The following is a 55435-nucleotide window of genomic DNA, read 5'->3' as shown; positions in this document are numbered from 1 at the left end:
TCGAACGTGAAGAGGCAACCGCCTGAAACGGCGGTACGCGATCGATCGAACCGACAACCAGTAATCGTCACTGGACGGTTCTGCGGGCGCGTTTTTTCGAGCGTCCAGCGGCTTTTTCGTTATGCGTGACACTGCAGATCACAAAAACATCTCGAATGCTGAGATGCGTGGGGTTGTCTATTCTGCCTGGTCATTCAGTGTTTTCGGAGTCGACTCCAGCCGGATGTCGCGCTGAGTTTGCGTCGCGGGGTTGAACTTCTGTCGTTAACCGATACGATAAAATCTATATCCGCCGGATCAGATAAGTTACTGAGCAACATTGCGTCGGCGGTGAAACAGCGACACGCTGGCCGTGTAGAAGGCCGCGGCCGGCGTCGCACCGGAAACGCCAGTTCCGGTGTGTCAGCCCGAAGACCTCTGGCCCAGACTCGACGCAAGACGGGACCTGAACCATGACTCTCGCCGCACATGACGTTTTCCGCCCTCATACTCCCCGGCACGCAAAGACTGCCCACGGAACGCCCGACCGGCGCTTCTCGGTGGGAACCGCGTTGACCGCAGGCCTCATTGCAGCCGTACCCGCGGCGACTGTGACCGGTTCGGTGGTACTTGCCGCCGCTACTGCCACCTCTGTACTGATTGGAGTGATTCTGGCCGCATTTCTCATCTCGAGCGTGATCTGACCGATATTCGTCCGCCACATCAGCTATCGAAGGAGAAATATATGACCAGCACCACCACCGCAACGCTGATCACTCAGTTGCGTGCCGTTCTCGACCTCACCAACACCGAAATCCAGGTAGCAGAGACCCGCATCGCCCAGGCGCGCACCGAGGCTGTTCGCCGCGAACTCACGGAGAACGCCGCAAACGGACGTCAGCGCGCCGAGGCCATCGAACGGGCAATCCGCGACCTCGGCGGTGTGCCCGAGGTTATCGGGCCCTTCCTCGGTCGGCTGGCTGCTGTGCTCAAGGCGATGGCCGAGCAGGCGCAGCCGTTCGACGAGGCACTCCTGGGCGACCTGGCCCTCGAACATCAACTCCTCGACCGTGCGCGTTACATCAAGGCGCTCGCCACCGTCGCGAAGGAGCCGGCAGTCGTCGGTCTCGCGGACCGACTGATCACAGCGCATTCCGCAACCGTGGACTGGCTTTCGACCGTTCTGGCCGAGGATGCGCTCGGCGGCCCGGCAGCGCTGCGGCGCACGCCGTTCCAGGCCGCTGCCGGAAGCACGATTCGGCTGCTCAACGTCCCGGTCACCTGGTCGGCGCGCGGAATCGATCGAGCATTGGACACGGCCCGCACCACACCGCCCCTGCTCAGTGCGTTGCTCAGCCGCGGCGCTCACGCCGGCGATGTCGCAGTCAAGACGTTGTCCGCCTCGCGTGATGCCGCCCTCGAAACTGCGGAGAGTGTGACCCGCCGGGAAGGCGCAAGCGGTGTCGCCGACGCCATCCATTCGGCTCGCGCCGCGGGTGGTGTCGTGGATCCGGGTGAGCTTCCGATCGACGACTACGACGACCTGAACGTGTCGCAGGCCGTCGCTGAGATCAGGGAACTCACCGATCCCGCCGATGTGCGCACGGTCGTCGCCTACGAGGAAGCGCACAAGAATCGGCACGGCATCGTCTCCGCCGCCCAAACCCATCTCGCGTCCATCGCGCAGGAAGTCGCCGGCATTCGCTGACGATTCTCAGAAGAATTCCGCCGGTCCCCACAGGGGGCCGGCGGAATTGTCGGTGAGGTCAGCAGGTGCCGGTTTTGGCAGCGTCGTAGGCCTTGACCATCTGATCCTTACGTTCTTGCGGGGCGTCTTTCCATTCCGGGGTGAGGGCCGACTGGTCGAAGAGGTCGCTCAGGGCCTTCGTGCGGTCGAACGGTTCGCCGCTCTGCTGCGCTCGGGCTTCGGCGCTGTTCGCGTACTGGAGCAGGCCGGCGCACAGGTCGGCGACTGCGGGAAGGTCGGCGGCCGCCGCCTCCGCCGCTTCGGTGGTTGCGCTCACCTCGGTGTCGGTGTCGGTCGATTCGGAACTGCACGCTCCCAGGAACAGGACGGCAGGGATCAGCAGCGCAACGATGGTTCGGGTCATGCGAAATACTTACCAGAGCCGCCGGCGACGCCGTATCGGCCGGTTCCCTCGATTGGGGAACGGGCGCGGGTCTTCCGTGGAAGACCTCGTGCTCAGCTGATCTTGCGCCGGTAGATGGCTGTCGCGAAGGCGTAGGCGACAACGAGGATGCCGACCAGCCACCCGAGAGCGATCCAGATGTCAGTGCCGACGGGTTGCTGGGCGAACAGGGCTCGGATGGTGTTCACGACGTAAGTCACGGGCTGGTTCTCGGCGAACCATGCGACCGGTCCGGGCATCGAGTCGGTAGGCACGAACGCCGAACTGATGAACGGCAGGAAGATCAGCGGGTAGCTGAACGCGCTGGCGCCGTCGATCGTCTTCGCCGACAGCCCGGCAATCACGGCGATCCAGGTCAATGCGAGGGTGAACAGGACCAGGATGCCCGCGACCGCGAGCCAGGCAGCCACGGATGCTCCGGTGCGGAAACCCATGATCAGCGCGACGCCGGTGACGATCGTGACCGAGACCAGGTTCGCGGCCAAGGACGTGAGCACATGCGCCCACAGCACACTCGAGCGCGCGATCGGCATGGATTGAAAGCGCTCGAATATGCCGCCCTGCATGTCGAGGAACAGCCGGTACGCGGTGTACGCGACGCCGGACGCGATCGTGATGAGCAAGATGCCGGGGAGCATGTAGGTGCCGTACGACTGGTCGGATCCGGTGTTGATCGCGCCGCCGAATACGTAGGTGAACAGCAGCATCAGCGCGATCGGGGTGACCGCGGTAGTGACGATCGTGTCGGGGCTGCGGAGGATGTGCTGCAGCGAGCGGCCGGTGAGGACGCCGGTGTCGCCGAGGACATGGGTGGTCATCGGGCTTCCTTTCCTGCCGGGACGGTGGTGTCACCGACGAGGGCGAGGAAGACGTCCTCGAGGGAGGGCTGCTTCTCGATGTACTCGACCTCGGCGGGCGGAAGGAGCTGCTCGAGCTCGGTGAGGGTGCCGTTCTGAATGATGATGCCCTGGTGCAGAATTGCGATGCGGTCGGCGAGCTGCTCGGCCTCGTCGAGGAGCTGGGTGGTCAGCAGCACGGTCGTGCCGGTCCTGGCGAGTTCCTTGACCGTCTGCCACACCTCGATCCGGGCCTGCGGGTCCAGCCCGGTGGTGGGTTCGTCGAGGAAGATGATCGGCGGGTTCCCGATCAGGCTCATTGCGATGTCGAGCCGGCGTCGCATGCCACCCGAGTACGTCGTCGCCTTGCGGTTCCCCGCTTCGGTGAGCGAGAAGCGGGCGAGCATGTCGTCGGCTATCGCACCCGGATTCTTCAGGTGGCGCAGCTTGGCGACCAGCACGAGGTTCTCCCGGCCGGTGAGCACTTCATCGATCGCGGCGAATTGGCCGGTGAGGCTGATCGACTCGCGTACGTCGCCCGGTTTCGCCGCGACGTCGAAGCCGTGGATCGTGGCGGTGCCCGCGTCGGCCTTCAACAGCGTTGACAGGATTCGCACCAGCGTGGTCTTGCCTGCACCGTTCGAGCCGAGCAGCGCGAAGATGCTCCCCGCCGTCACATCGAAGTCGACTCCCCGCAGCACCTGCAAATCCTTGAACGACTTCACGATGCCCCGCACCCGGATCGCGGGTTCGAGCGCCTGATCGGTGGTCATGGCCGGTTCTCCGTTTCCGGTGCGTTCACGCCCTCGTCGGCGGCCTTGTCGAGGGCGTCCGTCAAACGCTTGCGCTCCTTGTTGATCCATTGGCCGTCCGAGTAGTTCTGGATGAAAGTGTCTGCGAACTCGACTGGGTCGTCCCCGACGATGTCGCGGATCGGGGTGCCGTCGGCGGCGGCGCGCTCGATCAGGTCGGCGAGGTCCTCGAGCATCTGCATGAGCACATCGCCCTTGACGATCGATCCGGCGTACATGAAGTAGCGTTCGATCCCGTCGATCCCGGTTCGGTAGCTCGTGGGGAGCTGTTCCTTGCGGGCCTTGTACCGGCGCCAGCGCTTCTTGTCCTCGAACGAACCCGTGATGTGCTCGATCCATCGTGCGGCCATGATTACTCTCCTTCGCTTCGTGGGTGTTCGATGTGCTGGTGGAGCTGGTCGATCCGCTCTGCGAGGAAGGTCCACGTCTTCCAGAATTCTTGGAGGTACCCGCCACCATGTGGGTTGAGCGAGTACACCTTGCGCGGCGGACCCTTCTCGGACGGGACCTTCTCCACGTCGACGAGACCTCGCTGCTCGATCCTGACCAGCAGGGCGTAGATGGTGCCCTCGGCGATCTCGGAGAAACCCTGCTCGCGAAGTCGCGCGGTGATCTCGTAGCCGTACGCCGGCCGCGCGGCCAGGATCGCCAGGACGATGCCCTCGAGCGTGCCCTTGAGCATCTCGGTCATCTGCTTGCCCATCGGACCCTCCTTCCGACTACTCAGTGTTAATGACTACCGCTAGATAGTAACGCTGAATACCGTTCGCGCAAGAGGGTTGATGCAACGAATCCGGAAGGAGGTGTGGCGCGTTGAGGCTCCGGCGACTGCGGGCGTTGACGTTCGACGCGCAAGAGCAGCCCCGCCGTCAGTTACCTGTCGGATGGCAGGGCGAGATGTTTTTGCGAACGCGTCAGGCAGGACCCAGCGTGTAATCGATGCCCGGTCGATCGCCCTTGCCCTTGAGCCAGCGTCCTGGAAGGCGACCGGCGAGTTCCCCCAGGGGGCCGACGGCTGCGCTCAAAACCGCGACCGTGTCCTGCAGCAGATCGATGCTCGCGCTCATCCGCTCGAGATTCGGCGCCAGTGCGGTCAAGGTCTCCGAGAGTGCGACGATCTGGTCGAGCGGTCCGCCCTCGGCGATCAGCCGTTCGAAGGCGCCACCCTCGGACAGCAGCGTGTCGAGGATCCCGTTCTCGGCCAGCGCGCGGTCCACGATGCCGCCCTGTGCGGTGAGTCGCTCGACGGCGCCGTCGGCGGCTGTGAGTCGTTCGAGGGGGCCTTGCTCGGCGGTGAGACGGTCGAGCAGTCCATCCTTGGCGAGTAGACGCTCGAGCGTGCCGTCTTCGGCGAGAACGCGGTCGAGTGGGCCGTCTTTCGCGAGCACTCGGTCGAGCGGTCCGCCGGGTTCGAGGAGTCGTTCGAGGGTGCCGCCTTCGGAGGTCAGCCGGTCGACCGGGCCGCCCGGAGCAAGCAGTCGATCGAGGGGTCCTCCGGGCTGGAGTGCTTGACCGAGTGGCCTGTCGTTCGCCGCCAGTGAGGACAGCTGACTGATCATCTGCAGAGGGCTGCCGGAAGCGCCCATGCCGGTGACCACTCCGGTGCCTGCTACCGCTGTGCGCACCGTTGCCAAGGTGGCTTCGGCGATTCCGAGTCCGACATCGGCCGCCGCAAGTCCGGCGCGCACCGGGAGGGCCAGCAACGAGACCACGTTCATACGGTTACTGTAACTCGCGACACACAAGCATTTCGCGGCTCGGGCGCTCAGTGCAGGACTTTGAGTCCCACGACGCACGCCACGATGGCAGCGACCAGCAGAATCTTGACGAGCGATGTGTTTTCGGCGCCGGTCACCATCGCGAAGCCGACGGTAAGGGAAGCGCCGATTCCCACCCAGACTGCGTATGCCGTCCCGGTCGGCAGAGTACGCATCGCGAAGGCCAGTCCCGCCATGCTGAGGACCAGTGCAATGACGAATACGACACTGGGACTGATTTTGCTGAACCCCTCGGACCGACCGAGGGCGGTGGCCCAGACGGCCTCCAGCACGCCCGACAGCACCAGCACGATCCACGCCATGACAACTCTCCCGAGCACCGTCTTGTCGCTGGCCGGGTACGGTGCGCTCGTCCGGGTGTCGTATCGACGACCTTCACGGTACCGAAAGCTCATGCCGTGGTCTGAACGCAGTGGTCGGCGCGTGCAGGGAAACGCCGGATAAGTCTCCCTCGTCTTGGCGGAGATTCCTTTTTGTGACACGGCGGGGAAACGCATTGTTATCGGTTCGGGGTCACGCCGTCGAATGCGCCGAATAACTCAGCGGATCGCGGCCTGCTTGTTTATTGTCGAGCACAATGCGTGAATTCCGTGCGCACTCCACCGACGATGACGAGGCATATCATGATGCTCGGACTGCTTGCCGCAATCAACAGCGCGTTCACACTCGGGATTGCCAACACTATCGGGACGTTCGGGGGAGTGGTTCTCAACCTGAACGTGGTCGGCTGAGAAACCGGTCGACGTCGACTGCTGTCGGACCGACAGCAGGACACCTACTTTCACCCCCATCTGCGATCGACGGCCCCGCCGCGTCTCCTGCGGCGGGGCCGTCGTGTACCCGGGGCGCCCCAGCCCGCGGGAGACACAACTTTCCCATCCTTGCTCATTGCTCTCGAATCTCGGCTCTTTTCGCCGAAAAAGTCTCGGTGAGAAATTTTGGAAAAATCCAATGCGAGTGTTGCCACAGATTTGCGACGGTTCACCTATTGTTCTCGACAACGTGCAAGCAACGCGCGTAATCGGCTCGACACGGAAGTCCGCCCTGGCACAGGGGGAGATGATGGAGAACATGATGCTCGGATTACTCGGCGCACTCAACAGCGGTGTCACGCTCGGTCTGGCCAACACGATTCTGACGTTCGGTGGCGTAGTCCTCAACCTCAACATCGTCGTCAACTGACCAAGGGCTTCGTCGTCTGCTGACGACGGGGCCGCACCACCCGCCCGCTCGGTTCCCTGGGACGCTCACAGGAACTTCCCAGGGAACCGACAGCGATGATCCAGCGTTCCGCGTGATGATGGGTTCCGTGAATGCGAAACCCGTCGAAGCCCGAGTTCTCGTCGTCGTCGACGACGAACCGAACATCCTCGAACTGCTGTCGGTCAGCCTGCGCTTTCAGGGTTTCGAGGTGGCGACCGCGTCGAGCGGAACGGCGGGTCTCGATACGGCGCGCACCTTCCGGCCCGACGCCGTAATCCTCGACGTCATGATGCCGGGGATGGACGGGTTCGGGATGCTCCAGCGGCTACGCGCCGATGGTGTGCACGCGCCGGTTCTCTTCCTCACGGCGAAGGACGCGCTCGAAGACAAGATCAGCGGCCTCACACTCGGCGCCGACGACTACGTCACCAAGCCGTTCAGTCTCGAAGAAGTGGTGACACGGCTGCGGGTAATATGCCGTCGATCCGGCAAGGTGTCGGTCGAGGAGCAATCGGCGCGCATCACGTTCGCCGACATCGAACTCGACGACGACACCCGTGAGGTATGGAAAGCGGGCGAGCTGGTATCGCTGTCGCCCACCGAGTTCACCCTGCTGCGGTACTTCATGGTGAACGCCGGCACGGTTCTCAGCAAGCCGCGCATCCTCGACCACGTGTGGAATTACGACTTCGGCGGTGAGGTCCGGGTGGTGGAGTCGTACGTCTCCTACCTGCGTCGCAAGGTGGACACCGGGGAGACGCCGCTGATCCACACCCTTCGGGGCGTCGGGTAGGTGATGCGCGAACCGCGGCGATGACCGCCCCACCCGCACTAGAGAATTCTGTCGCGCCGGCCGGTCACGCGGGTCGGCGGTGGGTGCGGGCGATGCCGTTGCGGGTCACCTTGGTGGGTGCGGTGCTGCTGCTCGCGGCACTCGGTCTGCTGGCGTCAGGAGTCGCGGTGACGTCGGCGCTCGAAAATTCCTTGACGAGCCGGATCGATCACCAACTCCGCGAGGCAGCGCAAGGGTGGGCCAAGCCGCGGGAATCACGCCCCCTCCCGCCCCCGGACGAGCCGAACCCGGGACGACCACCCAGCCCGTTCTATGTGCGCACCGCGTCCCCCGACGGAACGGTGCTCTTCCAGATCAACGACGAGGCCAGCGCGCCCGCAATTCCCGCCGATCCCCCTTCGGGTCCCATGACGGTCGGCTCCACCGACGGATCCGATGTCCGCTGGCGTGTGCTCACCACCACCACGGCGAGCGGCACCCAGACGACGGTGGCGGTGACCCTCACCGAGAACGACGACACGGTGAACCAATTGGTGGTCCTGCAACTCGGCATCGGCGCGGTGGTGCTTCTCGCGTTGGGCGTCGTCGCCTACTTCGTCGTCCGCCGCAGTCTGCGTCCGCTCGGCGAAGTCGAGGAGACCGCCGCCGCGATCGCCGCCGGCGACCTCCATCGGCGTGTCCCCGAGCGCGACGACCGCACCGAGATCGGACGGTTGTCGGTTGCCCTGAATGGGATGCTCGCCCAGATTCAGCATGCCTTCGCCGCAACCGAGGCGTCCGAGGAGTCGGCACGCCGCTCCGAGGAGAAGATGCGGCAATTCGTCGCCGACGCCAGCCACGAATTGCGTACCCCGCTGACCACGATTCGCGGTTTTGCCGAACTGTATCGGCAGGGCGCGATGACCGACACCGAGACGTTGATGAGCCGTATCGAGGGAGAGGCCTCCCGGATGGGTCTACTCGTTGAGGACCTGCTCATGCTCGCTCGGCTCGACTCCCATCGGCCCCTCGAGAATCGGCCGGTCGACCTTCTGTCCGTGGTGTCGGACGCCGTGCACGCTGCCCGCGCGGTGGCGCCCGAACGCTCCTTCGCCCTCGAAGTGGGTTCCGGACCGGGAACCCCTGAAATCCTCGGTGACGAGGCGCGGCTGCGGCAGGTACTCGGCAACCTCCTTTCCAACGCCGCCACGCACACTCCCGCGACCGCGGACGTGACGGTTCGACTGGAGACCACTGAGAACCGGGTCGTGCTGGAGGTAGCCGACACCGGCCCGGGTCTCAGCGAAGAGGATGCTGCGCGGGTATTCGAACGGTTCTACCGAGCCGACGCGTCCCGCACCCGAGAGAGTGGGGGAAGCGGACTCGGCCTGTCGATCGTGGCGGCACTCGTGGCCGCGCACCAGGGCACCGTGACGGTCGACAGCCGGCCGGGCGAGGGCGCCACCTTCCGGGTGGAACTGCCCCGGGCGCTCTAGATCACATGTCTCAGTCGGGAACGTTGTTCGCGTATCCGAGATCGCGGAGGGCGCCGCGGAGCTTCGTCATAGCGTCGTCCTGCGACTCCTGAGACGGATCCGGGTTTGCATTGCTGATGTTGAAATCACCGAGGTCGTACGCCGGGAAGACGTGCACATGCAGGTGCGGGACCTCGAGTCCGGCGATCAACAGGCCGGCGCGGGGGGCGTCGAACGCCGGGCGCACGGCCTGCCCGACGATGCGGGCCACATCCATCACCTTGGTCCACAGCTCCCCGTCGACCTCCTGCCAGTGGTCCACCTCTTTCCGGGGCACGATGAGGGTGTGGCCCTGCGTGATGGGTGCGATGGTGAGGAACGCGACGACATCCTCGTCCTCCCACACGAACCTTCCGGGTAGATCTCCGTTGATGATGGCGCTGAATACAGATCCCATGGCCGCCATTATGCGGCTTCGCCACCCGTGAGTACTTATTAACCATCCCCGGTTAAGAAGTACTCACAGGGGGAACATGATCTCCGGCGTCCGGCAGATGAGCAATCTCCGCACGAGGCCCGAATCGTCGAGTTGTGCCGACGTGTTGAACGAGGCCTCGAAATCACCGTTCCGGGTGGTTCGTCCCAGAGCCAGCTCGAGTTCTCCCACACGAGCACCGGCGAGGATCTCGTGCACCAGCACGCTCTTCTCGCGTTGTTGCAGATACCCGACCAGGCCGGCGCGATCACCGACGAACTCGGCGGCATTGCCGCCCCCAGTGGAGAACTGAACCGACATCCGGAAATCGGGGGTGATCATGTCCAGGACGCGGTCGGGATCGTCCGAATCCATGATTGCGAACCACGCGGCGAGCACGGGAGTCGGCGAAGTCGTCTCGTTCAGGTCAGTCGTGTTTCTCATGGGTCAACTCCTTTGCGAGAAGGCTGAACTCCGTATCGAACGACACCTCGTACGCATCGATGGCGCCGTCGCTGTCGAGGTGCATCGCTGCCAGGAAGTAGCCGGTTGTCTTCACACCGTTCTCGACGACGGAACCGTAAGCGAATTGGACGTCTCCGGCGTTGCTCGTGCGGAGCAGCACATGCTGTCGATCGACCGGAGGGCGTCCCCGCAGGTAGTCGAGCATGTCGGCCCGGCTGTAGCCGCGGCGGACGGTACCGGGCAGGACTATGGCGAACTCGATCGATGGGTCGAGCAGCGCCACCGCGTCGTCGATTCGGCCGCTGTCGAGGGTCGCATAATACTGCTCGATCACGAGTGCATCGGTCATGAAATGAACTTAGTTCAGGCATCGGCGGTTTGTCGAGCATCCTTGTCGCGACACCTCGGCCAAACTAAACTGAACTCACGTCAATCTGAGGAGACTTTCATGCCGACCCACCACTTCCATCCATGGCCCGAGGCTGAACCCCCGGCGATGACGCCCGTCGCCGAGCACGACGACATCCGGGCCGTAGTTCGACAACTGCTGGACCGGCATTCGACGCTCGAAAACAGCCGTCTCGCCGCTGAGTCCGACGCCGGATATTCTCCCGAGTTGTGGTCTCTCCTCGTCAAGGAGATGAGCGTCGCGGCCCTGGCGGTGCCGGAGCATTGCGGCGGTTTGGGTTATAGCGTCGTCGAACTCGGGATCGTCCTCGAGGAATGTGGGCGCGCGCTGGTCTGCGAACCTGTCCTTCCATCCGCGACACTGGGAGTGCGTGCACTGCTCACTGCCGACGGGTGTCCGCAGGTCGACGAACTGCTGGGCAGGGTCATGCAAGGCGAACTCGTCGCAACCGTGACGGCGCTGGGTGAGCACACCGATTTCGCCGATGTCGCGCGAGTCGACGACCGGTGGTCGGTGTCGGGCCGTGCAACGAATGTTGTGCAGGGCGGTGCGGCCGATATCGTGGTCCTGCTCGGGCATGGCGAAGACGGACCTGGCCTCTACGCCGTCGATCTGCGGACCACGTCGGTGCGACGAATGGAACTTCCGGTGATCGACCCCAGCCGGCGGCAAGCCAATCTGCTGTTCGATGCGGCGGACGCGGTACGTCTCGTCGGACCCGGCGACGCACGGCGCAAGGTCGAAGAATTGCGGAGTCTCGGGGTGATCGGGCTGGCCTGTGAACATGTGGGAATGATCGACCGATTACTCGACACTACAAGGGAATACACCATGCAGCGCCGTCAATTCGGACGAGCGATCGGATCGTTCCAGGCCGTCAAGCATCGACTCGCGAACATTTTGGTCGAGCTCGAGAAGGCCCGATCGGCGGCACGGTATGCAGCGGCGGTGTTCGCGGAAGACCCCGGCGCCGCACCGCTTCCGGCCGCTGTCGCCGGTGCGGTCTGCACCGAGGCCGTGATTGCCACTGCTCTCGAGGCCGTGCAATTGCATGGGGGAGTGGGCTTCACCTGGGAACATGCGGCGCATTCCTACGTTCGCCGCGCGCTCGGAGACGAACCGCTTCTCGGTGATGCGCGGGCCCACCGCAGTCGTATCGCCGATCTCGTCGGGGTCTGACTCGACCCACCCGGACCGGCCGAGAAGAAACCACTTGCTCCGCCCCTATTGACGGACCAACTCCTACCCAGTACAACTGAAGTGAATCCAGTTCAGTTTCATTCTTCGAAAGGACACCGACATGGTGGACACCGACCACATCGTGCTCGAGAAGGACGGCGACGTCGCCCGCGTGTGGCTCAACCGCCCGCACAAGAAGAACGCGGTCACCGTCGAGCTGCTGCATCGCCTCGACGAGATCATCGTGGAGGTAGACAACGACCCCGACCTCAAGGTGCTGGTCCTGCGTGGACGTGACGGCACCTTCTGCTCGGGATTCGACCTCGACGAGCTGCGCGAGAAGTACGTCGGCTCCACCACCGCGATGGACGTCGCGGTGCTGTCGGCCCGGGTGTGCGACCGCCTGTACTCGATGAACACCCCGTCCGTCGCGGTCCTCGAAGGCTTCGTCACCGCAGGCGGTTTCGAGCTGATGATCTCCTGTGACTTCGCGATCGCCGCCGAGGACGCCCGAATCGGCGACTTCCACATCCGCCGTGCGCTGTTCGGTGGGGCGGGCCCGATCTACCGGCTGCCGCGGATGATCGGCGTTCGCAAGACGAAGGAGCTCATGCTCACCGGCAAGCTCCTCACCGGTAAGGAGGCCGAGGACTTCGACCTGATCAACGCCTCGGCGCCGGCCGAGGATCTGGACAAGCTTCTCGCCGAGTTCATCGCCCCGATCGTCGACAAGAGCCCGTTCATGATGAAGCTCACCAAGATGTGCATCGACCGCGGTCTCGACGCGGACATCCAGTCGCTCATGGTGATGGAGCACCTCGCCGTCGGCAACGCGCTGCAGTCGGAGGACGCACGGGAAGGCGTGAACGCTTTCCTCGAAAAGCGTGAGCCGAAGTGGGTCGGTCGCTGATCGAGCCCGACAGCGAATTCCGAGGGAGAGGATGAGGATGGGCGAGACACACACCGCACCGGCGCTCGAAGCAAGCCGCTGCTCCCACTGCTCGACTGTCGCGTTCCCGGTCACCGGTGTGTGCTCGAGATGCGCCGGGACGGCAATGTCACCATTCACCGTGAGTGCACGCGGAACGGTCTGGGCGTACACGGTTCAGCGTTTCGCCCCGAAATCTCCGCCGTATGTCCCGCCGCCGGAAGGGTTCTCGCCGTACGCGGTCGGATACGTCGAACTCCCCGACGGAATCAGGATTGAAGCCGTGCTCGACTGCCACGACTTCAACGAGTTGGACGACGGGGCACCGGTGACCTTGGTCGCGTCGGTGCCGGCGCCCCGGTTCGCCACCGACGCCTATCTGAAGGAGACCCGCTGATGTCCACTGTGTCGATCATCGGGGCCGGACTCTCGAAATTCGGGCGTCAGCCGGACAAGACCGGGCGCGGCCTTGCCCTGGACGCGATCGCGTCCGCCTTGTCCGACGCCGGTATCGCGTGGACCGATATTCAGGTGGCATTCGGTGGCAGCGATGGTTCCGGGCTCGCCGACACCCTGGTGGCCGAGCTGGGGCTCACCGGAATCCCCTTCACCAACGTGAAGAACGGATGCGCGACCGGTGGTAGCGCCCTGGTGTCGGCGGTCAACGCGATCCGCGCGGGCGCCGCCGACATCGCACTTGCGGTCGGCTTCGACAAACACCCGCGCGGCGCCTTCGACCCGGCGCCGGAAGACTGGGGCCTGCCCGCCGGCTACGGCGAGGCAGGTCTCATGGTCACCACCCAGTTCTTCGGCATCAAGATCGCGCGGTACATGCGCGAGCACGGGATCAGCGCACCCACTCTGGCCGCCGTGGCGGAGAAGGCATATCGCAACGGCTCGCTGAACCCGAATGCCTGGCGGCGTGAAGCCCTTTCCGCCGAGGCGATCGCCGCCGCCGACATGGTCAACGACCCCCTGACGCGGTACATGTTCTGCTCACCCGGCGAAGGCGGGGCGGCCGTGGTGGTGGCGAGTGAGGCTGCCGTCCGGCGCCTCGGCGGAAGGCCGGTACAACTGCGGGGCATTGCGGCCGGCACCCGCCGGTTCGGCTCCTTCGAGGTATTCGGTCCGGCAATACAGGGCGAGGGAACTCCACCCAGCGTGAGCACGTCCACCGCCACCGCCGCATTCGAGCAGGCCGGCCTCGGCCCGTCCGACGTGGATGTGGCGCAACTCCAGGACACGGAGAGTGGCGCCGAGATCATGCACATGGCCGAATGCGGGTTCTGCGAGCACGGCGAACAGGAAAAGCTAATCACCGCGGGCGAGACGGAGATCGGCGGACGGATCCCGGTCAACACCGACGGTGGCTGCATCGCGAACGGGGAACCGATCGGCGCGTCCGGCCTCCGGCAGATACACGAGATCGTCACGCAGTTGCGCGGGGAGGCCGGTGCCCGGCAGGTCCCCGGACGCCCGCGCATCGGATTCACCCATGTCTACGGTGCGCCCGGAATCAGCGCCTGCACCGTCCTGTCAGTCTGAGGAAGAGCCATGAATCAAGCAACGATGCCCGATGTGGACCAGTTCGTGGATGACGCGCGAGCGTGGTTGCGGACGGTTGCCGAGCCGCGTACCCAGATCAAATGGGGAGTGGGATCCGACTCGGTCGCCGTCTTCGAAAATTGGACGGCGGAGCAGGAGCGCGACGAGACCGACCACATCCGCGCGTACGAACAGGCGAAGTTCGACGCCGGGTGGGGGGCGATGAATTGGCCGGTCGAGTACGGCGGACGGGCTCTGCCGATGTCGTATGTGCTTGCATTCCGGCGGGAGGAGAACGCGTTCGACGTGCCGCGGAGAACCGAAATGTTCTCGGTGACACAGCAACTGGTCGCGCCGGCCATCGCCCAGTGGGGAACGCCCGAACAGTGCGAGCGGTACGTGCGGGCGATGCTGCGCACCGATATCATTGCCTGTCAGCTGTTTTCCGAAACCGAAGCGGGGTCCGACCTGGCGGCTGTCCGGACGAGAGCAGTCGAACGGGATGGCCGGTGGACGATCACCGGACACAAGGTCTGGACGTCGGGCGCACGGGTCGCCGACTTCGGGGTCGCGGTGTGCCGTACCGACCCCGAGGCGCCCAAACATGCGGGGCTCACCGTCTTCTTGGTCCCGATGGATGCTCCCGGAGTCACCGTCCGGCCCATCCGCCAGATGACCGGGGGCAGCTCCTTCAACGAGGTCTACCTCGACGGCGTCGAACTGTCCGACGACTACCGGCTGGGGCCGGTGGGGCAGGGCTGGCCGGTCGCCTTGACCGTGCTGGCAGCGGAGCGCCTCGACGCCGGAAATCTCGGCCTGGCCAACGCGGATCAGGCTGTCGAACTCGCCCGTCACCTGGGTCGTGAACTGTCCGAAATCGAACGCGACACAGTCGCGGATCTGGTGACGCGCAGCTACGTCCAGCGGGTGACCGGAATGCGGGTAGCCGCCGCCGTGGTCGCGGACAAGGATCCCGGCCCGGAGGCCTCGGTGGGGAAGTTGCTCGCCACCGACACCATGGCGCGAACTTCGGAAGTGGTCCGGCTGTTGCTGGGCCGCGACCTGATCGCAGACTCGGGCGAGTGGGGCACGTTTGCGTGGACCGAGCACGTGCTCGGCGCGCCCGGATACCGCATCGCCGGCGGCACCGACGAGATCCAGCGCAACATCCTCGCCGAGCGCGTGCTCGGCCTGCCGAGGGAGCCCCGCCCATGAGTGCGACAATCACCCTCGACGACCGTGTGGCGCAACGGTTGCGCGAGCAGACCCCGGGCCTGGACGTAGGCCCACTCGAGCCGCTACTCGGAGGGCACTCCGGGCTGACCTACAAAGTCCGGACCGGTGACGGCGACCTCGTGGTCAAGGCCGTTCCCGAAGGCCAACGTCCCATCGGTCGACACGACATGCTGCGCCAGGCGAGAATCATGCAAACACTCGGGGCCACAGAGGTTCCCGTGCCCCGCATCGTCGCCGTCGACGAGACCGGACCGGCGTGGTTCGCGATGGAGTACGTTGCCGGGGAATCCCTCGAACCTGTACTCGATACGCCGGCGGTCGAACCGGCCGTTGCGGCCGCGCGGATGCGCCGCGCCGCGCAGGTACTGCCGCTGCTGCACGCGGTGCCCATCGACACGATCCCGGCAGCCGGAGATCCGTTGTCACCCGGCGCGGAGTTGGCGCGGTGGCAACGCACCCTGGACGCTGTTCCGCCCGAACTCGTCAGTGGGGGCGACGAGTTGCTCCGTCTGCTCGCCGACGATCTCCCTGAGGCGCTCGCACCGACGCTGGTGCACGGCGACTACCGGCTGGGCAACATCATCGCGCGTGACACGGAGCCGGCCGCATTGATCGACTGGGAGATCTGGAGCCTGGGTGATCCACGGGTCGAATTGGGCTGGTTCCTCGTCTTCGCCGACGGGGCGAACTTTCCCGGTGTGGGGCGCGCCGTGCCCGATCTGCCGTCCGAGGATGAACTGATCGACCTCTACACCAGGGACCACCCGGCACTGCCGGACATGAACTGGTTCAACGCACTCGGCCGTCTGAAAATGGCGGCGATCATGGGCCACAACCTGCGCCGGCACCGCGAGGGCCGCCACCACGACCCCGACCAGGAACGGCTGCCCGACACCATCTCACAGCTCATTCGCAGTGGCACTGCGCTACTCGCCTGATCAGAAAAGGACGACACGTGGACTTCGGATACTCCGCACGCACCGAGCGACTGCTCGAGCAGCTGCGGATTTTCATGGAAGAGCACGTCTATCCGGCCGAGGCCGTGTACGACGAGCAGATCAGGTCGAACGACAATCCCCACGAGCAGCCGAAGGTCATGCTGGACCTACAGGAGAAGGCCCGCGAGCTCGGGTTGTGGAATCTCTTCATGACGCACGGTGAGTGGGGTGCCGGGCTCACCAACCTCGAATACGCGCCCCTTGCCGAAATGGTCGGCCGGTCGGTGATCGGCAACGAAGCCATCAACTGCTCGGCGCCCGACACCGGCAACATGGAAATCCTCGCCATGTACGGCACCCCGCAGCAGCAGGCGCGCTGGCTCCAGCCGCTCCTCGACTGCACGATCAGGTCGGCATTCGCGATGACGGAGCCGGACGTGGCGAGTTCGGATGCCACGAACATCACCTCGACCATCCGCCGCGAGGGCGACGAGTACGTCCTGAACGGCCGGAAGTGGTACACCTCGGGCATTCTCGACCCCGACTGCAAACTTGTCATCTTCATGGGCAAGTCCGATCCCGACGCTCCGACGTACCGGCAGCAAAGCATGATTTTGGTGCCCGCCGATGCCCCCGGCATCGAAGTGCTCCGTGATCTGCCCATGTTCGGCTACCGCGACCGGCTCGGCCACGGTGAGGTCCAGTTCACGGACGTACGGGTGCCCGCCGACCACATGCTCGGCGCCGAAGGCGATGGGTTCGCGATCGCGCAGGGGCGGCTGGGGCCGGGACGGATGCACTACGCGATGCGGGCGATCGGCATGGCCGAACGGGCCCTCGAACTGATGTGTCGACGAGTGCTGCAGCGCAACGCATTCGGCGCACCGCTCGCTGACCGCGGTGTGGTGCGCGAGTGGATTGCCCGTAGCCGGATGGAGATCGATCAGATTCGGTTGCTGGTCCTCGAGTCGTCGTGGCTGATGGACACCCGGGGCAACGCCGCTGCCCGTTCGGAAGTCGCGGCGATCAAGGTTGCCGCCATGGAGATTGCCCATCGGGTGGTCGACCGCGCCGTGCAGGCGCACGGCGCCGCAGGGGTGAGTGACGACACCATCCTGGCCCGGCTGTATGCGATCACGAGGGCACTGCAGATCGCCGACGGCCCGAACGAAGTCCATCTGCGCACGATCGCGCGCCTCGAACTGAAGAAGTACGCATGAACACGACCGCAGAGTTGAAGGGGAAGGTCGCGCTCGTCACGGGTGCCACCCGGGGGCTCGGATACGCCATCGCCACGGGGTTGGCCGCCGCGGGCGCCACCGTGATCGTGTCGAGCCGCAAGGAGGAGGCGTGCATCTCCGCGGCCCGCGCGATCGCGAGGGAAACCGGTGGAATCGCCGAACCGCTCGCGCTGCACGTCGGAAAGTGGGATGCGATCGAACTTGCTGTCGATCACATTCTCGACCAGTTCGGAAGCCTCGACGTCGTCGTGAACAACGCCGGTATCGCGCCTCTGTCGCCGAACCTCGAGTCGGTCTCCGAGTCGCTCTTCGACAAGACGATCGAGGTCAACCTGAAGGGCCCGTTCCGGCTGATGGCGGTGGCCGGAGCCAGAATGAGTGCGGCAGGGGGCGGTTCGATCATCAATATCTCGAGTATCGGAGCGCTGCGGCCCAGCCCGCCGGAGGCGATGTATGCGGCGTCGAAGAACGGCCTCAACGCGCTGACGATGGCCTTCGCCCAGGAATACGCGCCCCAGGTGCGAGTGAACTGCATCATGCCGGGCGGATTCGCGACCGACATGGCGGCCGAATGGGACGACGAGTTCATCGGGAAGATCGTCGATCGGCTTCCGGCCGGACGGCTGGGGCGTCCGGATGAGATCGCCGGCCTCGTCGTGCATCTGGCCGGTGACCGTGCCGGGTACACCACGGGCGCGATCATCCCCGTAGACGGCGGACGCACCGCCGTCTACTGACGCGGGTGCCACGAACACGAGTAGGAGCCAACACATGCAGGTACCCGAGCTGTTCGAGCTGAGCGGTCGCGTCGCCGTCGTCACGGGTGCGTCGTCCGGATTGGGAATGGGATTCGCGCGGACACTGGCGTCGGCAGGCGCGACGGTCTTTGCCGCAGCCCGCCGAGTCGATCGGCTCGCCGCGCTGGCGGAGGAGGTCGACACCGTGGTCCCGGTCGAATGCGACATCACCGTCGACGCCGACCGGCGCCGGCTCGTCGACCGCGCCCGCGAACGAACTGGCCACGTCGACGTCCTTGTCAACAATGCCGGAAAGCCCGGACCGCCCAACGCGGAGGACGAAACCGCCGACGGGTTCTCGTCGATTCTCGATGTCAATCTCGCAGCGGGATTCCATCTCGCCACCTATGCCACGTCGGGGGTTCCGGACGACGCGGGGATCTCGATCATCAATATCTCCTCGGTCATCGGGTTGGTGTCCACAGCACCCATCGGCGGCGCGAGCTACGCAGCCTCGAAGGCGGGCATCCTCGGTCTGACCCGCGAGCTCGCGGGTCAGTGGGGCAGGCGGGGCGTCCGTGTCAACGCCGTCGTGCCCGGATGGTTCGATACCGAAATGACCGACGGATTGTTCAGCAACCAGCGTTCAGCCGACTGGGTGCGTCGCAACACGATGCTCGGCCGCGGTGGCCGCGCGGGCGAAGTGGACGGTGCCGTGCTGTTCCTCGCATCGGACGCGTCTTCGTATGTCACCGGACAGACCCTCGTCGTCGACGGCGGTTGGGCAGCCAGGTAGGTGAGGAAGGTGACCATCGAGACGATGAAAGCCGTGCGCTTGACCGGGTGGGGTGAACCCGCGCAGGTCCTGCCCGTCCGGGTCCCCGAACCCCAGGGAGCCGAACTGCTGCTCGAAGTCCGGGCGGCCGGGCTCTGCCGATCCGACCTGCACGTCATGGACGCACCCGCCGGTGTCTTCGACTACCCGCTGCCGCTCACACTCGGGCACGAGGTGGCCGGAACCGTTGTCGGTGTGGGCCCCGCCGCCGACAGTTCGTGGGTCGGCGAGTCCGTAGTGGTCCATGGCGTGTGGTCCTGCGGCGACTGCCGCAACTGCAGACGAGGCAGAGAGAACTACTGTCACGAACTGCGTCGGCGGGCCGACGGCCGGCTTCCCGCGATCGGCAACGGTCTCGGCTACGACGGCGGCCTGGCCGAGGCCATGATCGTTCCCACGGAACGGTTCGTGGTACGCACCGGGGGGCTTGCTCCGGAGAGTGCCGCCCCGCTCGCCGATGCCGCCTTGACGGCGTACCACGCGATTCGTACGAACCAGGATCTCGTCGACGACCAATCGGTAGCCGTGGTGGTCGGCGTCGGGGGACTGGGCCACCTCGCCGTCCAAATTCTCCGCGCGCTCGGCGGCGGCACCGTGTTCGCCGTCGATCCGCGACCGGAATCCCGCGCGCTTGCGATGCGGCTGGGAGCCGACGCGGCATTCGCCGACATCGCGAGAATTCCTCAGTCGACCGGTGCCGACGTCGTCTTCGACTTCGTGGGCTCAGACGCCACCACGAACGCGGCAGCGCAGTTACTCGGACCCGGCGGCCGACTGGTGGTCGTGGGCAGCGGGGGAGGCCGGCTCACAGTCGGCAAGGACCTCGGACTACCCAACGGCTGGCAGGTCAGCGCCCCGTTCTGGGGAACGCGCGCGGATCTCGAGGCGGTAGTCGATCTTGCGCATCGAGGGCTGCTGAGCGTCGAGTCGACCGCATACCGCTTGGACGACGCCCTCGACATATACGACCGGCTGCGCCGCGGGGCGATCCGCGGGCGCGCCGTCCTCGTGCCGTGACCACCGACAATGTGTGTCATGACCGAAACAACTGTGATTCAGTAACCAAGAGGAGGCTGCGTGATGTGGGAGCTGGCGCGTGAATTCGTGGCTCGTGCAGAGAGTGAGCCGGACGAGGTCGCGGTCGTCGATGCGTCGGGTGGGTGGACTCGTGCCGCCATCGTTGCGGCGGCGACCGAGCTCGCCGCACTGTTGGACGCCGGCCCCGGGGGATCGCCCACCGTGCTCGTGCAGGCGGACAACAGCTGGCGGACACTGACCGCGGCGCTTGCGGTCGGGCTGCGGGGCGGTGTGGTCGCCGTGTTCAGCAGGCATGCCGGCCCGTCGGAGTTCGCCGTGGCCCTGCACGACATCGCACCCGATGTGGTGATCGGCGACCGGGAGTCCCTTGCGCACTGGGGTGCACCGGACGACCGCTTCGGTGACGAGGCGAGCGCGCTGGGCGGCTGGTCGGTGCGCTGGTCGCGATCGCCAGTCAGCGATGTCGAGCGATGGAACGGCGGGATCGCGATTGCGATGACGTCCGGGTCGACCGGACATCCCAAATGCGTGGTGCAGTCGGAATCAGCGATCCGCTACGCAGGCCGGTGCACCATCGACGCGGTCGGCCTCGAACCCGGGGATCCGGTTGCCGCGTTCGTCCCGCTCTCGTCGGTGGCCGCATTCTGCTTCGGTCTCTACCTCCCCGCGATGCTCAGCGCGCCGATGGTCTGTATGGACGGCTGGAAACCTGCTGCCGCGCTTACGGTCATCCGGAAACACCAGGTTGCGTGGACGATGCTTGTCCCCACCATGGCGCTCCAGCTGGCCGTCGCGCCGGACGCTACGGGTGCGCTTACCTCGCTGAAAGCGATGACCGTCGGCGGCGGGCCGATGGACGCCGGTGCGCTCGGTCGCGCCGAGCGAACTCTAGGCACGACGTTCCTGCGGGTGTTCGGTATGTCCGAGTGCCTCGGGCACACCACCCCGCTGCCCTCGGACGAGCCGGCCGTGCGCCTGGGGCGGGACGGTCGTCCCTTCCCCGGCACCGTCGTCCGAGCGGTGGACAATTCTGGCGCTCCCCTTCCGGCCGGGCGGGTGGGCGATGCACAGGTCAAGGGTCCTTCTCTGTTCGTCGGCTATGCGCGGGCAGGCATTCCGGCACCGCCCGAACTCACCGCGGACGGATTCCTGCCTACCGGCGACCTCGTCGAAGTCGCGGAGGACGGAAGCATTCGGGTGATGGGACGGCAGAAGCAGATCATCATCCGTGGCGGCCGCAATATCGATATCAACGAGGTCGAGGCTGCCGTCGCGCGCATTCCGACCGTGTCGCAGGTGTGCGTGGTGCCGGTTCCGGACGAGCTGCTCGGTGAGCGCGCCGCGGCCCTGGTGGTGAGTATGGGTGCGCCGATCACCCTCGCCGAGGTGACCGCGCACCTCGACGGCATCGGGTTTCCGAAATTCAAGTGGCCGGAGTTCGTCTTCGCGATCGACGACCTGCCGCAGAACAGGGTAGGGAAACTGTCTCGGCCGGATGCGGTGGACCTTGCAACACGTCTGCTCGCCGGTACCGCGAGCCCCTGAATGCGACCCGACTTGACCTCAGTTCAGGTATTCTTACCGGTACCGACCGACAACAGATGGATGGGGATCCCGTGTCCGTAGAAGCCATGACGCTCCGCGATGGTCCGCGTTCCAAGCGCGGGCTCATCCTCACGGCCGCGATCGAACGCTTCGGTGAAGTGGGCTTCGAGCACACCAAATGGGCGTCGATCGCCGACGAGGTCGGCATCGGCCAGACGGCGCTCTACCACTATTTCGAGTCCAAGGGTCACTGCCTGCTGACCATCATGCGTCTCGAACTGGCGGAGTCCCTCGAGCGATTCGCTGCTGCAATCGAGGGCATCGATGATCCGGTGGAGGCGTTAGGCGCCGCCGTCACCAGTGCCCTGGAAGCGACCCCCCGAGACGCCCTGCAGCGACGCATCCTGCACAGCCACATGGATCTGCTCGCCACCCCCCGTCAATCCGAGAAGGAAGAAGCGGAGCGCCAGACTTCCCGTGCACTGGTGAACTCGATCGAAGAAGAGTGGTCTTTCCTCATCGCGAAAGGGATGGGTGCCGGGGTCTTCGCCGACGCGGATCCACGTTTGATGGCCCGACTGGTCCTCGGGCTAGTCGTCAGCGTCTGGCGTTGGTATCGGCCCGACGGCGACATGAGTCTCGACCAGCTCAACCGACAAGTTCGCGACGCCACTCTGCGCATCGTCCGCGCATAACGCATGCATGAGCGGAGGGGCTTTCGCATACCAACAGTAAGTGAACTTAATTCAGGTCAGTTATGGAGTGATGATGTACAACTTGATCGTCTTGGCCGCCCGTCCGCACGACTGGAGTCATGAACAGTTCATTCAGTGGTGGCGCGGCGAACACGCCGATGTGACCTACCCGCTCCCGGGCCTGCGGCGCTGGCAGCACACCGAAGTGCTCGACGCGATGGACGACAGGTCGCGGGAATGGGACGGCGTCTCGATTCTGAGTTTCGACTCCCGTGAGGACCTCGATGCCGCGCTCGCCAGCCCGCAATGGCTTGCCGCTGTAGAGAACGTCGGTCAGATGCGTGGAAAGCGCATCCTCGTCATGGGCGAGGAGAAGACGATGGTCGGAATGGGCAGCGGCACATCGTGAGGGCTCCCTGGATGGAGCCGGGCTGTTACGAGGTGGCGCCCGGTGTGCATCGAGTGCCCCTTCAGATGCCTGACGACGGTCTCGGTGCGGTGAACGTCTACGCCCTCGAGACCCCGGACGGCCTGGCGCTCGTCGACGGCGGATGGCGCGTCGACAACACCTTCGAGGAGATGGAGCACGCACTGCGCCGGATCGGCCGCACCACCGCGCAGATTCACGACATCTACGTCACCCACGTGCACCGCGATCACTACACATTCGCCGTCGAACTCCGCCGCCGCCACGGCTCACGCGTCCACCTCGGTGCTGCCGAGGCGGACGGACTGGCGGCCGTCAGTGCTCTCGGCAGCAACGTTCCGACGGATTCGCTGCACGAGCTCCGCCGCGCCGGAGCCCCCGTCCTGGCAGACACTGTCGAGATTCTGACCGCGGCGGAACCGTTCTACCTGTCGGACTGGGAAGAGCCCGACCATTGGCTCGACGCGGGTCCGCTTCGGATCGGGCAGCACGCGATCGACGTAGTACACACTCCGGGTCACACCAAGGGACACATCGTCTTTCACGATACCCAGCGCGGCCTGCTTTTCAGCGGAGACCACGTCCTACCCTCGATCACTCCGTCGATCGGATTCGAACTCGGCGAGTGGGACCTGCCCCTGGGGCGCTACCTCGACTCGCTGTCCCGAATGCTCGACCGCCCCGATGCGCAACTCCTGCCGGCGCACGGAGATCCGACACCGAGCGTGCATGTCCGAGTCGAAGAGCTACTCGCACATCATGACCGACGATTCATGGCTATGCAGAACGCGCTGGTGTCGCTGGGGCCTGCGACCGCGACGACCGTCGCAGACGCGGTCATGTGGACCCGACGCGAGAAGCCGTTCTCCACGCTCGACCCGTTCAACCAAATGATCGCCACCTGTGAGTCCCTCGCCCACCTCGATACCCTGGTCGATCGCGGCCGGCTCGCAGTTCGAAGACGAGACGACAGCGACGTCTTCTCCGTCGCCTGAGTGCGGAAGGATCCCATGCAGAGTCATGAGCTGAAACTGGCGCGCCATCCCCAGGGGAAGGTCCGCCCGTCGGACTTCCACCACGACCTGGTGACGGTTCCCGAAGAACTGATGCCCGGCGACATTCTCGTGCGTAACTCGTGGTCGTCGATCGACCCGTCTGTCAGGATGCGTCTCGGCTCCACGGGCCCCGCGGGCTACCTCCCACCGTTCCGCATCGGGGAGACGCTGACCGGGTTGGCTGTCGGCGAGGTACTCGAGTCCCGTGACCCGGGCTTCGAGAAGGGCGACACGGTTCTGCACATCAAAGGTTTTCGCGAGTTCGCGGTGGTCCGGCAGGGCAGCGAAACCTTGGCCGGGGCCGGTGGCGTGACACGCCTCGACACGAGCGTGCACCCGCCGCAATCCTATCTCGGAGCGCTGGGCAGTTCCGGGCTCACGGCATACGTGGGATTGCAGTGCATCGGTGGACTCACGAGCGGAGACGTCGTGTGGATCTCGTCGGCCGCGGGTGCGGTCGGCAGTCTCGCCGCGCAGATTGCGAAGCTCCGAGGTCACCACGTGGTCGGCAGCACCGGTTCCGGCGAGAAGGTCAGATTCCTACTGGACGAACTGAAACTCGATGCCGCATTCGACTACCACAGCCCGGACCTGGCCGGAGCGCTCGCGAGCGCGGCACCCGACGGCATCGACCTGTATTTCGACAACGTGGGTGGAACGCATCTCGAGGCCGCCCTGCATCACCTCCGGCCAGGCGGCCGGGTGGCCATGGCGGGCGCCGTCGCCTCCTATGACGCGGACACGGCGGCACCGAGTCCGGGCAATCTCTTTCAGATCGTTGCGAAAAACCTGACGGTGCAGGGTTTCCGGGCCGGAGCGTACGACCATCTGCTCGGCGACATGCGGGCCGAGGTCGGGAGCTACCTCCGCGACGGTCGCCTCGTTGTCGAGGAGACGGTGTTCGACGGCCTCGGGTCGGCGCCGGACGCCATCGTCGCGATGCTGCAGGGCCGCACCGTCGGAAAGACGCTGTGCCGCCTACGCTGATGCTCCAGCGGCTACACAGAAGAACATGGCCCACGCATCACGCGGGGGCCAGTTCTTCTGCTTCGCTCAGGCCGCCGTCCACCCGCCGTCTGCGTAGATCTCCGAGCCGGTGACGAACGTGGAGTCATCGCCGGCCAGGAAGGCAACTGCGGCCGCGATTTCTTCACCGCGGCCGAGTCGACCCATCGGGGTGCCGGCCAGCATCTGGCGGTGACGCTCGCTGCCCTCCCAACGCTCGAGCAATGGGGCCGTACCGATGAACCCCGGGTGCAGCGAATTGACCCGTACTCCCGCTTTCGCCCAATGCAGGGCGGCGTTCTTGGTCATCGTGCGGACGGCGCCCTTGGCGGCTGCGTAGGCGACGCTGTTACCCACACCGCCCACGGTGCCGAGTATCGAGCACATGTTCACGATCGAACCGCCGCCGCTCCGCTCGATCAGCGGGCCGGCATGTTTCATGCCCAGCCACGTGCCGGTCTGGCCGACCCCGATCACCCGATCCCAGTGGGATCGCGTTTCGTCCCGCGCGGTGGCAACGCTGCCGATGGCCGCATTGTTGACCAGAGCGTGTAATGCGCCGAACGTCTCCTCGGTCGCCGCGACGACGGCCTCCCACTGTTCCTCGGAGGAGACGTCCAAGGCGTGCGCGGCATGACGTTCGGGCTGGGCGAGAGTGTCGAGTAAGTCTGTGCAGACTGATTTCTCGAGATCGGTAGCGACGACGTGGGCGCCTTCCTCGGCGAGCCTGCGGACGATCTCCGCGCCGATACCACCGGTCGCTCCCGTCACCAGGACGACCTTGTTGCGAAGCCGGTCAGGGCCGACGCTCATCGTGACTCCTTGTCACTCGTTCGAATCCGGAGGAATACGGTCGCCATCAGAGGTTGCTCAGAACGTTTCGTCCGCCGACGAGCATCGCGATCACGACACCGATGCTGGTCACGGCCGTCATGAGCAGGGCCATTGCGGCCACCAGCGGGTAGGACCCGTTCTCCCACAGGTCGAACAGAAGCGTACCCATCACCTGTGTCGTGGCGGCGCGGACGAGCAGAGAGGCGGCGAACTCGTGAGTCAGCAGGATGAACATCAACGCAATGGAGCTGAGCACGGCCGGCCTCATCAGCGGCAGAATCACCCGGACGTTCGTGACTAACGGGCTCGCACCGCTTGTCGCCGACGCCTCGGCGTAGGTCTCTCCGAGCGACAGCATGGCCGTCATCTGCATTCGGGTGGCGAAGGGCACCATCAGTACGACGTAGACGAGGATGATGACCGCTTTGGTCCCGTAGAGGATCAGCGGAGGCTGGGTGTAGGTGAGCAGGAATCCGACGCCGAAGATCACCGCGGGAATACCCAGGGGGAGAGCGGTGATGACGTCACCGATGGTTCCCAGCACCCTGTGTTTGCGGCCGCGCACGAGCAGCGTGGCGGTGAGGTAGCCGATGGGCACGCAGATGGCGACCGCCACCACGGAGGTGAGGAGACTCGTGTACACCGAGTCGACGATGCTCGCCGTCTGGAACAGTGCCCGGAAGTTGTCGAGTGTGAACAGGCTCCAAGACAGTGTCTCCGACCAATAAGGCGACACCGCCACGATGACGAGTCCGATCAGCGGGACGACGAGTGCGAGCATCGCATAGCCCGAAATGCACACGGCGGCCCAGGCCGAGCGGCCGGTGTCGGGAGCGAACGCTTTTCCGCCGTGAGTGACGAAGCGTGACTGATTGCCGAGGAGCATCTTCTGCGCCAGTACGACGACGACACCGAAGATGACGAGCGGCGAGCCAGCCGCGGCTGCGGCGGCGAAGTCCGCCGGCGACTCCGACACCCGCCGATACATCTCGGTGGTGAGCACCTTCACACCAGTGTTCTGTCCCAGTAGGAGAGGACCGGTGAACTGGCCGAGACCGAGCAGCAGTGCAATTCCGCCGCCATAGACCAGCGAGGGGCGCAGCAGCGGGAGAACTACCCGGAAGAACACCCCGAGCGTCGACGATCCGCTGATCTGGGCCGCCTCGAGGTGCTCGGAACTGATGTTCTGCATTCCCGCGCTGACGAAAAGGTAGACGAAGGAAGTGAGTCCGAAACCCGTGAGAATGATGATCCACGGTGTGCTGTAAATGTCGACGGGCCCAGAGGTCACGTGGTTCCACCAGGGAAGCTTGCGCAGTAGTGCGTTCAGGTACCCGGGCCCGGGGGAGAGCAGGAATGCCCACCCGACCACGTTGGCTACCGCGGGCATCACGATGGGCAGGATGGGAACGATTCTGAGAAAGCTCAGCCGGCGTGGCAGCCTGCTCGCCGCGAACGCGAGTACCGTTCCCAAAACCATTGCGATGGCGAGTGACGAGACCGCGAGGGCGATGGTCGTCCTGATGGTCTGGCCGATGTCGTACCGGCCGTACTGCGCTTGAAACCCGCGAGCGCCGTCCTCGAACGCCAGCGACTGCAATCGGAAGAGCGGCAGAACGACGAGATACGCCAGAACCGCCAGCAGGGCGGCGTACCCGAGCCGGCTACGCCACACCGTACCCAGAACGATCGGACGTGCCCCGGCGCGCACAGCAACCGTAGCCATCACGCCTCCGATCCGGCGACGGCCTGGGCGAGCACGGGAATGTTGGGGTCCACGTGACTGTCCGGGTGCGGAAACACACGTAGCTTGGTGGGGGAGAAGCTGACTGCCAGGGGCGACCCCGGGGTGGCGCCGCGCAACCAGGCCCCGTGCCGTACGGCATCTGCGCGAAGGTACAACCGTTCACCTCCGGCGTTCACCGTCACGTCGAAATAACGACCCCCGTACTCCGAGGTGACGAGCTCGCCGGTAAGGCCGACATCATCCGGGCGGACTTCGTCGAGTGAGCGGTGCAGCGTCAGGTCTTCGGGCCGAAGTCTTCCGAGAGCCGCATCGCCGCTGATGTATTCGCCCGAGATGCCGGCGGTGTCGAGTTCGATAGCCGTCCCGGCCCGCGTTGTCCACCCCTCGTGCCGCCGGAAGAGTTCGAGTCGGTTCGCCATCCCGATGAACGCGGCGACATAGTCGGAGGACGGGGTCTCGTACACCCGCTCCGGGGTGTCGTACTGTTCGATCTTGCCGGCCTTCATGATGGCGAGTCGGTCACCGAGTGCAAACGCCTCGGCCTGATCATGAGTGACGAAAACGGCTGTGAAGCCCAGACGTTGGTGGAGCTGGTGAATCTGAGACCGGACTTGGTCGCGCAGGCGTGCATCGAGATTGCTCAGCGGTTCGTCGAACAGCACCAGGTCGGGTTGGGCGACCAAGCCGCGGGCCACCGCCACTCGCTGTTGCTGTCCTCCGCTGAGTTGGGACGGGTACCGGTCGAGCAGGGCTCCGCAATCCACCATGCCCGCTGCGGTCTCGACCTGTCCGGCGGCGATAGCGCTCTTCATCCGCCGAACCTTCAACGGGTACCGGATATTCTCTCGCACCGTCATGTTGGGCCACAGCGCGTAGGACTGGAAGACCATGCCGATATTGCGTTTGTACGCTGGAACGTTGATCCGGGTCGACGCATCGAAGACGGTGTGGTCCTTGAAGGTGATCGACCCGTCCTCGGGTGTTTCGAGGCCGGCGATGCAGCGGAGCGTGGTCGTCTTTCCGCAACCGCTCGGTCCGAGGAGGACGAGAAACTCACCGTCCTCGATGTCGAGGTCTAGTTGATCGACGATGGTGTTCGACCCGAAGGTCTTGGTCAGGTTGGAAACCCTGAATTGCGATGTCACCTTGGCACCTGCTTGGTTGCGAGTGGTTTGTCGGGAATGGCGTCAGTTCGACGGCCTGCTTCCGGACTTGGTCCGGAAGTAAAGTGAATTCAATTCAATTGACGATAGCGCTGGTGTGACCCCGGTGCAAGACGCTGTGGGCAACTGGGCCTCACGGCGACGAACGCTTCGGGGTCCTTGCGCCCGCGGAGGTTCCGCCATCGATCATGAGATCGGAGCCGGTGATGTAACTACTGTCCTCGCACGCGAGGAATAGAATGGCCTTCGCCACCTCCAGTGGCAGTCCCCGTCGTTGCAACGGAATGGATTTCACGTAGGCCTCCATGTCATCGTCGGCGAAGTCGGAGCCGGCGGTGATTGCCGTGTCGATGCTGCCCGGGCAGACCGCGTTGACCCGGATATTCGATTCCGCGAACTCCAGCGCCGCAACGCGGGTCAGGGCGCGAACACCGAACTTCGATGCACCGTACGCACCGAGCTCGGCAGTCGCGAGAACACCACGCAGCGAAGAGAGGTTGACGACGGAGCCCCCGGTGGTCATCGCCGCGCCTGCGGCTTGCAGGCCGAGGAAGGTGCCCACGAGATTGAGGTCGATCATGCGCCGCAGGTCGGCGAGCGAAGTCTCCATGATGGAGGCTTTGGAAGCGGCGCCTGCGGAATTGACGAGGATCCGCATCGGATGCCCGCGATCTGCCATCTCGGTGGTCACGCGCTTCCACTGAGACTCCTCGGTGACGTCCAGGTGCCGGTAGTGCGCCCGCGCACCGAGTTTCGCCGCAACGCCGTTGCCGAGGTCGTCGTCGACATCGCACAGGTAGACCGTTGCCCCGTGGGCGTGGAAGAGTTCGGCGGTTGCGGCGCCTATCCCTCGTGCAGCACCGGTGACGAGAGCGCAGGTGTCGCGCAGTCGCGCGTCGTATGTAGTCACTGGATGAATCGCTGTTCCCAGTCGGATTGGTATTCGGTGAGTGATTCGGGCGTCAGATCGGAAGGATTGGGCAGAGTGATGTCCTGGGCTCGTGCGACGCTGCCTTCGATGTTGGGGAGGGCGCTCGCGTAGCCGAGTGACAATGCCTTCTGGCCGGCCGGAGTGACCATGAAATTCGCCAGCACCTGAGCCGCATTCGGGTGCGGTGCCGCGGAAAGAGCGTGCGTGAACCAAGGCGTTCCCCACGGGGGTGAGGGCAGGGCCCAGTCTACCGGTGCGCCCGATTCCTTCTCGCGCACCAAAGGTTGCACGACCGGGGTTGCGACAATCTCGCCGGAGGTCAGGGCCTGAGCAACCCCCAATGCACTCGGGTAGATCCGCGGTTCCAGCTCCGCAAGCTTCTGAAGGTAATCGGCACCGAAGTTCTTCTCGAAGAAGCGGTAGAAATCGACGTAGGAGGCGATCCCCGATGGGTTGACGATACCTATCTTGCCCTTCAACGCCGGGTCGAGGAGGTCTGCCGGCTTCCGGAGCCCACCCGGAAGCGCCGTCGTGTTCCATCCGAGTGCGAAGACCGCCGCACTCGTCAGGAAGAACTTGTCCGAAATGATGCTCGACTGTGGTTCGTAGTCCGGCGCATCGAATGCCGGGCCGATGAGGTCGGTCGAGTAGGTACCCGACGCGGCAGCTGTTTCGATCCACGCGGCGTCGGTCATCATGTGCACATCGGCGGTGCCGCGCTTCGTCTGATTCTCGACCTCGACCTTCGGGTTGATGTCGGCGTCAGTTCCCCGGACATACTCGAGGGAGATCTCGGGATACTCCTGCTCGAAGGCCACTTCGAGGGCTTCGAGGTTGGCGGGGAGTTGGCTCGAGTACAGCAGCACACTGCCTTCGCCTTTGGCTGCGGCAACGACGTCGTCCCAACTGCCGGACACTGGTCTATTGACACCTGAACCACCGGATCCGCAAGCGGCGGAGGCGAAAGCGGCGACCACCGCGACGGCCATCAGCTTTATCGGCACACTTCTCATGGCATGAAGGTCCTTCCGGAATCGGTTCGCGGAATGCGAACCTGTGTGTTCGGTGACGGATCGAGGGGAGGCGCGCCACCTCCGTCCGTGTCCGCGTCGTTGCGGAGCACTGGGGCGGCGTCCGCTGCTGCGCGGTCGACGAGAACGAACGGCATGATGCCTCCTGAAGTGAACTGATATCAGTTTGAATCTAAGGAAATCTTCTTGTGATGTCAATCACCTGCTAGCGTGAAGTGAATCCAGTTCACTTAGGAGGTTGGCATGACGACACTTCGTGCGGCGCAGTCGCTACAGCTCGGCTCACTCCGGTTGAAGAACCGGCTGGTCGGCACGGCGCACGCATCCGGGGCAGTCGCCGGCGGTATCCCGTCACCCGGAGACGCTGACTACTGGCGCCGCAGTGCGGCCGGCGGCGCCGGAATGCTCATCGTCGGCGGCACCGTGGTGGCACCCGGTTCGAGTAATCGCAACGGCAACATCACCGAGGCCTGGCGTCCCGAAGTCGTCGCCGGTCTCGAGGCGCGGGCGCGGGCGATCACCGACGAGGGAGCCGCAGCGGCCTGCCAGCTCGTGCACCTCGGGCGCGAAACGCTCGGCGCCGAACTGTGGAGCCATCCCGTCGCACCCACCGACGTCCGCTCGCCTCGTGAACCGACGCGACCACGCGTCCTCTCTCACGCCGATGTCGACGGGATCGTCGACTCCTTCCGTGTATCCGCTGTTCACGCGTGGACCGCCGGCTTTCAGGTCGTCGAACTGCACGCAGCGCACGGATATCTGCTGGCGCAATTCCTTTCACCGAACACCAACTTCGGCCCAGACGCTGCAACGGTTGCTCGGCGTGTCCTCATCCTCGACCGCATCGCGTCCGCTATTCGTGACGCCTGCCCCGGGGTCGTCCTGGGCGTTCGCGTGTCTGCCGAAGGCGAAGACGAGGCCGGCCTGAGTGTGGACGGGCTCTGCGAGGTGCTGCCGCACCTCTCCGAGTTCGACTTCGTCAACGTCACCGTCGGCGTTCGCACCACCTACGTCCGCGACATGGCTATCGCCGACCCACCGCTACTCGGTGAGGTCGGACGGTTGCGGGCCGCCACCCGGACGCCGCTGCTGGTGTCACAGTCCTTTCGCACCGGTGCATCCATCGAAGCAGCACTGCAGTCGGGAGCCGACCTCGTCGGTGTCGCCCGGCCGCTGATAGCGGACCCCAACTTCCCCAGAAAAATACTGACCGGCCAGGAAGCGTCGATCCGACCTTGTGTGTCGTGCAACGAGGACTGCAGGGCATTCGACCCGGTCCTTCTCTGCTCGGTCAATCCTGACCTTGCACCACCGGGCCAGTCCACACGTCCCGCGCATCCGTTGACGCTGGGTCCCACGCGTCGATCGAGTACCCGGCGAAGAATCGCCGTCGTAGGCGCCGGCCCCGCCGGGCTCGAGTGTGCGATGCGGCTCGCATCCGACCACGACGTCACACTCTTCGAACAGCGAGAGCGGATAGGTGGCCAGCTTGCGATAGCCGCGGACGCGCCGAACCGCAGCGGTTGGCGTCGCCTCCTCGACTACTACTCGGTCGCCATGCCGCGGGTGTCGATCCGCCTGGGCCACGCGGTATGCGCCACGGAGTTGGAGGATTTCGATGAGGTGGTCCTGGCCGTCGGTGCCGTGGAGACCTTTCCTGCGGAAGCGGTAGGGGCGCAGTCCCTGCTCTCCTCGCAGGCGCTGATCGGGGGAGGAGAGCTGCTGCGCGGCGCCGGCCACGTCGTGGTGGTCGACGACGGATTCGGGCTGTGGCCTGCGGCAAGTTCGGTCGAAGCGGCGCTCGCCGCGGGCGCCGACCGCGTGACGGTCCTGACGCCTGCCCCGGCCTTCGCCTCCGGTCTTCCTCCGGAGAGTCGCGTCCAGTATCTGCGTCGGCTGTCGGGCAAACCGGTCGACGTGCAGGTGCTGTCCTCGCTGGTAGGCGTCTCCGACAGCACGGTCGAGTTCGAGAACACCCTGTCGGGGGAGAAGGCGCGTCTCGACGTCGATCGGGTAGTCGTTGCCGGTGAGCGGCGCTCGCTCGACTGGTCGCTCCTCGCGCCGGAAGGCGCACGCGTCCATGTCATCGGCGACGCACTCGTTCCGCGCAAGGTCGCCCACGCCGTCGCGGAGGGTAGTGCCGTCGCCCGTGAGTACTTCTTAACCGCCTGCTGTTAAGAAGTACTCACGGGGGGGTGTTCCCGGCCACCCTCACCGGTGGCATTCCGGGGCCCGTACGCTGACACCGTGCGCGTACTCGTTATCGGCTCCGGAGCCCGTGAACATGCCCTCCTCCTCGCCCTCGCTCGTGATCCGGGTGTCACTGCCCTGATGTGCGCTCCCGGGAACGCCGGGATAGCCAAGATCGCCGAGCAGCACCCTGTCGACATCGCCTCCGGGGAGTCAGTCGCCGATCTCGCGAAGAAGGTCGAAGCCGACCTGGTCGTGGTGGGCCCCGAGGTCCCGCTGGTGCTGGGTGTTGCGGACGCCGTCCGCGCGGCGGGAATCGCCTGCTTCGGCCCGTCGGCCGACGCCGCGCGCATCGAGGGTTCCAAAGCGTTCGCCAAGGACGTGATGGCCGCCGCCGGTGTGAAGACCGCGCACAGTGAGATCGTCGATTCTCCCGCCAAGCTGGACGAAGCACTCGACCGCTTCGGACCCAATTGGGTAGTCAAGGACGACGGCCTCGCGGCAGGCAAGGGCGTCGTGGTCACCACCGACCGGGACGCTGCCCGCGATCACGCCGCCGAATTGCTCGAAAACGGGCACCCGGTCCTCCTCGAATCGTTCCTCGACGGCCCCGAGGTGTCGCTGTTCTGCGTCGTCGACGGCGACACCGTGGTGCCGCTCCTCCCTGCCCAGGACCACAAGCGCGTCGGCGACGGTGACACCGGACCCAACACCGGCGGGATGGGCGCGTACACCCCGCTGCCGTGGCTGCCCGAGAAGATGGTCACGCAGATCGTCGACGACGTCGTCAAGCCCGTCGCGGCGGAGCTCGTCGCCCGGGGCAGCTCCTTCAGCGGCCTGCTGTACGCCGGTCTGGCAATCGGCAAAGATGGCCCCGCCGTGGTCGAGTTCAACTGCCGCTTCGGCGACCCCGAGACCCAGGCGGTACTCGCCCTGCTGAAGAGTCCGCTGGGTGAGCTGCTGAACGCGGCGGCCACCGGCACGCTCGATCAGGTTCCGCCGCTCGAATGGCAGGACGGTTCGGCGGTCACCGTGGTGGTGGCGGCCGAGCACTATCCGGCGACGCCCCGCACGGGTGACGTGATCAGCGGCGCCGACGGGGAGGGCGTTCTCCATGCCGGCACGAAGCTCGTCGACGGACAGGTGGTGTCGGCGGGCGGGCGTGTACTCAGTGTTGTCGGGGTCGGCGCGAACCTCAGCGAAGCACGCGAGGACGCCTACGCCAAGATCGCCGCAATCAAGCTGCCGGGCAGCCACTTCCGTAAGGACATCGGGCTGGCCGCAGTCGAGGGGCGTATAGCCATCCCCTAGGCATGTTCCTGTTCGAGTACTGAAAGGCGTGCACCCCTGAACATTTCAGGGGTGCACGCCTTTTCCGGGCCGGTTGGTTATCGCGCCGTCCACCCGCCGTCGATGGTGTACGAGGCGCCGGTGACCATGCCGGCGTCCGCTGAGGCCAGCCATCCGACGAGGGAAGCGACCTCATCCGGTTCCACCAGCCGTTTGATCGCGCTCTCGGTGAGCATCACCTTCTCGACCACGTCGGCCTCACTGACGCCGTGCAGCTGTGCCTGATCGGCGATCTGCTTCTGCACCAACGGCGTCGACACGTAACCGGGATTGACGCAGTTGCTGGTCACACCGTGCGACCCACCCTCGAGGGCGGTCACCTTGGACATGCCCTCGAGCGCGTGTTTGGCCGTCACGTACGCCACCTTGAATGCCGAAGCCCGAAGTCCGTGCACGGAGGACACATTCACTATCCGACCGAATCCCTGCGCGTACATGTGGGGCAGGGCGGCACGGATGAGCAGGAACGGTGCCTCGACCATCAGTGTCTGGATTCGGCGGAAGTCCTCGACGCGGAATTCCTCGATAGGGCTGACGGTCTGGATACCGGCGTTGTTGACGAGGATGTCCGTCTCCAGCCGCAGATCGGCGAGCTGATCCGTGTCGAGAAGGTCGACGTGCCAGGCTCTTCCGTCGATCTCCTCGGCGAGCGTCTTGGCCGCGACATCGTCGAGGTCTGCGACGGTGACCTGTGCTCCACGCGCGGCCAGGTGTCGCGCGCATGCCGCACCGATCCCGCTGGCGCCACCGGTGACGAGGGCCGTGCGCCCGGAGAGGCCGGGGGCGGTCATGCCGGAGCTCCGGCCTTTTCCGCGGCCAGGGTACGGGCGTCGGCTGCGTCGATGGATTCGAGAGAGATGCCCTTGGTCTCCTTGGCGACGATCACGGCGACGACGGTGACGAGCGAGGCGATCGCGAGGTAGATCGCGATGGGGACCGAGGAGTGGTACCTGTTCAACAGGCTCGCCGCGATGATGGGGGCCAGGGAGCCGGCCACGATCGACGTCACCTGGTAGCCGAGCGAGACGCCCGAGTAGCGCATCCGGGTGGGGAACATCTCCGCCATGATCGCGGGCTGGCCCGCGTACATGAAGGCGTGGAACACCAGGCCGATGACGATGGCGCCGAGGATGACGGCGTTGTGGCCGCTGTTCATCATCGGGAAGGCAAAGAAACCCCAGGTTCCCGCGGTCAGAGCACCGATCATGTAAACAGGGCGGCGGCCGATGCTGTCGGACAACCGTCCCACCAGCGGGATCACCGCGAAGTGCACCGCATGCGCGATCAGCATCCACCACAGGATCTGCGCTGTGTCGGTGTGGACCACCACCTTGAGGTAGGTGATCGAAAAGGTGACGACGAGGTAGTACATGACGTTCTCGCCGAAGCGCAGTCCCATTGCCGTGAAGACGCCGCGCGGGTAGCGCTTGACCACCTCGAAGACGTTGAACGACGTCTCCTTGACCTTCTCGGCATCCTTCTGGGCCTGGAGGAAGATCGGCGCATCGGTCACCTTGGTGCGAATGTAGTAGCCGACCAGGACGATCACGGCGGACAGCCAGAAGGCCACCCGCCAGCCCCAGCTCAGGAAGGCTGCGTCCGGGAGGGTCGTCGTCAGGATGAGCAGTACGACGGTGGCCACCAGGTTGCCGGCCGGAACGCCGGCCTGCGGCCAGGAAGCCCAGAACCCGCGCGACCGGCTGGGGCTGTGCTCGGCGACGAGGAGCACCGCGCCGCCCCATTCGCCACCGACCGCGAAGCCCTGGATGAAGCGAAGCGTGACGAGTAACGCCGGCGCCCAGTAACCGATTTGAGCGAAGGTGGGCAGGCAGCCCATGAGGAAGGTGGCGGTGCCCACGAGGACGAGGCTGAACTGCAGCAGCTGTTTGCGGCCGAACTTGTCACCGAAGTGGCCGAAGACGATGCCGCCGAGCGGTCGGGCGACGAAGCCGACCGCGTAGGTGACGAAGGCCGCGATGATGGCATCGAGTTCGTTGTCTCCGGCCGCGAAGAAGACCTTGCTGAAGACCAGGGTCGCCGCCGTGCCGTAGAGGAAGAACTCGTACCACTCGACCACGGTGCCGGCCATCGACGCGCCGACCACCTTCTTCAGCCCCGACGGCGGGGTCTCTTCCGTGCGTAGTGTCTCGTCGACGCTCATCTGCCGCTCCTTTGCTGCCCTGTGACTGGGGACACATCGGGTGTTGTCTGCCGAGTATTGATGCATATTTGTGCGCACACAATGGCGCATGATGCAACCCCCGTGTGCAAATATGCAGACATGACTTCCGAAACGTCCATGCCCAGCGCAGATGACCTGCTCGTGCTGTTGGCGGTGGGACGCACCGGCCGCTTCAACACCGCGGCCGACGACCTAGGTGTAAATCACACCACCATCTCCCGGCGCATCACGAACCTCGAGAGAACCCTCGGCGGTCGTGTGCTCGTGAAGGCCGCCGGCGGATGGGAACTCACCGAACTGGGGCAGCAGGCCCTGACCGCGGCCGAGCGGGTGGAAGCCGCTGTGCACGGCCTCGTCGCCGAGCCAGGCGGCGGTGATGGCCTCAAGGGCGTGGTGCGCGTCTCGGCTACGGACGGGTTCAGTGCGTACATCGCAGCACCCGCGGGCGCGTTGATTCGCCGCCGACATCCCGAGGTGTCCGTGGAGATCGTCGCGGTCACACGCCGGGCCTCACAGCACCGTTCGGGTCTCGACATCGAGGTGGTCGTGGGCAAACCGCAGGTGCACCGCGCCGAGGCCGTCTGGCTGGCCGATTACACCCTCGGTCTGTATGCGTCGCGGTCGTATCTCGAGCGGAAGGGCACTCCGCGGACCGTCGTCGAACTCGCCGACCATTCCCTGGTGTACTTCATCGACTCGATGCTGCAGGTCGACGAACTGGACCTGGCGCGCCGGCTCACCGTGTCGATGCGGGAGTCGGTGACCTCGACCAACGTGTTCGTCCATGTGGAGGCCACCCGCGCCGCCGCGGGGATCGGGCTGTTGCCGTGCTTCATGGCCGACCGGCACGACGACCTCGTTCGCGTGCTGCCCGGACAGGTGGAGGCGACGCTCGCGTACTGGCTCGTCGCGCGTCCCGAATCGCTCCGCAGGCCCGAGGTGGCTGCAGTCGTGGCTGCCGTCCGCGAGACGGTCGAGTCCCAACGGGATGCGTTGGCCGGGCGTTGACGGTGTCACGCTAGCGTCGAGGGGTGCGCTCCGAATCTCAGCGATCCGACATTCAGACCTTCCACGTGATGGACGTGTGGAAGGCCGCCGCCGAGCGCGAACGGACCCACGGGGACGTGCTGACTCTCGCAGCGGGGCAGCCTTCGACCCCGGCGCCTAAGCCCGTGCTGAGCGCCACCCGGCAGGTCCTCGACGGACACCTGCTCGGCTACACCGAGACGTTCGGAATCCTGGGACTCCGCGACGCGATCGCCGAGTACCACTCCACCAAGTCCGGTATCGACGTCGACGCCGAGGACGTGGTGGTGACCACGGGTTCCTCCGGAGCTTTCACGTTGCTGTTCCTCGCCGCTTTCGATGCGGGCGACACCGTGGTCGTCGCTCGCCCGGGTTACCCGGCGTACCGCAATACCCTCGCCGCCCTCGGTTGCCACGTCGTCGAACTCGATTGCGGTGCCGACACCCGATTCCAGCCGACGGTCGCGATGCTCGAGGCGCTCCCCGAAGCCCCGGCCGGTCTCATCGTCGCGAGTCCCGCCAACCCCACCGGAACCGTGATCGATCCCGAAGAATTGGCGGGTCTCGCTCGGTGGTGCGACGACCACGGCACCCTCCTGATATCCGACGAGATCTACCACGGCATCGGATACGGCGGGCAGACGATGACGAGCGCCTGGGAGACGTCGCGGGAATCCGTCGTCGTCGGGTCGGTGTCCAAGTACTTCTCGATGACGGGCTGGCGGCTGGGGTGGATGCTGGTACCCGCCGGGTTGAGGGGTGCCCTGCAGCGCCTGGCGTCGAACATGACGGTGTGCCCACCCGCGATTTCGCAGTACGCGGCGATCGCGGCGTTCACGCCGGAGTCGCGGGCCGAACTCGATTCGCACGTCCAGCGTTACGCCGTGAACCGCGAACTGCTTCTCACGGGACTACCGGAACTGGGTATCACCGAGCTGGCGCCCGCGGACGGTGCGTTCTACGTGTACGCCGACATCGGTCATCTCCTCGGTGGGGCCCATGGTGACACGTCGACGCAGTGGTGCTCGCGACTGCTGCAGGACACGGGTCTGGCACTGGCACCCGGCATCGACTTCGACACCGTCCACGGGAACAGGACCATCCGTCTCTCGTTCGCTGGGTCCACCGCGGAAGTGCGGGAAGCGCTGATCCGGCTGCGGCGCTGGCTCTAGCGATCGACCGAAGTCGGCCTACACTATGACCAGGATTACAGTGTTGCGGCGCACGCGGGCAAAAGGCGAAACCATGAGCGAAATCAGCAACCCAGACCCTTCCACTCCTGGTGGACTCCGCATAGGAACCCTGGAGCGGGAGCAGGCCGCAACGGCACTCGCCGCACACTTTGCGGCCGGCCGCCTCGACACCGACGAGTTCGATGCTCGGGTCCGTCAGGCGTATCTCGCCAAGACCGCAGCCGACCTCGCACCTCTGTTCGCGGATCTTCCGGGCGAACAGCGCTTCGGGACCGAAGGCGAGTACGAGCCGGAGCCGAGCCGCCGGGATCCGGGACGCGAGGCCGCGGCCCTGCGCACGCTGCTGTTCGTGATCGCGGTGCTCGCCGCGGTCCTGTGGGTCCTCGTCGTCCGCGTGCCGCCTCTCGTCTTCCTTCCGATCATCTGGCTCGTCCTCGCACGGCATCACCTCGGTCGCCGTTCTTGCCGAGCCTGGTGACTTCGCCCGGCGCAAACTTCGCGGTCTGTAGTCCAATCCGGTCTGGTGCGGCACCCCCGGCTGGCAGGATGAATTGGTGTCGACAGCGGCAACTCCCAAGGGCGAACGGCGCCGACAGGCGCTTGTCGACGCTGCCGCCGACCTGCTTTTGGAGGGCGGCTTCGAAGCGGTGCGGCACCGGTCGGTGGCCGCGCGCGCGAACCTTCCGCTGGCATCGACCACCTACTATTTCGCGTCGCTCGAAGAGCTGATCGCGAAGGCCGTCGAGTGCAACGGTGAACGCGACCTCACCGTCATGCGGGCGCGGGTAGACGACGTCACCCACCGTCGTCGCGGTCGCGAATCCACCGTCGACCTTCTCGTGGAACTACTCGTCGGGCCGGTACTGATCAGCGACGACAGTCGCGAACGCTTGATCTGCCGGTACGAGCGGCTCACCGCGTGCGCGCGTCGACCCGAACTACGCGAGGTTCAGCTGCGGTTGCGAGCACAGCTCGACGACATCCTCACCGAGGCCCTGCGCCGTTCCGACCGCGACGTGCGGCAAGGACAACTGCGCCGCCTGGTCGCCACCGTGGACGGCGCCGTGGTGACTGCCCTCGGCGAGCATGACCCCGACCTTCGTGGGCTCGCTCGGGCCATGCTCCTCGACGTCGTCGACCTCGTCGCGCCGGCGCTGGACCGGCCGGACCACGTTCACCTCTAGCACCGCCGTAAACTGAAGTCTCGTGACCCGCATCCCGAACGTCCTCGCCAACCGTTACGCCAGCCCCGAACTCGTCGAGTTGTGGTCGCCCGAGCACAAGATCGTGCTCGAACGCCAGCTGTGGCTCGCGGTGCTGCGTGCCCAGGCGGAACTCGGCATCGACGTGCCGGCCGAGGCGCTCGCCGACTACGAGCGGGTCATCGATCAGGTCGACCTCGACTCCATCGCCGCCCGCGAACGGGTCACCCGGCACGACGTGAAGGCCCGCATCGAGGAATTCAACGCACTCGCCGGTCACGAGCAGGTACACAAGGGTCTCACCAGCCGCGACCTCACCGAAAACGTCGAACAGCTGCAGATCCTGCGGTCGCTCGAGCACGTGTACGCACACGGTGTCGCGGTGGCCGCACGGCTGTCCGAGCGTGCCGCCGAGTACAGCGGCCTCGTCATGGCCGGTCGTTCGCACAACGTGGCGGCGCAGGCCACCACCCTCGGCAAGCGCTTCGCCTCCGCCGCCGACGAACTGCTCGTCGCCCTCACCCGGTTGCGGGAACTGATCGACCGTTACCCGCTGCGCGGCATCAAGGGTCCGATGGGAACCGCGCAGGACATGCTCGACCTTCTCGACGGCGACGCCGCCAAACTCGATACCCTCGAGCGGAAGGTGGCGCAGCACCTCGGTTTCGCTCACGTCTTCACCAGTGTCGGGCAGGTCTACCCGCGTTCGCTCGACCACGACGTGCTGTCCGCGCTGGTCCAGGTCGCCGCCGGGCCGTCCTCCTTCGCCCACACCATCCGCCTGATGGCCGGACACGAATTGGTCACCGAGGGCTTCCAGCCCGGCCAGGTCGGGTCCTCCGCGATGCCGCACAAGATGAACACCCGCTCCTGCGAACGTGTCAACGGACTGCAGGTCGTCCTCCGCGGCTACGCGTCGATGGCCGCAGAACTCGCAGGCGCCCAATGGAACGAAGGCGACGTGTTCTGCTCCGTGGTGCGCCGGGTCGCCCTTCCGGACGCATTCTTCGCCATCGACGGACTGATCGAGACGTTCCTCACCGTGCTCGCCGAATTCGGCGCCTACCCGGCCGTCATCGAGAAGGAACTCACCCGGTACCTGCCGTTCCTCGCCACCACCAAGGTCCTCATGGCGCTCGTGCGGGCCGGTGTCGGCCGCGAAACCGCGCACGAGGTCATCAAGGAACACGCCGTCGCCGTCGCACTGGCCATGCGCGAGCAGGGCAAGGAACCCGACCTCCTCGACCGGCTCGCCGCCGACGACCGGCTCCCCCTCGACCGGGCAGCCCTCGACGAGGCGCTCGCCGACAAGAAGGCGTTCATCGGCGCGGCCGAAGCTCAGGTGGCCGCAGTGGTGACCGAGGTACAGAAGCTCGTCGACGCCAACCCCGAGGCGGCTGCCTACCAGCCGTCCCCGATCCTGTAGGCGGCTTCGCCGCCCGTGCGCCTTTCTGGTAGCGGGAACTACCAAAAAGGCGCACAAGCACCGGAGGTGCCTACCCCATGAACTGCACTTTCTGCGAAATTGTCGCCGGTCGCGCCGAAGCCAGCGTCGTGTACGACAACGACGAGGTGATGGCGTTCATGGACATCCGGCCGTGGACCCCCGGACACCTGCTGGTGGTTCCCAAGCGGCACGCCACCGGACTGTCCGACCTCGACCCCGCCGATGGTGCCGCAGTGTTCACCGCGGGACAGCGGATCGCGACCACATTGCGGCACGGGTCGTTACGCGCCCATGGCGTCAACCTCTTCCTGGCCGACGGAATCGCCGCCGGTCAGGAGGTGTTCCATGTTCACCTCCACGTCGTCCCCCGCACGAACGGTGACGGTTTCGGGCTGCGCGGAATGCCGACGTCGCCGAGCCGGATGGCGCTGGAGCAGACTGCCGGCGTCATCCGATCGTCGCTTACCTGACCTGCGCCGAGTCGAACCGGACTTCGCCGGTGACCCCGTTCGGGTCGAAGCGGCGTTCGGTGATGTCGTAGGTGCCGTCCGAGCGGACACGGAGGACGGTCGACGCCCGGGTGCCGTACTCGCCGTAGTGGATGAACCGCGACGACAGTGCCCGTTCGAGGTCCCGTCCGACCCCGGTGTCGGGCAGCGACTCCCACGGTGCCGGCTCGCTGTGGGCGAGGACGGCGAAATACGCCTCGAGGTCGGCGTCCGGCTTACCGTCGTCGGCGGCGAGGGCGGCGCTGAACGCGCGTGTGCCCTCGGTGACCTTCGGCCATGGGGTGTCGAGTTCGGCGTTGGACAACCCGTGGATGCCGGGTTCGACACGGTGCCGCCTGCCGTGTGGCCGGTTGGTAGACCACCACAGTTCCTCCCGGTCGGCGACGAGCAGGTTGAAGCTGCCATACGCACTGCCGTTTGCGGCGACGCTGTCGGCATGAAAGGCCGCCGAGTCCTCGGAGAGGAGGAAATCGACGGGCAGCCGCCCGCGGGACAACGCACCGGCTGCAGGGGACCCGTCGCGGACGTTGGTCACGGCCGCGAACCGTAATCCGTCACTGATTCCCATCCAGGTGCCGCCCGCGAGGAGGTCCCGGCCGGCGACGAAACCCTCGTCCCAGCGGTGCAGCGGATCGGTGGGGCGGGCGTAGAACTCGTCGCGGTTGGCTGCCACGACCAAGGGAAGGTCGGGGTGGGAATGCCATGCGAACAGGACCAGACACATGCTCTCGACAGTAGTGCGCCAGGAGCGCTCACTCTGTCAGCATGCGCGGAGATGTGTGGCGAGGATGGTTTCTACTGCGGAGCGCCGCATCGGTGCTGGTAACGGTGGTGCGGTCGAGCGGTAGTGGTGTCCGGTCGGAGTGCCGAAGTCGATGGTGTGGGTGCGACCGGTTTCGGGCGCGGCAAAGGTGGTGTTCCAGCCAGGGGCCTGCTTGGCGTAGTTGCACGCTTCGCAGAGCCCGGAACCGTTGTCCAAGGTAGTGGGTCCGGATCGCCCGTGGGGACGAATGTGATCGTGATGGCGGATCGGAGCGCCACACCATGGGGTGCGGCACGCACGATCCCGGAGGTCGATCATCGTCGCCAATCCGGTCGGGAACGCGCGGGCCCTCGATTCCATTGCGGTCAAGGCCCCGGACTGCGGGCACGCATACACCCGGCGCAACGTCACCTGGCTGTGTGTCTCGAGGGCGTCGGCAATCAGTTGCCGGGCGAAGCCAGCCGGCACCGGGCCGTAGCCGTGCATGTGCGTCGCCTCACCGCCGCCGGCGAGAAGGGCGTCGTCGGAGAGCACCACCTGGACTGCCACCGGCACCCCTGACACGACCGACTGCCCGGTGCCCCGGTCGAACAAGAGGTCGACCATCAACTGATTGCGGGTGCGGCCACCACTGTTGCCGGCGGCGATGAGGCTGTCGGCGTCACGGCTCAGCGTGGCGTGTAAACACACCGCCTTCTCCACCGGCAGCAACACACTCAGGTAGGCCATCGTGTCCGGGGCCGGCCTGATGGTGATGCGCCGCTCAGATACTGCCCTACGTTGCCGCCGAACCACCGACGCGGCGTCGAGTTCGGCGGCGAGGGCCCTGGCCCGCGCAGTCAGACCCGCGTCCCCGACCCCGTCGAGTGTGGCCGGATCAGAGCAAAGCTGCCGATCGATGATGATCCGATCCGTCACCGTCAGGAACGCTGTCTCCCGCACCAGCAAGGTTGCGCGCCATTCGTTCAGGCGCCCCCGCTGCAACAATGCCAACGTGTGCGGCATCTCGTGGACCAGGGCTCGGGCGAACCCGAGGTGCCTGCCGCCACGGTTGGGGGATTCCCTTCGAGCAGGGCGATCTGGGCGCCGATCCCACGATCCCACTCGACCCGCGGCAATCCCCGACCCTTGCGATCGGCTCGGATGGACGTAGCGACATCGTCGGTCACCACTGCCTGCGCCGCTGCTCCGACCGACTTCAACGCCTCGATCGCATCGAGGAGATCAATTCCTAGTGCCGCATTTCCACCCGCCGACACCCCTCGCAACCGGGCGGTGAAGGCCCGTAGTTCCTCAAGATTTGGTGCCGTCGATCTGTCCACCGTCAATGACGTGTCCACCGTCAACCTCCCCCAAGGTTGTTCGAATATGTGTTCGATAGTATCCGGTGGCGAGAGGTAGGGCAATACGACAGCGGAGACCTACGGTGTTACGAGGGTCTTCTCGAGGGCTCGGCGCAGTTCGGATTTGCTGATCTTGCCCACGCCTGTGACCGGGAAGTGTTCGACGAACATCACCTTGTCGGGGACCTTGTACTCGGCGAGGCCGCGGCCGCGCACGAATTTCTTGAGTTCTCCTTGCGTCGGTTGCTCGCCGAGGACGACGACGAAGGCGCAGGTGCGTTCGCCGAGGTAGGGGTCGGGCATCGACACCACTGCGACGTCGGCGACGCGGGGATGTGCCAGGAGGTGGTTCTCTACCTCTTCTGCGGCTACTTTCTCGCCACCGCGGTTGATTTGATCCTTGGCCCGGCCCTCGACGACGAGGTATCCGTCGTCGGTGAGGCGAACGATGTCACCGGTGCGGTAGAAACCGTCGTCGGTGAACGCCGTCGAATTGTGTTCGGGTGCTCGGTAATAACCGCGAATGGTGTACGGGCCGCGGGTGAGTAGGTGACCGGAGGCGCCGGCGGGAACGGGTACGTCGTGGTCGTCGACGACGAGCACCTCGTCGTCGGGGCTGATCGGCCTGCCCTGCGTGGAGACGAGGATGCTCTCCGGGTCGTCGAGTCTCGTGTAGTTGACGAGGCCCTCCGCCATGCCGAACACCTGCTGCACTGTGCATCCCAGTTCGGACCGCACCCGCTTGGCCGCCTCGGCGCTGAATTTTGCGCCGCCGACCTGTATCACCTCGAGACTCGACAGGTCGCGTTCGGTGCGGGCGGCGGCGGCCAACCATGCCAGTGCCAGTGGTGGGACGAGCGACGCCATGGTGATGCCTTCACGCTCGATGAGGGCGAAGGCCGTGTCGGGACTGGGATCCGGTGCCAGCACGACGCGACCGCCTGCGTGCAGGACCCCGAGGATGCCGGGCGAGCTCATCGGAAAGTTATGTGCAGCAGGCAGAACTACGAGCATGCGGGTGTGCTCGTCGACGCCACAGATGCGAGCCGATTCACGCACCGAGTACAGGTAGTCGGCGTGCGTGCGAGGGATCAGTTTCGACACCCCGGTGGTGCCACCCGACAGTTGCAGGAAGGCCACCGACTCCGCGTCGACCGGCGAGTCGACGGTGATCGGCGGCGAGCCCCGCAGATCGTCGAGCGCAACGAATTCCTGCGCGTCTCCGGCGACGATCACCGTCGGCGGCTGTTCCGAAGACGACACCACCTGGCGGGCCAGTGCGCGGTAATCGAAACCGGCGTGCCGGTCGGTGACGATGTATGCGGCCGCGTCGGTGAAACTGCAGAAGTAGGAGACCTCGTGCTCGCGGTGCGCGGGCAAGGCGAACACGGGCAACGCGCCGAGGCGAAAGAGCGCGAAGACCACTTCCACGTACTCGACGACGTTCGGCAACTGTACGACGACCCGATCACCGGGGTGGATGCCCGACGCGAGAAATCCGGCCGCCAATCGACCGGCGCGTTCGGTGATTTGGCGGTAGGTGAGGCTCGATTCGCCTCCGGTGGCGTCCGGCCCCACCACCGCAACGGCATCCACGAACTCCGCTGCGCGTGCGCCGAGAAACTGCTGGAACGTCTCCTCCGTCCAGTAACCCGCCTGCCGATACCGTTCGGCGAAGGCGGCGGGATATCCGGTGGTGTCGGCGAGGGGAGCGCGCAGGCTCGTGGTCATCGAAAGTCCTTTCGCAACTTGCTGTTCGGTCACGCCCGGAGGGTGGCGCCGCCGTCGACGTACAGGGCCTGCATGGTGATGTGCCGCGCGCGATCGGAGAGCAGGAATTCGACGGAATCGGCGATGTCAGCGGCGTCCGCGATCCGGCCCAGGGGGATGCCGACCTTGAACGATGCGAGATCGCCGTCGATCGCGGTGCGAGCACCCGAGTCGTCGGCGGGGTCGGACCACAGCGACCGCTGCATGGCGGTGTCGGTCGAACCCGGTGCCACGACGTTGGCGCGGATTCCGTACTCGGCCAATTCGAGTCCGAGGACCCGGACGATCATCGCGACTGCGGCCTTGGATGCGCCGTACGCGCCCATTCCTGCGCGCGGCACGCCGGCAGCATTGGAGCCCACCACGACAATCGAACCCTTTCTGCGCTGGCGCATTTCGATTCCGACGGCCGTCAGCACGTTGACCAGTCCGGTGACGTTGACGTCGAAGACGCGTTGCCAGCTCGCGGGATCGGCGTCGAGTATCGAACCGGTTTCGAGTATTCCGGCCACGTGCGCGAGTGCGGTGACGGGGCCGTGCCGGTCCTCGATGCGTCGTACGGATTCTGTGACGGCGTCGGAGTCGCGGATGTCGACGACCTCGGTGTCGAGCGGCGACCGGTCCAGTAGGGCGGCTGTGCTGCGCAACCCGTCACCGTCGCGGTCGAGCAGCACCAGGCGATGACCTCGCCGGGACAGAGTGACGGCGGTGGCCTGTCCGATACCGTGGGCCGCGCCGACGACGAGGGTGATTCCGTCGCTCACAGCTCCACTCCCAAACCGGCCAGGATCGTCCCCAACTTCGTTGTCGTCTCGGCGAGTTCGTCGTGAGGGTCGGATGCGGCGACGATGCCACCGCCCGCGTGCGCGACGATCGTGGTGCCCCGGGCGTCGATCTCGGCGCACCGGATTCCAACCATCCATTCGCCGTCCCCGTCGGAGTCGGTCCAGCCCACCGCACCGGCGTAGAAGCCGCGGTCGCCCTCGAGTTCGGCGATAAGCCGGCGTGCGGCGTCGGTGGGAGTGCCACAGACGGCGGGTGTCGGGTGCACCGCTACGGCGAGGTCGAGGGCCGTGACCGAGCGGTCTCGCAACCGACCCGAGACGGGTGTGCCCAGGTGCCAGAGGTGAGGCGTGCGGGTGAGGGACGGACTGTCGGGGATGTCGAGTTCAGTGCACAGCGGTGCGAGGCTCGCCCGGAGCGCGTCGACGACCAGCGCGTGTTCACGCAGATTCTTCTCGGACGCGGCGAGACCTTCACCTGTACGACGATCCGACTCGGGGTCGCTGCGGCGCGGTGCAGAACCGGCCAGGGGGTGACAGCTCACCGCGTCTCCTCGGCGCCGGATCAGCACCTCGGGACTCGAACCGACGAGGTGCTTTCCCGACCAGGCGCTTCCAGCCGCGCCCAGAGCGACGCTGAAACCGTTGCCGCCCTGGTCGTGTGCGACCAGTCGGGCGAGCAATGCATGGGGGTGCAGACGTTCGTCCGCGTGCAGTGTAAGTGACCGGGCGAGGACCACCTTCTCCAGAGTGTTGTCCGCCGAACGCAATTCGCGTAGCGCGGCTTCCACCCGAGCGACGTGCTCGGCCTCCGTGGGAATCGGTGATCCGATCCGGATGCGCGGGATTCCGCGGTACTCGCCGTTCCAGCTCCCGGGTTCGTGGTTCAGCGACTGCGGAGTGACGAGTGCGGCGGGGTGTTCGGGGTCGAAGGGGAGCGCGCCGACTATCGCGGTGGCACGCCCGTCGCGCAGCGCCTCGGCCGCCGCGAGGGCGGAGTCGTACTGCGCACGGGCTCCCACGGCAACGACCGTGCCGTGGGGGCGGGAAAGGATGAACGGTGTGCTCGACGGTGAATCCGTTCCGATGGCGGCGGATTCGGCGACTGCCGTCGATTCCATGTGTGATCCCCTCTCGATAACCGGCGAACTCACGTCACACTATATGGTTAGCCTAACCTTTGGTGCGGCGCCGATCTCGATGCTGGTCAACGTCACCCGTACGCGGCGGGGAGGGCAGCTTCTGTAACGAGGGGCCCGACGCGACCGTCATTGGCCGGCCGGCGGCGCGGCACTCGGCGTAGGTGCAGCGGCGGACTTCTTCGGCATCGCCACGGCGGCGAGCACGAGAATCACCGCGGCGCCGAGGGCGGCTACGAAGACCAGGTGCAGGGCGTCGGCGAGATCGGCGCGGGCGGGGTCCTCGGTGCCGTCGAGGCGGGCGTTTACGAGGGCTCCGAAGAGGGCGACCCCGACGGCGCTGCCGATCGACCGGGCGAACATGTTGGTGGACGTGACGACACCGCGCTCCGACCAGTCGACGCTGGCCTGCGCGGCGATGAGGGTGGGGCTGGCGACGAGGCCCATCCCGCCGCCGATGACGAAGCAGCAGAGCGCCACCTGCCACACCGCCGACTCGATGGACAGGATGGTCGTGAGGGCGGTGCCCGCGACGACCAGCAGACTGCCCGCCGTCGCCGTGACCCGGAATCCGAAGCGCAGGTACACACGCCCGGACAGCGACGCGGCGATCGGCCAGCCGATGGTCAGCGTGGCCAGTGCGAACCCGGCCACCAACGCGCCCGTCCCGAGCACACCCTGGGCAAAGGTGGGCACATACGTGGTGAGGCCCAGGACGATGGCGCCGACCAGAAGCGAGACGACGCTACTCGCGGCGAGGACTCGTCGCGTCAACACCCAGAGTGGGAGGATGGGTTCCGCGGCTCGCCGTTCCACCAGGACGAAGACGAACAGGAACACGCCGCCGGCGGCGAAGATGCCCAGACTGACCGGCGAACTCCACGCCCATGCCTGGCCGCCTTCGAGGAGGCCCAGAATGAGGAGCGTTGCGCCCACGGCGAGCAGTCCGGCCCCCGGGTAGTCGATGGACCGGCGGATCCGCGCCCGCTTCTCGTCGAAGTTGCGGATCAGCATCACCGCGGCCAGGAGGCAGAGCGGAATGTTGACGAAGAAGATCCAGCGCCACGACAGATACTCGGAGAACACGCCGCCCAGCGTCGGTCCGACCACCGCCGACATTCCCCACACGCTCGCGAGGTAGCCCTGCGCTTTTGCACGTTCGGCGAGCGTGTAGATGTCGCCGGCGATGGTCATACTCATGGGCTGGACCGCGCCTGCCCCGAGGCCCTGCACGGCGCGGAAGGCGATGAGTGCCGGCATGCTCCAGGCGAGCCCGCAGAGGACCGACCCGAGCGCGAAGAGGCCGATCCCCAGAAGCATGACCGGTTTCCGGCCGAAGATGTCGGCGAGTTTGCCGTAGATCGGCACGGACACGGCCTGGGTGAGTAGATAGATAGAGAACAGCCAGGGGAACTGGGTGAATCCGCCGAGATCGCCGACGATGGTGAATACCGCGGTGGAGATGATGGTGGCGTCGAGGGCGACCAGGGATGTCGTGAGCATCAGCGCCACGAGTACCGGACCGCGCTCCGACCGGAACCCCACATCGACGGGCGCTGTGTCGGTTGTCATTGCTCACCTGATTCGTACCTGGGATCACACCATGTCGTAACCCACGGTAACGACATGGCTCAGGAGAGTATTCCGCGCGGTCGGCTCAGAGTCCTGACCTCACGGGAGAGCAACGATCGGCCCCGGAACGCGGTGAGCGCCGCAAGGTCAGCGCCCGGTCTGTCCGGCAGGACCGATAGGCTGGCTCACCGTGCGCCCCTCACTCGATTCCTACGCCCATCTGGCCGGTGGCAAGGTCCGCGACCTCTACACGATCGACGACGAGCACCTGCTGTTGGTCGCGAGCGATCGGATCTCCGCCTACGACCACGTTCTCGGCACCACGATTCCGGACAAGGGCCGGGTACTCACCGCGATGAGTGTCTTCTTCTTCGGCGTGCTCGGGGGCAGCAACCATCTGGCGGGTGAGCCCGACGACAGTCGCATCCCCGAGGAGGTCCTCGGCCGCGCACTCGTGGTGCGCAAGCTCGAGATGGTTCCGATCGAATGTGTCGCCCGCGGTTACCTCACCGGTTCCGGCCTGATCGACTACAACGAGACCGGTTCGGTGTGCGGGGTGGCCCTGCCCGAAGGGTTGGTGGAGGCCAGCCGGCTCCCTGATCCGATCTTCACCCCGGCCAGCAAGGCGGAACTGGGGGAGCACGACGAGAACATCACTTTCGACGTCGTGGTCGACAAGGTCGGTCAAGATCTGGCGATCAAGCTGCGGGACGACACCCTGGACATCTACGGCAGAGCAGCCAACTTCGCCGCCGACCGTGGGATCATTCTCGCCGACACCAAGCTCGAGTTCGGCCTCGACAAGAAGGGCAACCTCGTGCTCGCCGACGAGGTCCTCACACCCGACTCGTCCCGCTACTGGCCCGCCGACGGGTACGAGGCCGGGAAGGTGCAGCCGAGCTTCGACAAGCAGTTCGTCCGTAACTGGCTCACCAGCCCCGAGTCGGGCTGGGACCGCGCGTCCGACACACCACCGCCGCCGCTTCCGGCGGAGATCGTGGCGGCGACGCGGCAACGCTACATCGACGCGTACGAGCGCATTTCGGGATTGTCGTTCGCGGAGTGGGTGGGCTGAGCGATGACCACCGAGAACAAGATTCTGACCCCGCCCGTTGCCAAGAAGGTTCCCACCGAGCGGGTCCATCACGGACACACCTTCGTCGACGAGTACGAATGGTTGCGCGACAAGGAAGACGCGGAGGTGATCGCCTACCTCGAAGCCGAGAATGCGTACACCGAGCAGGAGACTGCCCACCTGGCTCCCTTGCGCGACCAGATCTTTTCTGAGATCAAATCCCGGACACAGGAAACCGACATGTCGGTGCCCACCCGGATGGGGGAGTACTGGTACTACGCCCGGACCATCGAGGGTAAGCAGTACGGCGTGCAGTGCCGGACACCGATCACGGGTCCCGACGACTGGACTCCGCCGGAGCTCACCCCGGGGGTCGAACTCCCCGGCGAGCAGATCCTGCTCGACGGCAACGCGGAGGCCGAGGGTCACGACTTCTTCTCCGTCGGAGCCTTCTCCCTCAGTCACGACGGCACGCTGCTCGCGTACTCGGTGGACGTGGTCGGCGACGAGCGCTACACGCTCCGGTTCAAGAACCTCGTCACCGGCGAATTGCTGCCCGACGAGATCACCGGCACCGCACCGGGAGTTACCTGGGCGATCGACCACCGGCATGTCTTCTACCTCACGGTCGACGAGTCCTGGCGCCCCGACACCGTGTGGCGTCACCGGCTCGGCACCGCCCGCGAGGAGGACGTCGCCGTCTTCCGGGAGCCCGACGAGCGGTTCTGGGTTTCCGTCGGATCCACCCGCAGTGAGAAGTACCTGATGATCTGGGTGGGTTCCAAGATCACCAGCGAAGCCCGGGTCCTGGAATCGGCGAACCCCGAAGGGGAGTTCCGGGTAATTCTTCCGCGGCGCGAGGGCGTCGAATACGGCGTCGAACATGCAGTGGTCGCGGGCGAAGATCGTTTTCTGATCATGCACAACGACGTCGTCGACGGTGAGAAGGCCGAGAATTTCGTGCTTGCCGAGGCGCCGGTGTCGGATCCGACGTCCTTGACCACGCTGATCGCGCATCGGTCGGATGTACGACTCGAGGAGGTCGACGCCTTCGCCGACCATCTGGTGCTCAGCTACCGGCGGGAAGCGTTGACCCGCTTGGCGATCTGGCCGCTCGGCCCGGAGGGGTACGGCGAGTTCACGGAGATCGCCTTCGACGAGGAACTGTTCAGCGTGGGCCTCGGCGCCAATCCGGAATGGCAGCAGCCGACTCTGCGGATGGCGTTCACCTCGTTCATCACGCCCGGGCAGGTGTACGACTACGTGTTGTCGACGGGCGAACTGGCGCTACGGAAGTCGCAACCCGTGCTCGGGGACTTCGATGCGCGCAACTATGTGCAGCAACGTGATTGGGCCATCGCCGCCGACGGTACCCGGATTCCGCTGTCGATCGTGAGGCGTGCCGACGGTGCCCCGGACGAACCGGCGCCGACACTCCTGTACGGCTACGGCTCGTACGAGGCCAGCATGGATCCCGCGTTCTCCGTCGCACGGCTCTCGCTCCTCGATCGGGGAGTCGTGTTCGTTGTCGCACACGTGCGTGGCGGCGGCGAGATGGGCCGGCATTGGTACGAGAACGGCAAGACACTGACGAAGAAGAACACCTTCACCGATTTCGTCGACTGTGCACGTCACCTCGTGGACACCGGCCGCACCACTCCGAACCAACTCGTCGCGGACGGCGGCAGTGCAGGCGGTCTCCTGATGGGCGCAGTGGCCAACCTGGCTCCGGAACTCTTCGCAGGCATCCTCGCCAACGTTCCCTTCGTGGACCCGCTCACCTCCATCCTCGATCCGTCGCTTCCGCTGACGGTGATCGAGTGGGACGAGTGGGGTAATCCGCTCGAGAACCCCGAGGTGTACGAGTACATGCGTTCGTACAGCCCGTACGAGAACGTGGAGGCCAAGGATTATCCGGCCATCCTCGCGATCACCAGCATCAACGACACCAGGGTCCTCTACGTCGAGCCGGCGAAGTGGGTGGCCAAGCTTCGGGCCACCAAGACGGGCGACTCGCCGCTGCTTCTCAAGACCGAGATGAGCGCGGGCCACGGTGGCGTGAGCGGGCGCTACGAGAAGTGGAAGGAAGTGGCGTTCGAGTTCGCCTGGGTGCTCCACATCGTCGGGAGGGCCTGACGCCAGGTCCGCCCGACATGAGCGTCCTCGGTCCGGAACCATGGGCGAACTCGGGCCTGCCATTCGAGCGACAGGTTTAGGCTGATCGTCATCCTGGTTCCGACGCGACGAGGAGGTGGCGCTCGTGACAGAGATGGCGATCGACACGACGCTAGCGGTCGAGCATTTCGCGGCGATGCTCCGTGTCCCCACGGTGTCCACCCGGGACGACGCGAACACGGACTGGACGTTCTTCGCGCGTTTCCGGAGTCTTGTCGACAAGTTGTACCCACTGGTGCGGGAGAATCTCGACAAGGAGATCATTGCCTCGCATTCGCTCGTGTACCACTGGGATGTCGGGGTGCCCGACAAGCCGATCGTGCTGATGGCGCACCAGGACGTCGTGCCCGCGCACGACGAGGGATGGACTCATCCACCGTTCGGCGGGGTCGTGGCGGACGACGCCGTTTGGGGGCGCGGCGCCATCGACGACAAGGGCGTGCTGGTCAGCATTCTCGAGGCAGTCGAAGGGCTGCTGCGCAGTGGTGTCGTCCCGGCCCGTGACGTCTATCTGGTTTTCGGCCACAACGAGGAGGTCGGAGGAGACGGCATTCCGCAGGTGGTGCACACGTTCCGGGAGCGGGGGATCGTGCCGGGTGTGGTCATCGACGAGGGCGGTGGAGTTGCCGGCGACGCGTTCCCCGGAGTCGACGCGACGCTCGCGGTCCTCGGAACTGCCGAGAAAGGGATCCTCGACCTGCAGTTGACGGCGAAGGACCCTGGTGGTCACGCGTCGATGCCGGGGAGGAAGACCGCTACCGCCCGGCTTGCCCGCGCCATCACCCGCGTCGACCACCACAAGTTCCCGGCCCGGCTCACCGAACCCACCGTCGACCTGCTCACCAACGTAGGCGTCCATGCGAAAGGTCCGCTGGGCACGATGCTCTCCCGGACCGACACATTCGGACCACTGTTGGCGAGGGTGCTGCCGCGCGCCGGTGCCCTGATGAACGCCATGTGCCGCACCACGGCAGTCGCTACCGTCCTGGAAGGCAGTGCCGCCAACAACGTGATGGCGGAGACGGCGCGTGCAGTGCTCGATATCCGCATACTGCCGGGCGACACCGTGAACGGCACCGTGGAACGGATACGGAAGACGATCCGCGACAACGACATACAACTCGACGTCCTTGGCGCCACCGAACCGTCACCGGTGTCGAGGACGGACGACCAGGTGTTCGCCCGACTCCGGCAGGTGGTAGCCGATACCTTTCCCGGGTCGATCGTGTCACCGTTTCTCCTGGTCGGCGCCACCGACGCCCGACACATGGCCCAGATCAGTGAGTACGTCTATCGCTTCTATCCCTTCGAGCTCGACGCCCGGAGCCGGGCACTCATCCATTCCACGGACGAACGCCTGTCGATTGCCGGGTTACGGAACGGGATCGAGTTCTTCAGCCGGCTGATCCGCGACTGGCGTTAACGTTCCGGTGCGTCGGCTCGCCGGCCGGTCGAGGTCGCGTGGGCCAGCACGTCCTCGGCCATCGCCACGAGTTCGGCGGCCACCCGGTCGAGCGCCTGCGTACTGCGTTGCGCTCTCGACAGCACGAGTGCGCCTTCGATCGCGGAGATCGACATCGTGGCGACAGATTGGGCACGGGACATCCGTACGCCGTGCTGCCAGAGTGAGGCAGCGATGGTGGCCTCCCAGGAACTGAAGGCTTCACCCGCCGCATCCTTGGCCGTGGGGCATTCGCCGCCCGACAATGCGCCGGCGGCGACCGGGCACCCGGACGAGAAGTCCGTCTCCACGAGTTCCCGGCGGAACAGATCGATGATCAGGACGAGTGTCTCGACGGGGCCCTTGTTCGACAGGCTCTCGCTGATGAGCGACCCCATCAGGCCACCGGCCCGATGCGTGGCCTCCTCGGCCAGCTGACTCTTACCACCGGGAAAGTGGTGGTAGATGGACCCGCGGGGCGCGTCTGCGTGCGCGACGACGTCGGCCAGCGACGTCGCGTCGACGCCCCGCTCGCGGAAGAGGGTGACGGCACTCAGCAGCATCCGGTCCCGTGCAGTCGTTCGCCTACTCATTATGTCGACCAGCATAGCTCGTTGACCTGCTGTCCGAAGGCGTTCTCGAACTCCCTGCCGGACTTCGTGCGGAAACACGGAAACTTCCCATTGACTGTAACTAGGCGTAACGCATACTCTCGCCGCAGGCGATATGCAGCCCCGCATAACAGCGACGAGGAGTCGATTCCAGTGCCACACACCACGGCGGTTCATCCAGCCGCGCCTCGAACTACCGACAGCGGCATGAGTCGTCGAGCGCGCTACCTCGCGCTCCTCGTCATCTGCCTGGCCGAACTGCTCGTCGTTCTCGACAACACCATCGTCAACGTCGCGCTGCCCTCACTCGGCGTCGAGTTGCATACCGACATCAGCGGCCTGCAGTGGGTGGTGGACGCCTACACCCTGACCTTCGCGGGCTTGCTGCTCGCGTTCGGCCACCTCGGCGATCGGTACGGGCGGCGGCGGGTGATGATGATCGGGCTGGCCGGTGTCGCCGTCATGTCCGTGGGCGGCGCCCTCGCGACCGATCTGGGGCAGGTGATCGCCGCCCGGGCCGCCATGGGTGTGTTCGCCGCCGCGGTGTTCCCGGCGACGCTCGCGCTGATCATCAACATCTTCACCGATGTGAAGGAACGGGCGGTTGCCATCGCCGCCTGGACCGCAATGGCGGGAATCGCGATCGCGATCGGCCCGACCGCGGGTGGCTGGCTCCTCGAGCACTTCTCGTGGCATTCGGTGTTCTGGATCAATGTGCCGGTGGCAGTGGTCGTGCTGGTTCTCGCTCGGTTCCTGATTCCCGAGTCGAAGACCACCCACGTCGGCAGGCTCGATCTGCTCGGCATCGCCTTCTCGCTGCTCAGTGTGACCACGTTGGTGTGGACCATCATCGAAGCGCCGCACCAAGGATGGGTTTCGGCGATCAGCCTGTCCGGCTACGCGATGTCGGTCGTGTTCTTCGCGGCGTTCGTGTGGTGGGAGTTGCGCACCGACTCTCCGGTCCTCAACATGCAGCTCTTCCGCATCCGGCGTTTCTCGTTGCCGGCGTTGGCGATCGCGGTTGCCTACTTCAGCATGTTCGGATTCCTCTTCATGATCACCCAGTACTTCCAGGGCGTGATGGAACTGACGCCGCTGCAGTTCGGGATCCACTCGTTGCCCTTCGCCGCGGCGATCGCCGTCGGCGCGCCGCTGGCTACGCTGATCGCGCAACGGATCGGCACCACCGCAGTCATCGTGT

The 55435-nt window shown here is 65.7% G+C and carries 58 protein-coding genes, 1 pseudogene and 1 riboswitch (2 of these 60 running past the window's edge); of the genes and pseudogenes, 34 read left to right on the top strand and 25 right to left on the bottom strand.

Annotation, left to right across the window (positions count from 1 at the left end; genetic code table 11):
• The 3 genes from L1080_RS20245 to L1080_RS20235 form a co-directional block, all read left to right on the top strand.
• On the top strand, positions 1–26 hold the 3' portion of the coding sequence (locus L1080_RS20245) for a MerR family transcriptional regulator (protein ID WP_109334879.1). Its footprint begins 295 nt before the window's first position; the window shows 26 of its 321 coding nt (coding positions 296–321); the start codon falls outside the window, past its left edge; its stop codon occupies positions 24–26.
• A gap of 426 nt (positions 27–452) precedes the next feature.
• Positions 453–683 (top strand): hypothetical protein, encoded by a 231-nt coding sequence (locus L1080_RS20240; RefSeq protein WP_250770836.1) that lies wholly within the window; start codon positions 453–455, stop codon positions 681–683.
• Between the two features lie 41 nt (positions 684–724).
• Positions 725–1687, top strand: coding sequence for a ferritin-like domain-containing protein (locus tag L1080_RS20235; RefSeq protein WP_159919507.1), 963 nt, complete (start codon positions 725–727; stop codon positions 1685–1687).
• 58 nt (positions 1688–1745) lie between these two features.
• Here the strand turns inward: L1080_RS20235 and L1080_RS20230 are convergent, their stop codons facing one another.
• The 7 genes from L1080_RS20230 to L1080_RS20200 form a co-directional block, all read right to left on the bottom strand.
• Entirely contained in the window at positions 1746–2090 is a 345-nt protein-coding gene (locus tag L1080_RS20230; protein ID WP_159919509.1) for a hypothetical protein, read from the bottom strand.
• A gap of 92 nt (positions 2091–2182) precedes the next feature.
• Complete coding sequence (locus L1080_RS20225) at positions 2183–2947, bottom strand: ABC transporter permease (protein ID WP_250770834.1); 765 nt, start codon at positions 2945–2947, stop codon at positions 2183–2185.
• Positions 2944–3738: an ABC transporter ATP-binding protein gene (locus tag L1080_RS20220; protein ID WP_250770832.1), complete on the bottom strand. Its 795-nt coding sequence runs from the start codon at positions 3736–3738 to the stop codon at positions 2944–2946. The genes L1080_RS20225 and L1080_RS20220 overlap by 4 nt, the downstream gene beginning before the upstream one ends.
• On the bottom strand, positions 3735–4127 hold the full coding sequence (locus L1080_RS20215; protein ID WP_159919515.1) for a DUF1048 domain-containing protein: 393 nt from the start codon (positions 4125–4127) through the stop codon (positions 3735–3737). Before L1080_RS20215 ends, L1080_RS20220 begins: the two co-directional genes overlap by 4 nt.
• A 2-nt stretch (positions 4128–4129) precedes the next feature.
• A complete protein-coding gene (locus tag L1080_RS20210) occupies positions 4130–4480 on the bottom strand; it encodes a PadR family transcriptional regulator (protein ID WP_109327107.1) in 351 nt (116 codons plus the stop codon).
• Between the two features lie 211 nt (positions 4481–4691).
• The gene (locus tag L1080_RS20205) at positions 4692–5495 is read right to left on the bottom strand and encodes an ABC transporter (protein ID WP_109327111.1); all 804 of its coding nucleotides are present in this window, start codon (positions 5493–5495) and stop codon (positions 4692–4694) included.
• A 47-nt stretch (positions 5496–5542) separates the two neighbouring features.
• Positions 5543–5857 (bottom strand): DMT family transporter, encoded by a 315-nt coding sequence (locus L1080_RS20200; RefSeq protein WP_159926901.1) that lies wholly within the window; start codon positions 5855–5857, stop codon positions 5543–5545.
• An 11-nt stretch (positions 5858–5868) separates the two neighbouring features.
• Positions 5869–5933: riboswitch (guanidine-III (ykkC-III) riboswitch) on the bottom strand.
• 230 nt (positions 5934–6163) lie between these two features.
• On the opposite strand from L1080_RS20200, the gene L1080_RS20195 reads away from it, so the two are divergent.
• The 4 genes from L1080_RS20195 to L1080_RS20180 all read left to right on the top strand — a co-directional run bounded on the left by L1080_RS20195 (position 6164) and on the right by L1080_RS20180 (position 9026).
• The gene (locus tag L1080_RS20195) at positions 6164–6286 is read left to right on the top strand and encodes a hypothetical protein (RefSeq protein WP_268962540.1); all 123 of its coding nucleotides are present in this window, start codon (positions 6164–6166) and stop codon (positions 6284–6286) included.
• 271 nt (positions 6287–6557) lie between these two features.
• Positions 6558–6737: a hypothetical protein gene (locus L1080_RS20190; RefSeq protein ID WP_159919517.1), complete on the top strand. Its 180-nt coding sequence runs from the start codon at positions 6558–6560 to the stop codon at positions 6735–6737.
• 118 nt (positions 6738–6855) lie between these two features.
• Positions 6856–7551 carry a response regulator transcription factor gene (locus L1080_RS20185; RefSeq protein ID WP_250771119.1) on the top strand — a complete coding sequence of 232 codons (696 nt, stop codon included), beginning with the start codon at positions 6856–6858 and terminating at the stop codon, positions 7549–7551.
• Between the two features lie 92 nt (positions 7552–7643).
• Positions 7644–9026 carry a sensor histidine kinase gene (locus L1080_RS20180; protein WP_250770829.1) on the top strand — a complete coding sequence of 461 codons (1383 nt, stop codon included), beginning with the start codon at positions 7644–7646 and terminating at the stop codon, positions 9024–9026.
• Positions 9027–9036: 10 nt separating this feature from the next.
• On the opposite strand, the gene L1080_RS20175 is transcribed toward L1080_RS20180, so the two are convergent.
• The 3 genes from L1080_RS20175 to L1080_RS20165 form a co-directional block, all read right to left on the bottom strand.
• Positions 9037–9462 (bottom strand): HIT family protein, encoded by a 426-nt coding sequence (locus L1080_RS20175; RefSeq protein ID WP_159919523.1) that lies wholly within the window; start codon positions 9460–9462, stop codon positions 9037–9039.
• 63 nt (positions 9463–9525) lie between these two features.
• Positions 9526–9924, bottom strand: coding sequence for a hypothetical protein (locus tag L1080_RS20170; RefSeq protein ID WP_250770826.1), 399 nt, complete (start codon positions 9922–9924; stop codon positions 9526–9528).
• Positions 9908–10294, bottom strand: a complete 387-nt coding sequence (locus tag L1080_RS20165; protein WP_159919527.1) for a hypothetical protein — start codon at positions 10292–10294, stop codon at positions 9908–9910. Before L1080_RS20165 ends, L1080_RS20170 begins: the two co-directional genes overlap by 17 nt.
• 99 nt (positions 10295–10393) lie before the next feature.
• Between L1080_RS20165 and L1080_RS20160 the strand changes: the two genes are divergently transcribed.
• From L1080_RS20160 to L1080_RS20090, 15 genes are all read left to right on the top strand, one after another.
• Positions 10394–11533: an acyl-CoA dehydrogenase family protein gene (locus tag L1080_RS20160; protein WP_250770823.1), complete on the top strand. Its 1140-nt coding sequence runs from the start codon at positions 10394–10396 to the stop codon at positions 11531–11533.
• A gap of 121 nt (positions 11534–11654) precedes the next feature.
• Entirely contained in the window at positions 11655–12443 is a 789-nt protein-coding gene (locus L1080_RS20155) for an enoyl-CoA hydratase/isomerase family protein (RefSeq protein WP_159919531.1), read from the top strand.
• Between the two features lie 37 nt (positions 12444–12480).
• The gene (locus L1080_RS20150) at positions 12481–12858 is read left to right on the top strand and encodes a Zn-ribbon domain-containing OB-fold protein (RefSeq protein ID WP_250770820.1); all 378 of its coding nucleotides are present in this window, start codon (positions 12481–12483) and stop codon (positions 12856–12858) included.
• Positions 12858–14006: a thiolase family protein gene (locus L1080_RS20145; RefSeq protein ID WP_250770817.1), complete on the top strand. Its 1149-nt coding sequence runs from the start codon at positions 12858–12860 to the stop codon at positions 14004–14006. The genes L1080_RS20150 and L1080_RS20145 overlap by 1 nt, the downstream gene beginning before the upstream one ends.
• Positions 14007–14015: 9 nt before the next feature.
• The gene (locus L1080_RS20140) at positions 14016–15221 is read left to right on the top strand and encodes an acyl-CoA dehydrogenase family protein (protein WP_236603386.1); all 1206 of its coding nucleotides are present in this window, start codon (positions 14016–14018) and stop codon (positions 15219–15221) included.
• Positions 15218–16180, top strand: a complete 963-nt coding sequence (locus tag L1080_RS20135) for a phosphotransferase family protein (RefSeq protein ID WP_250770814.1) — start codon at positions 15218–15220, stop codon at positions 16178–16180. Before L1080_RS20140 ends, L1080_RS20135 begins: the two co-directional genes overlap by 4 nt.
• A 17-nt stretch (positions 16181–16197) precedes the next feature.
• Positions 16198–17400 (top strand): acyl-CoA dehydrogenase family protein, encoded by a 1203-nt coding sequence (locus L1080_RS20130; protein WP_250770811.1) that lies wholly within the window; start codon positions 16198–16200, stop codon positions 17398–17400.
• The gene (locus L1080_RS20125) at positions 17397–18158 is read left to right on the top strand and encodes an SDR family NAD(P)-dependent oxidoreductase (protein WP_159919541.1); all 762 of its coding nucleotides are present in this window, start codon (positions 17397–17399) and stop codon (positions 18156–18158) included. Before L1080_RS20130 ends, L1080_RS20125 begins: the two co-directional genes overlap by 4 nt.
• Positions 18159–18192: 34 nt before the next feature.
• The gene (locus L1080_RS20120) at positions 18193–18954 is read left to right on the top strand and encodes an SDR family NAD(P)-dependent oxidoreductase (RefSeq protein ID WP_159919543.1); all 762 of its coding nucleotides are present in this window, start codon (positions 18193–18195) and stop codon (positions 18952–18954) included.
• Positions 18955–18978: 24 nt separating this feature from the next.
• Complete coding sequence (locus L1080_RS20115) at positions 18979–20010, top strand: NAD(P)-dependent alcohol dehydrogenase (RefSeq protein ID WP_250771114.1); 1032 nt, start codon at positions 18979–18981, stop codon at positions 20008–20010.
• Positions 20011–20073: 63 nt separating this feature from the next.
• The gene (locus tag L1080_RS20110; RefSeq protein WP_250771109.1) at positions 20074–21576 is read left to right on the top strand and encodes a class I adenylate-forming enzyme family protein; all 1503 of its coding nucleotides are present in this window, start codon (positions 20074–20076) and stop codon (positions 21574–21576) included.
• 86 nt (positions 21577–21662) lie between these two features.
• Positions 21663–22271, top strand: a complete 609-nt coding sequence (locus L1080_RS20105) for a TetR/AcrR family transcriptional regulator (RefSeq protein ID WP_159926909.1) — start codon at positions 21663–21665, stop codon at positions 22269–22271.
• Between the two features lie 73 nt (positions 22272–22344).
• Positions 22345–22680, top strand: coding sequence for an EthD family reductase (locus tag L1080_RS20100; RefSeq protein WP_250771104.1), 336 nt, complete (start codon positions 22345–22347; stop codon positions 22678–22680).
• Between the two features lie 11 nt (positions 22681–22691).
• Entirely contained in the window at positions 22692–23693 is a 1002-nt protein-coding gene (locus tag L1080_RS20095; protein ID WP_250771098.1) for an MBL fold metallo-hydrolase, read from the top strand.
• 15 nt (positions 23694–23708) lie between these two features.
• Entirely contained in the window at positions 23709–24740 is a 1032-nt protein-coding gene (locus tag L1080_RS20090) for an NADP-dependent oxidoreductase (protein ID WP_250770807.1), read from the top strand.
• Positions 24741–24806: 66 nt separating this feature from the next.
• Here the strand turns inward: L1080_RS20090 and L1080_RS20085 are convergent, their stop codons facing one another.
• From L1080_RS20085 to L1080_RS20060, 6 genes are all read right to left on the bottom strand, one after another.
• On the bottom strand, positions 24807–25571 hold the full coding sequence (locus L1080_RS20085) for an SDR family NAD(P)-dependent oxidoreductase (protein WP_250770804.1): 765 nt from the start codon (positions 25569–25571) through the stop codon (positions 24807–24809).
• Between the two features lie 46 nt (positions 25572–25617).
• The gene (locus L1080_RS20080) at positions 25618–27318 is read right to left on the bottom strand and encodes an ABC transporter permease (protein ID WP_250770801.1); all 1701 of its coding nucleotides are present in this window, start codon (positions 27316–27318) and stop codon (positions 25618–25620) included.
• Positions 27318–28484 carry an ABC transporter ATP-binding protein gene (locus L1080_RS20075; RefSeq protein WP_250770798.1) on the bottom strand — a complete coding sequence of 389 codons (1167 nt, stop codon included), beginning with the start codon at positions 28482–28484 and terminating at the stop codon, positions 27318–27320. Before L1080_RS20075 ends, L1080_RS20080 begins: the two co-directional genes overlap by 1 nt.
• 151 nt (positions 28485–28635) lie before the next feature.
• Entirely contained in the window at positions 28636–29412 is a 777-nt protein-coding gene (locus L1080_RS20070) for an SDR family NAD(P)-dependent oxidoreductase (protein WP_250770795.1), read from the bottom strand.
• A complete protein-coding gene (locus L1080_RS20065) occupies positions 29409–30446 on the bottom strand; it encodes an ABC transporter substrate-binding protein (protein ID WP_250770792.1) in 1038 nt (345 codons plus the stop codon). The genes L1080_RS20070 and L1080_RS20065 overlap by 4 nt, the downstream gene beginning before the upstream one ends.
• A complete protein-coding gene (locus L1080_RS20060; protein ID WP_159919557.1) occupies positions 30443–30601 on the bottom strand; it encodes a hypothetical protein in 159 nt (52 codons plus the stop codon). The genes L1080_RS20065 and L1080_RS20060 overlap by 4 nt, the downstream gene beginning before the upstream one ends.
• Before the next feature lie 106 nt (positions 30602–30707).
• Between L1080_RS20060 and L1080_RS20055 the strand changes: the two genes are divergently transcribed.
• Together L1080_RS20055 and purD are read left to right on the top strand one after the other, a co-directional pair.
• Positions 30708–32642, top strand: a complete 1935-nt coding sequence (locus L1080_RS20055) for an oxidoreductase (RefSeq protein ID WP_250770789.1) — start codon at positions 30708–30710, stop codon at positions 32640–32642.
• 69 nt (positions 32643–32711) lie between these two features.
• The gene (purD, locus tag L1080_RS20050; protein WP_250770787.1) at positions 32712–33965 is read left to right on the top strand and encodes a phosphoribosylamine--glycine ligase; all 1254 of its coding nucleotides are present in this window, start codon (positions 32712–32714) and stop codon (positions 33963–33965) included.
• Positions 33966–34042: 77 nt separating this feature from the next.
• On the opposite strand, the gene L1080_RS20045 is transcribed toward purD, so the two are convergent.
• Positions 34043–34795, bottom strand: coding sequence for a 3-hydroxybutyrate dehydrogenase (locus L1080_RS20045; RefSeq protein ID WP_250770785.1), 753 nt, complete (start codon positions 34793–34795; stop codon positions 34043–34045).
• Positions 34792–36165: an MFS transporter gene (locus L1080_RS20040; protein ID WP_250770783.1), complete on the bottom strand. Its 1374-nt coding sequence runs from the start codon at positions 36163–36165 to the stop codon at positions 34792–34794. Before L1080_RS20040 ends, L1080_RS20045 begins: the two co-directional genes overlap by 4 nt.
• 120 nt (positions 36166–36285) lie before the next feature.
• Between L1080_RS20040 and L1080_RS20035 the strand changes: the two genes are divergently transcribed.
• The 6 genes from L1080_RS20035 (at position 36286) to L1080_RS20010 (ending at position 41524) form a co-directional block, all read left to right on the top strand.
• On the top strand, positions 36286–37194 hold the full coding sequence (locus L1080_RS20035) for a LysR family transcriptional regulator (protein WP_159919567.1): 909 nt from the start codon (positions 36286–36288) through the stop codon (positions 37192–37194).
• 23 nt (positions 37195–37217) lie between these two features.
• The gene (locus L1080_RS20030) at positions 37218–38384 is read left to right on the top strand and encodes a pyridoxal phosphate-dependent aminotransferase (RefSeq protein ID WP_159919569.1); all 1167 of its coding nucleotides are present in this window, start codon (positions 37218–37220) and stop codon (positions 38382–38384) included.
• 73 nt (positions 38385–38457) lie between these two features.
• The gene (locus L1080_RS20025; protein WP_250770781.1) at positions 38458–38883 is read left to right on the top strand and encodes a DUF1707 SHOCT-like domain-containing protein; all 426 of its coding nucleotides are present in this window, start codon (positions 38458–38460) and stop codon (positions 38881–38883) included.
• Between the two features lie 76 nt (positions 38884–38959).
• Positions 38960–39589: a TetR/AcrR family transcriptional regulator gene (locus tag L1080_RS20020; protein ID WP_159919573.1), complete on the top strand. Its 630-nt coding sequence runs from the start codon at positions 38960–38962 to the stop codon at positions 39587–39589.
• 22 nt (positions 39590–39611) lie between these two features.
• Positions 39612–41033: an adenylosuccinate lyase gene (gene purB, locus L1080_RS20015; protein ID WP_159919575.1), complete on the top strand. Its 1422-nt coding sequence runs from the start codon at positions 39612–39614 to the stop codon at positions 41031–41033.
• Between the two features lie 77 nt (positions 41034–41110).
• Entirely contained in the window at positions 41111–41524 is a 414-nt protein-coding gene (locus tag L1080_RS20010) for an HIT family protein (RefSeq protein WP_109327128.1), read from the top strand.
• On the opposite strand, the gene L1080_RS20005 is transcribed toward L1080_RS20010, so the two are convergent.
• From L1080_RS20005 to L1080_RS19980, 6 genes and pseudogenes are all read right to left on the bottom strand, one after another.
• Positions 41517–42287 carry an NRDE family protein gene (locus L1080_RS20005; RefSeq protein ID WP_250770779.1) on the bottom strand — a complete coding sequence of 257 codons (771 nt, stop codon included), beginning with the start codon at positions 42285–42287 and terminating at the stop codon, positions 41517–41519. The two genes, L1080_RS20010 and L1080_RS20005, sit on opposite strands and share 8 nt — an antisense overlap.
• Before the next feature lie 36 nt (positions 42288–42323).
• Positions 42324–43594: pseudogene (locus L1080_RS20000) on the bottom strand (HNH endonuclease).
• A gap of 153 nt (positions 43595–43747) precedes the next feature.
• Positions 43748–45400 (bottom strand): (2,3-dihydroxybenzoyl)adenylate synthase, encoded by a 1653-nt coding sequence (locus L1080_RS19995; protein WP_250770775.1) that lies wholly within the window; start codon positions 45398–45400, stop codon positions 43748–43750.
• A 29-nt stretch (positions 45401–45429) separates the two neighbouring features.
• A complete protein-coding gene (locus L1080_RS19990; protein WP_250770772.1) occupies positions 45430–46203 on the bottom strand; it encodes an SDR family oxidoreductase in 774 nt (257 codons plus the stop codon).
• A complete protein-coding gene (locus tag L1080_RS19985) occupies positions 46200–47342 on the bottom strand; it encodes an isochorismate synthase (RefSeq protein WP_250770770.1) in 1143 nt (380 codons plus the stop codon). The genes L1080_RS19990 and L1080_RS19985 overlap by 4 nt, the downstream gene beginning before the upstream one ends.
• A gap of 147 nt (positions 47343–47489) precedes the next feature.
• A complete protein-coding gene (locus tag L1080_RS19980) occupies positions 47490–48932 on the bottom strand; it encodes an MDR family MFS transporter (RefSeq protein WP_159919585.1) in 1443 nt (480 codons plus the stop codon).
• A gap of 190 nt (positions 48933–49122) precedes the next feature.
• On the opposite strand from L1080_RS19980, the gene L1080_RS19975 reads away from it, so the two are divergent.
• The 3 genes from L1080_RS19975 to L1080_RS19965 all read left to right on the top strand — a co-directional run bounded on the left by L1080_RS19975 (position 49123) and on the right by L1080_RS19965 (position 53605).
• Positions 49123–50007 carry a phosphoribosylaminoimidazolesuccinocarboxamide synthase gene (locus tag L1080_RS19975; protein ID WP_250770769.1) on the top strand — a complete coding sequence of 295 codons (885 nt, stop codon included), beginning with the start codon at positions 49123–49125 and terminating at the stop codon, positions 50005–50007.
• A 3-nt stretch (positions 50008–50010) separates the two neighbouring features.
• The gene (locus tag L1080_RS19970; protein ID WP_250770766.1) at positions 50011–52143 is read left to right on the top strand and encodes a S9 family peptidase; all 2133 of its coding nucleotides are present in this window, start codon (positions 50011–50013) and stop codon (positions 52141–52143) included.
• A 133-nt stretch (positions 52144–52276) separates the two neighbouring features.
• Complete coding sequence (locus tag L1080_RS19965; RefSeq protein ID WP_250771093.1) at positions 52277–53605, top strand: M20/M25/M40 family metallo-hydrolase; 1329 nt, start codon at positions 52277–52279, stop codon at positions 53603–53605.
• Here L1080_RS19965 and L1080_RS19960 read toward each other — a convergent pair.
• The gene (locus L1080_RS19960) at positions 53602–54216 is read right to left on the bottom strand and encodes a TetR/AcrR family transcriptional regulator (RefSeq protein WP_236603387.1); all 615 of its coding nucleotides are present in this window, start codon (positions 54214–54216) and stop codon (positions 53602–53604) included. The two genes, L1080_RS19965 and L1080_RS19960, sit on opposite strands and share 4 nt — an antisense overlap.
• A 225-nt stretch (positions 54217–54441) precedes the next feature.
• On the opposite strand from L1080_RS19960, the gene L1080_RS19955 reads away from it, so the two are divergent.
• Positions 54442–55435, top strand: partial view of an MFS transporter gene (locus tag L1080_RS19955; RefSeq protein WP_250770765.1) — the 5' portion only. The gene runs 572 nt beyond the window's last position; 994 of the gene's 1566 nt are visible here — the first part of the coding sequence; it begins with the start codon at positions 54442–54444; its stop codon lies off the right edge, out of view.

Origin of the sequence: Rhodococcus sp. MSC1_016, from assembly GCF_023667485.2 — a bacterium.
GTDB classification, from domain to species: Bacteria; Actinomycetota; Actinomycetes; order Mycobacteriales; family Mycobacteriaceae; genus Rhodococcus_F; species Rhodococcus_F oxybenzonivorans.
This window is presented reverse-complemented; position numbering and strand designations above follow the sequence as displayed.

Excerpts from the sequence above, each read along its gene's own strand:
- L1080_RS20240 (WP_250770836.1), top strand. The coding sequence starts at position 453 with ATGACTCTCGCCGCACATGACGTTTTCCGCCCTCATACTCCCCGGCAC.
- L1080_RS20235 (WP_159919507.1), top strand. The coding sequence starts at position 725 with ATGACCAGCACCACCACCGCAACGCTGATCACTCAGTTGCGTGCCGTT.
- L1080_RS20230 (WP_159919509.1), bottom strand. The coding sequence starts at position 2,090 with ATGACCCGAACCATCGTTGCGCTGCTGATCCCTGCCGTCCTGTTCCTG.
- L1080_RS20225 (WP_250770834.1), bottom strand. The coding sequence starts at position 2,947 with ATGACCACCCATGTCCTCGGCGACACCGGCGTCCTCACCGGCCGCTCG.
- L1080_RS20220 (WP_250770832.1), bottom strand. The coding sequence starts at position 3,738 with ATGACCACCGATCAGGCGCTCGAACCCGCGATCCGGGTGCGGGGCATC.
- L1080_RS20215 (WP_159919515.1), bottom strand. The coding sequence starts at position 4,127 with ATGGCCGCACGATGGATCGAGCACATCACGGGTTCGTTCGAGGACAAG.
- L1080_RS20210 (WP_109327107.1), bottom strand. The coding sequence starts at position 4,480 with ATGGGCAAGCAGATGACCGAGATGCTCAAGGGCACGCTCGAGGGCATC.
- L1080_RS20205 (WP_109327111.1), bottom strand. The coding sequence starts at position 5,495 with ATGAACGTGGTCTCGTTGCTGGCCCTCCCGGTGCGCGCCGGACTTGCG.
- L1080_RS20200 (WP_159926901.1), bottom strand. The coding sequence starts at position 5,857 with ATGGCGTGGATCGTGCTGGTGCTGTCGGGCGTGCTGGAGGCCGTCTGG.
- L1080_RS20195 (WP_268962540.1), top strand. The coding sequence starts at position 6,164 with ATGACGAGGCATATCATGATGCTCGGACTGCTTGCCGCAATCAACAGC.
- L1080_RS20185 (WP_250771119.1), top strand. The coding sequence starts at position 6,856 with ATGGGTTCCGTGAATGCGAAACCCGTCGAAGCCCGAGTTCTCGTCGTC.
- L1080_RS20180 (WP_250770829.1), top strand. The coding sequence starts at position 7,644 with ATGCCGTTGCGGGTCACCTTGGTGGGTGCGGTGCTGCTGCTCGCGGCA.
- L1080_RS20175 (WP_159919523.1), bottom strand. The coding sequence starts at position 9,462 with ATGGGATCTGTATTCAGCGCCATCATCAACGGAGATCTACCCGGAAGG.
- L1080_RS20170 (WP_250770826.1), bottom strand. The coding sequence starts at position 9,924 with ATGAGAAACACGACTGACCTGAACGAGACGACTTCGCCGACTCCCGTG.
- L1080_RS20165 (WP_159919527.1), bottom strand. The coding sequence starts at position 10,294 with ATGACCGATGCACTCGTGATCGAGCAGTATTATGCGACCCTCGACAGC.
- L1080_RS20160 (WP_250770823.1), top strand. The coding sequence starts at position 10,394 with ATGCCGACCCACCACTTCCATCCATGGCCCGAGGCTGAACCCCCGGCG.
- L1080_RS20155 (WP_159919531.1), top strand. The coding sequence starts at position 11,655 with ATGGTGGACACCGACCACATCGTGCTCGAGAAGGACGGCGACGTCGCC.
- L1080_RS20150 (WP_250770820.1), top strand. The coding sequence starts at position 12,481 with ATGGGCGAGACACACACCGCACCGGCGCTCGAAGCAAGCCGCTGCTCC.
- L1080_RS20145 (WP_250770817.1), top strand. The coding sequence starts at position 12,858 with ATGTCCACTGTGTCGATCATCGGGGCCGGACTCTCGAAATTCGGGCGT.
- L1080_RS20140 (WP_236603386.1), top strand. The coding sequence starts at position 14,016 with ATGAATCAAGCAACGATGCCCGATGTGGACCAGTTCGTGGATGACGCG.
- L1080_RS20135 (WP_250770814.1), top strand. The coding sequence starts at position 15,218 with ATGAGTGCGACAATCACCCTCGACGACCGTGTGGCGCAACGGTTGCGC.
- L1080_RS20125 (WP_159919541.1), top strand. The coding sequence starts at position 17,397 with ATGAACACGACCGCAGAGTTGAAGGGGAAGGTCGCGCTCGTCACGGGT.
- L1080_RS20120 (WP_159919543.1), top strand. The coding sequence starts at position 18,193 with ATGCAGGTACCCGAGCTGTTCGAGCTGAGCGGTCGCGTCGCCGTCGTC.
- L1080_RS20115 (WP_250771114.1), top strand. The coding sequence starts at position 18,979 with ATGAAAGCCGTGCGCTTGACCGGGTGGGGTGAACCCGCGCAGGTCCTG.
- L1080_RS20110 (WP_250771109.1), top strand. The coding sequence starts at position 20,074 with ATGTGGGAGCTGGCGCGTGAATTCGTGGCTCGTGCAGAGAGTGAGCCG.
- L1080_RS20105 (WP_159926909.1), top strand. The coding sequence starts at position 21,663 with ATGACGCTCCGCGATGGTCCGCGTTCCAAGCGCGGGCTCATCCTCACG.
- L1080_RS20100 (WP_250771104.1), top strand. The coding sequence starts at position 22,345 with ATGTACAACTTGATCGTCTTGGCCGCCCGTCCGCACGACTGGAGTCAT.
- L1080_RS20095 (WP_250771098.1), top strand. The coding sequence starts at position 22,692 with ATGGAGCCGGGCTGTTACGAGGTGGCGCCCGGTGTGCATCGAGTGCCC.
- L1080_RS20090 (WP_250770807.1), top strand. The coding sequence starts at position 23,709 with ATGCAGAGTCATGAGCTGAAACTGGCGCGCCATCCCCAGGGGAAGGTC.
- L1080_RS20085 (WP_250770804.1), bottom strand. The coding sequence starts at position 25,571 with ATGAGCGTCGGCCCTGACCGGCTTCGCAACAAGGTCGTCCTGGTGACG.
- L1080_RS20080 (WP_250770801.1), bottom strand. The coding sequence starts at position 27,318 with ATGGCTACGGTTGCTGTGCGCGCCGGGGCACGTCCGATCGTTCTGGGT.
- L1080_RS20065 (WP_250770792.1), bottom strand. The coding sequence starts at position 30,446 with ATGAGAAGTGTGCCGATAAAGCTGATGGCCGTCGCGGTGGTCGCCGCT.
- L1080_RS20060 (WP_159919557.1), bottom strand. The coding sequence starts at position 30,601 with ATGCCGTTCGTTCTCGTCGACCGCGCAGCAGCGGACGCCGCCCCAGTG.
- L1080_RS20055 (WP_250770789.1), top strand. The coding sequence starts at position 30,708 with ATGACGACACTTCGTGCGGCGCAGTCGCTACAGCTCGGCTCACTCCGG.
- L1080_RS20045 (WP_250770785.1), bottom strand. The coding sequence starts at position 34,795 with ATGACCGCCCCCGGCCTCTCCGGGCGCACGGCCCTCGTCACCGGTGGC.
- L1080_RS20040 (WP_250770783.1), bottom strand. The coding sequence starts at position 36,165 with ATGAGCGTCGACGAGACACTACGCACGGAAGAGACCCCGCCGTCGGGG.
- L1080_RS20035 (WP_159919567.1), top strand. The coding sequence starts at position 36,286 with ATGACTTCCGAAACGTCCATGCCCAGCGCAGATGACCTGCTCGTGCTG.
- L1080_RS20025 (WP_250770781.1), top strand. The coding sequence starts at position 38,458 with ATGAGCGAAATCAGCAACCCAGACCCTTCCACTCCTGGTGGACTCCGC.
- L1080_RS20010 (WP_109327128.1), top strand. The coding sequence starts at position 41,111 with ATGAACTGCACTTTCTGCGAAATTGTCGCCGGTCGCGCCGAAGCCAGC.
- L1080_RS20005 (WP_250770779.1), bottom strand. The coding sequence starts at position 42,287 with ATGTGTCTGGTCCTGTTCGCATGGCATTCCCACCCCGACCTTCCCTTG.
- L1080_RS19995 (WP_250770775.1), bottom strand. The coding sequence starts at position 45,400 with ATGACCACGAGCCTGCGCGCTCCCCTCGCCGACACCACCGGATATCCC.
- L1080_RS19985 (WP_250770770.1), bottom strand. The coding sequence starts at position 47,342 with ATGGAATCGACGGCAGTCGCCGAATCCGCCGCCATCGGAACGGATTCA.
- L1080_RS19980 (WP_159919585.1), bottom strand. The coding sequence starts at position 48,932 with ATGACAACCGACACAGCGCCCGTCGATGTGGGGTTCCGGTCGGAGCGC.
- L1080_RS19970 (WP_250770766.1), top strand. The coding sequence starts at position 50,011 with ATGACCACCGAGAACAAGATTCTGACCCCGCCCGTTGCCAAGAAGGTT.
- L1080_RS19965 (WP_250771093.1), top strand. The coding sequence starts at position 52,277 with ATGGCGATCGACACGACGCTAGCGGTCGAGCATTTCGCGGCGATGCTC.
- L1080_RS19960 (WP_236603387.1), bottom strand. The coding sequence starts at position 54,216 with ATGAGTAGGCGAACGACTGCACGGGACCGGATGCTGCTGAGTGCCGTC.